At 64.9% G+C, this 57,671-nt stretch carries 49 protein-coding genes (1 of these 49 cut by a window edge); 19 read left to right on the forward strand and 30 right to left on the reverse strand.

Annotated elements, in window-relative coordinates:
- Positions 1–100: 100 nt before the first annotated feature.
- From K675_RS0101305 to tagH, 13 genes are all read right to left on the reverse strand, one after another.
- Complete coding sequence (locus tag K675_RS0101305) at positions 101–478, reverse strand: hypothetical protein (protein ID WP_026144816.1); 378 nt, start codon at positions 476–478, stop codon at positions 101–103.
- A gap of 139 nt (positions 479–617) precedes the next feature.
- Positions 618–1,568, reverse strand: coding sequence for a type VI secretion system-associated lipoprotein TagQ (tagQ, locus tag K675_RS0101310; RefSeq protein ID WP_026144817.1), 951 nt, complete (start codon positions 1,566–1,568; stop codon positions 618–620).
- A gap of 84 nt (positions 1,569–1,652) precedes the next feature.
- On the reverse strand, positions 1,653–3,395 hold the full coding sequence (locus tag K675_RS0101315; protein WP_017901704.1) for a formylglycine-generating enzyme family protein: 1,743 nt from the start codon (positions 3,393–3,395) through the stop codon (positions 1,653–1,655).
- Positions 3,388–4,590, reverse strand: a complete 1,203-nt coding sequence (locus K675_RS0101320) for an FtsX-like permease family protein (RefSeq protein ID WP_026144818.1) — start codon at positions 4,588–4,590, stop codon at positions 3,388–3,390. The genes K675_RS0101315 and K675_RS0101320 overlap by 8 nt, the downstream gene beginning before the upstream one ends.
- On the reverse strand, positions 4,590–5,306 hold the full coding sequence (locus K675_RS0101325) for an ABC transporter ATP-binding protein (RefSeq protein ID WP_017901706.1): 717 nt from the start codon (positions 5,304–5,306) through the stop codon (positions 4,590–4,592). The genes K675_RS0101320 and K675_RS0101325 overlap by 1 nt, the downstream gene beginning before the upstream one ends.
- Positions 5,306–8,422 (reverse strand): serine/threonine-protein kinase, encoded by a 3,117-nt coding sequence (locus tag K675_RS0101330; protein WP_017901707.1) that lies wholly within the window; start codon positions 8,420–8,422, stop codon positions 5,306–5,308. The genes K675_RS0101325 and K675_RS0101330 overlap by 1 nt, the downstream gene beginning before the upstream one ends.
- A gap of 14 nt (positions 8,423–8,436) precedes the next feature.
- Entirely contained in the window at positions 8,437–9,165 is a 729-nt protein-coding gene (locus tag K675_RS0101335; protein ID WP_017901708.1) for a PP2C family protein-serine/threonine phosphatase, read from the reverse strand.
- Positions 9,166–9,819 carry a type VI secretion system-associated protein TagF gene (gene tagF, locus K675_RS0101340; protein WP_017901709.1) on the reverse strand — a complete coding sequence of 218 codons (654 nt, stop codon included), beginning with the start codon at positions 9,817–9,819 and terminating at the stop codon, positions 9,166–9,168.
- Positions 9,816–13,319, reverse strand: a complete 3,504-nt coding sequence (tssM, locus tag K675_RS0101345) for a type VI secretion system membrane subunit TssM (RefSeq protein ID WP_017901710.1) — start codon at positions 13,317–13,319, stop codon at positions 9,816–9,818. The genes tagF and tssM overlap by 4 nt, the downstream gene beginning before the upstream one ends.
- Entirely contained in the window at positions 13,316–14,641 is a 1,326-nt protein-coding gene (locus K675_RS0101350) for a DotU family type VI secretion system protein (protein ID WP_017901711.1), read from the reverse strand. The genes tssM and K675_RS0101350 overlap by 4 nt, the downstream gene beginning before the upstream one ends.
- Positions 14,642–14,647: 6 nt before the next feature.
- Positions 14,648–15,982, reverse strand: coding sequence for a type VI secretion system baseplate subunit TssK (gene tssK, locus K675_RS0101355; RefSeq protein WP_017901712.1), 1,335 nt, complete (start codon positions 15,980–15,982; stop codon positions 14,648–14,650).
- A gap of 15 nt (positions 15,983–15,997) precedes the next feature.
- Positions 15,998–16,495, reverse strand: a complete 498-nt coding sequence (gene tssJ / locus K675_RS0101360) for a type VI secretion system lipoprotein TssJ (protein WP_026144819.1) — start codon at positions 16,493–16,495, stop codon at positions 15,998–16,000.
- A gap of 203 nt (positions 16,496–16,698) precedes the next feature.
- On the reverse strand, positions 16,699–18,162 hold the full coding sequence (gene tagH, locus K675_RS0101365) for a type VI secretion system-associated FHA domain protein TagH (RefSeq protein WP_026144820.1): 1,464 nt from the start codon (positions 18,160–18,162) through the stop codon (positions 16,699–16,701).
- 404 nt (positions 18,163–18,566) lie between these two features.
- On the opposite strand from tagH, the gene tssA reads away from it, so the two are divergent.
- The 14 genes from tssA to K675_RS0101435 all read left to right on the forward strand — a co-directional run bounded on the left by tssA (position 18,567) and on the right by K675_RS0101435 (position 37,062).
- Entirely contained in the window at positions 18,567–19,592 is a 1,026-nt protein-coding gene (tssA, locus tag K675_RS0101370; protein ID WP_026144821.1) for a type VI secretion system protein TssA, read from the forward strand.
- Between the two features lie 81 nt (positions 19,593–19,673).
- A complete protein-coding gene (tssB, locus tag K675_RS0101375; RefSeq protein WP_017901716.1) occupies positions 19,674–20,189 on the forward strand; it encodes a type VI secretion system contractile sheath small subunit in 516 nt (171 codons plus the stop codon).
- A 15-nt stretch (positions 20,190–20,204) separates the two neighbouring features.
- On the forward strand, positions 20,205–21,698 hold the full coding sequence (gene tssC / locus K675_RS0101380; protein WP_017901717.1) for a type VI secretion system contractile sheath large subunit: 1,494 nt from the start codon (positions 20,205–20,207) through the stop codon (positions 21,696–21,698).
- A 246-nt stretch (positions 21,699–21,944) separates the two neighbouring features.
- Positions 21,945–22,433 (forward strand): Hcp family type VI secretion system effector, encoded by a 489-nt coding sequence (locus K675_RS0101385; protein ID WP_017901718.1) that lies wholly within the window; start codon positions 21,945–21,947, stop codon positions 22,431–22,433.
- Positions 22,434–22,583: 150 nt separating this feature from the next.
- A complete protein-coding gene (gene tssE, locus K675_RS0101390; RefSeq protein ID WP_017901719.1) occupies positions 22,584–23,105 on the forward strand; it encodes a type VI secretion system baseplate subunit TssE in 522 nt (173 codons plus the stop codon).
- A complete protein-coding gene (gene tssF, locus K675_RS0101395) occupies positions 23,105–24,964 on the forward strand; it encodes a type VI secretion system baseplate subunit TssF (RefSeq protein ID WP_017901720.1) in 1,860 nt (619 codons plus the stop codon). Before tssE ends, tssF begins: the two co-directional genes overlap by 1 nt.
- A complete protein-coding gene (gene tssG / locus K675_RS0101400) occupies positions 24,928–25,980 on the forward strand; it encodes a type VI secretion system baseplate subunit TssG (RefSeq protein ID WP_080635291.1) in 1,053 nt (350 codons plus the stop codon). The genes tssF and tssG overlap by 37 nt, the downstream gene beginning before the upstream one ends.
- Positions 25,973–28,654 (forward strand): type VI secretion system ATPase TssH, encoded by a 2,682-nt coding sequence (gene tssH, locus K675_RS0101405; RefSeq protein WP_017901722.1) that lies wholly within the window; start codon positions 25,973–25,975, stop codon positions 28,652–28,654. Before tssG ends, tssH begins: the two co-directional genes overlap by 8 nt.
- A gap of 229 nt (positions 28,655–28,883) precedes the next feature.
- Positions 28,884–30,818, forward strand: coding sequence for a type VI secretion system Vgr family protein (locus K675_RS0101410; RefSeq protein ID WP_017901723.1), 1,935 nt, complete (start codon positions 28,884–28,886; stop codon positions 30,816–30,818).
- Positions 30,819–30,833: 15 nt separating this feature from the next.
- Positions 30,834–31,259 (forward strand): DcrB-related protein, encoded by a 426-nt coding sequence (locus K675_RS0101415; RefSeq protein ID WP_017901724.1) that lies wholly within the window; start codon positions 30,834–30,836, stop codon positions 31,257–31,259.
- A 3-nt stretch (positions 31,260–31,262) separates the two neighbouring features.
- On the forward strand, positions 31,263–35,678 hold the full coding sequence (locus K675_RS0101420) for an RHS repeat-associated core domain-containing protein (RefSeq protein WP_017901725.1): 4,416 nt from the start codon (positions 31,263–31,265) through the stop codon (positions 35,676–35,678).
- Positions 35,679–35,704: 26 nt separating this feature from the next.
- Positions 35,705–36,139: a hypothetical protein gene (locus tag K675_RS0101425; protein ID WP_017901726.1), complete on the forward strand. Its 435-nt coding sequence runs from the start codon at positions 35,705–35,707 to the stop codon at positions 36,137–36,139.
- A gap of 130 nt (positions 36,140–36,269) precedes the next feature.
- Positions 36,270–36,632, forward strand: a complete 363-nt coding sequence (locus K675_RS0101430; protein ID WP_017901727.1) for a hypothetical protein — start codon at positions 36,270–36,272, stop codon at positions 36,630–36,632.
- A 109-nt stretch (positions 36,633–36,741) separates the two neighbouring features.
- Positions 36,742–37,062, forward strand: coding sequence for a hypothetical protein (locus K675_RS0101435; protein WP_232434388.1), 321 nt, complete (start codon positions 36,742–36,744; stop codon positions 37,060–37,062).
- A gap of 1 nt (position 37,063) precedes the next feature.
- Here the strand turns inward: K675_RS0101435 and K675_RS0101440 are convergent, their stop codons facing one another.
- The 6 genes from K675_RS0101440 to K675_RS0101465 all read right to left on the reverse strand — a co-directional run bounded on the left by K675_RS0101440 (position 37,064) and on the right by K675_RS0101465 (position 41,362).
- A complete protein-coding gene (locus K675_RS0101440; RefSeq protein WP_017901729.1) occupies positions 37,064–37,597 on the reverse strand; it encodes a hypothetical protein in 534 nt (177 codons plus the stop codon).
- On the reverse strand, positions 37,594–38,889 hold the full coding sequence (locus K675_RS0101445; protein WP_017901730.1) for a PAAR domain-containing protein: 1,296 nt from the start codon (positions 38,887–38,889) through the stop codon (positions 37,594–37,596). Before K675_RS0101445 ends, K675_RS0101440 begins: the two co-directional genes overlap by 4 nt.
- Before the next feature lie 18 nt (positions 38,890–38,907).
- Positions 38,908–39,339, reverse strand: a complete 432-nt coding sequence (locus K675_RS0101450; RefSeq protein ID WP_017901731.1) for a DcrB-related protein — start codon at positions 39,337–39,339, stop codon at positions 38,908–38,910.
- Positions 39,340–39,544: 205 nt separating this feature from the next.
- Positions 39,545–39,820 carry an HU family DNA-binding protein gene (locus K675_RS0101455; RefSeq protein WP_003213368.1) on the reverse strand — a complete coding sequence of 92 codons (276 nt, stop codon included), beginning with the start codon at positions 39,818–39,820 and terminating at the stop codon, positions 39,545–39,547.
- A gap of 187 nt (positions 39,821–40,007) precedes the next feature.
- A complete protein-coding gene (locus tag K675_RS0101460; RefSeq protein ID WP_017901732.1) occupies positions 40,008–41,156 on the reverse strand; it encodes an NAD(P)/FAD-dependent oxidoreductase in 1,149 nt (382 codons plus the stop codon).
- Positions 41,157–41,194: 38 nt separating this feature from the next.
- Complete coding sequence (locus K675_RS0101465; protein WP_017901733.1) at positions 41,195–41,362, reverse strand: rubredoxin; 168 nt, start codon at positions 41,360–41,362, stop codon at positions 41,195–41,197.
- Positions 41,363–41,563: 201 nt separating this feature from the next.
- Between K675_RS0101465 and K675_RS0101470 the strand changes: the two genes are divergently transcribed.
- Both K675_RS0101470 and ubiA read left to right on the forward strand, forming a co-directional pair.
- Positions 41,564–42,127 (forward strand): chorismate--pyruvate lyase family protein, encoded by a 564-nt coding sequence (locus K675_RS0101470; RefSeq protein ID WP_026144823.1) that lies wholly within the window; start codon positions 41,564–41,566, stop codon positions 42,125–42,127.
- Positions 42,127–43,017 (forward strand): 4-hydroxybenzoate octaprenyltransferase, encoded by an 891-nt coding sequence (gene ubiA / locus K675_RS0101475; protein WP_017901735.1) that lies wholly within the window; start codon positions 42,127–42,129, stop codon positions 43,015–43,017. The genes K675_RS0101470 and ubiA overlap by 1 nt, the downstream gene beginning before the upstream one ends.
- A gap of 128 nt (positions 43,018–43,145) precedes the next feature.
- Here the strand turns inward: ubiA and K675_RS0101480 are convergent, their stop codons facing one another.
- On the reverse strand, positions 43,146–43,526 hold the full coding sequence (locus tag K675_RS0101480; RefSeq protein ID WP_017901736.1) for a COG4315 family predicted lipoprotein: 381 nt from the start codon (positions 43,524–43,526) through the stop codon (positions 43,146–43,148).
- A gap of 153 nt (positions 43,527–43,679) precedes the next feature.
- On the opposite strand from K675_RS0101480, the gene phoB reads away from it, so the two are divergent.
- The 3 genes from phoB (at position 43,680) to K675_RS0101495 (ending at position 47,207) form a co-directional block, all read left to right on the forward strand.
- Positions 43,680–44,369: a phosphate regulon transcriptional regulator PhoB gene (gene phoB, locus K675_RS0101485; RefSeq protein ID WP_010447794.1), complete on the forward strand. Its 690-nt coding sequence runs from the start codon at positions 43,680–43,682 to the stop codon at positions 44,367–44,369.
- A 43-nt stretch (positions 44,370–44,412) separates the two neighbouring features.
- Complete coding sequence (gene phoR / locus K675_RS0101490; RefSeq protein WP_017901737.1) at positions 44,413–45,735, forward strand: phosphate regulon sensor histidine kinase PhoR; 1,323 nt, start codon at positions 44,413–44,415, stop codon at positions 45,733–45,735.
- Positions 45,736–45,863: 128 nt separating this feature from the next.
- On the forward strand, positions 45,864–47,207 hold the full coding sequence (locus K675_RS0101495) for a hemolysin family protein (protein ID WP_026144824.1): 1,344 nt from the start codon (positions 45,864–45,866) through the stop codon (positions 47,205–47,207).
- A gap of 67 nt (positions 47,208–47,274) precedes the next feature.
- Here the strand turns inward: K675_RS0101495 and K675_RS0101500 are convergent, their stop codons facing one another.
- From K675_RS0101500 to K675_RS0101545, 10 genes are all read right to left on the reverse strand, one after another.
- Positions 47,275–48,171 carry a peptidoglycan DD-metalloendopeptidase family protein gene (locus K675_RS0101500; protein ID WP_026144825.1) on the reverse strand — a complete coding sequence of 299 codons (897 nt, stop codon included), beginning with the start codon at positions 48,169–48,171 and terminating at the stop codon, positions 47,275–47,277.
- Positions 48,172–48,237: 66 nt separating this feature from the next.
- A complete protein-coding gene (locus K675_RS0101505; protein WP_017901740.1) occupies positions 48,238–48,543 on the reverse strand; it encodes a helix-turn-helix domain-containing protein in 306 nt (101 codons plus the stop codon).
- Entirely contained in the window at positions 48,540–48,872 is a 333-nt protein-coding gene (locus K675_RS0101510; protein ID WP_017901741.1) for a type II toxin-antitoxin system RelE/ParE family toxin, read from the reverse strand. Before K675_RS0101510 ends, K675_RS0101505 begins: the two co-directional genes overlap by 4 nt.
- 229 nt (positions 48,873–49,101) lie before the next feature.
- Positions 49,102–50,025, reverse strand: coding sequence for a response regulator (locus K675_RS0101515; RefSeq protein WP_017901742.1), 924 nt, complete (start codon positions 50,023–50,025; stop codon positions 49,102–49,104).
- Positions 50,026–50,183: 158 nt separating this feature from the next.
- The gene (phoU, locus tag K675_RS0101520; protein ID WP_017901743.1) at positions 50,184–50,945 is read right to left on the reverse strand and encodes a phosphate signaling complex protein PhoU; all 762 of its coding nucleotides are present in this window, start codon (positions 50,943–50,945) and stop codon (positions 50,184–50,186) included.
- A gap of 118 nt (positions 50,946–51,063) precedes the next feature.
- Positions 51,064–51,897 (reverse strand): phosphate ABC transporter ATP-binding protein PstB, encoded by an 834-nt coding sequence (gene pstB / locus K675_RS0101525; protein WP_017901744.1) that lies wholly within the window; start codon positions 51,895–51,897, stop codon positions 51,064–51,066.
- 148 nt (positions 51,898–52,045) lie between these two features.
- The gene (gene pstA / locus K675_RS0101530; RefSeq protein ID WP_017901745.1) at positions 52,046–53,716 is read right to left on the reverse strand and encodes a phosphate ABC transporter permease PstA; all 1,671 of its coding nucleotides are present in this window, start codon (positions 53,714–53,716) and stop codon (positions 52,046–52,048) included.
- 15 nt (positions 53,717–53,731) lie between these two features.
- On the reverse strand, positions 53,732–55,765 hold the full coding sequence (locus K675_RS0101535; RefSeq protein ID WP_198291601.1) for an ABC transporter permease subunit: 2,034 nt from the start codon (positions 55,763–55,765) through the stop codon (positions 53,732–53,734).
- 448 nt (positions 55,766–56,213) lie between these two features.
- A complete protein-coding gene (locus K675_RS0101540; protein ID WP_017901747.1) occupies positions 56,214–57,206 on the reverse strand; it encodes a phosphate ABC transporter substrate-binding protein PstS in 993 nt (330 codons plus the stop codon).
- 162 nt (positions 57,207–57,368) lie between these two features.
- Positions 57,369–57,671, reverse strand: the final stretch of a protein-coding gene (locus tag K675_RS0101545) for an MFS transporter (protein WP_017901748.1). 987 nt of this gene lie beyond the right edge of the window; the window shows 303 of its 1,290 coding nt (coding positions 988–1,290); its start codon lies beyond the right edge, outside the window — the gene reads right to left on this strand; its stop codon occupies positions 57,369–57,371.

Raw genomic sequence — 57,671 nt, forward strand, 5'->3', positions numbered from 1 at the left:
CTCTCTGGACGCTCGGCGTCCATTTTTGTGACTCACAGCGTCACGGACTGCATTCCCACGCGGAGCGTGGGAACGATCATTACTGACCGTCAGCGATGCCTCAGGCCTTCTTTTTCTTCGGCTTGAGGTACTTGGTCAGCCCCTGGAACCAGATCACCAGCGCCGGGTTGCCCTTGATCTGGATCGACTTGTCCTGAATCCCCGTCATGAACGCCAGCTGCTTGTTCTTCGCCTGCAGCGTGGCGAAACCGTACGCGGCATCCTTGAAGCCGATGGCGAACGCCGGCTCCGGATGGCTGCCTGACTTGCTGGTGATGCGCTGGTCCTTGACGATGAAGTGGCGGGCGATCCTGCCGTCCAGGGTCTGCAGCTGGAATACCAGCGCCTTGTCGGCCAGTTGTTGCTGGAACGCGGGGTTATTGCGGCTGGCCCGGGCCATCAGCAGGCCCATCGCCCAGAGAAGAAAACGGAATTTCATGCACAACGCCTCGGCAGAAAAATGAAAGGGCCGGCGCAGTGTAGCGGTTTGTTCGAAGAACGCCACCGATCTCCTGCTTTGCAGGAAGATCGGCTGGCGTTTGCCGCTTATATCAGCACGTTCGTGACCAGGCGGTCACTCAAACGTTCGGGCAAGGCACCGGCGCCCAGTCGCCCAGGTCCGGGTTCTTGCACATGCTGTTGACCTGCGACTGGCCGGTGCTGGCGACTTGCTGGCTCTCGGCTTTCTTGGCGTTGGCGTCCTGCAGGGTCTTCTCGGTGGCGACCGCTTCGCTCGGCACGGTCGGCAGTGGCTTCTTGGCAACCTTGGCCGGCTTCTTGCCCTTGGTCTTGCCGGTCGTCGACGCGACCACCGGTGCGGTATCGGCGGTCGCCACGGTGACCACGTCGGTGCGCTGCACGCCGACCTGACGCAGATCCTGCTCGTAGGCCTGGGTGTAGTTGTTCAGGTCTTCGGCGTTGCGACCATTGACCGCAACGATCAGGTCGTTGGACTCCTTCAGGCCGGCAACGATTTCCGCCAGGCGCTTGCGACCTTCGGCGTCGCCCATGGTCTTGGCCTTGCGGGCCGAGACCAGGTTGGCGAACTCACGCTGGTAGCAGCTCTGGGAAGCACGGGCGTAGGCAGTGTTGCGGTCCATCTCGGCGGCGCTCTTGCTGATGTCGCCGGCATAGGAGCTGATGCGCTGCTTGTCGTCGGCGATCTGCTTCTGCTTCTCGGCGTAGTAGCCGGCCGCGCCACCGGCCAGCGCGCCACCGGCGGCGCCGATGGCGGCGTTGCGGCCGCGCTTGCTCGAGTCGTCGCCGGTCAGTGCGCCGAGCGCGGCACCGCCCAGGGCACCGATCACCGCGCCGGTGGCGATGGAACGGGTCATGTCCGAATCGGTGGCACGCAGGTGCTGCACCGGCTCGTAGCAGGTCGGGTAGTACTCGACCTTGGTGCTGGCGCCGACCTTGGAGGTTGGCGAAGTGGCGCAGCCGCCCATCAGCACGGTGCTGAATCCGGCGGCAACCCACAGCGCGGCACGGCACCACGAGGTTGAAACAAGGGGTTTGCTGGAGAAAATCATGTTCATGTTTCCTTTCTTGGTTTGACTTGGCCGATGCGGCACCTACCGCCCGGATCCCCTCTACACTCGCCGGATTCCCAACGCTCAGGGCTTCTGGGCGGTGGATGCGAGTAACGCTTTCAAGATCGTCGCGGGGTCGGCCCGCTGCTGCTTGCGGTAGTCCCCCACATGACGAACGAACAGGGTCGCCCGTGCCACCAGGCTGTTGCCGAGCACGGGTTTGCGACTGAGCTCCTCCTTGACCCGCTGGAACTGCGCCTGGATCACCGCATCGGTGTAACGCGTGGCCGTTGCCAGGTTGTCGATGTAGATCGCCACCGCGCCGTCCAGCGCGCTGGTGCCGTTGTCGATGGCCGTGGCGAACAGCGCGGCGCTGGCCTCGTCCTTGGCATCGACGGCCTGCTGGCGGCTCTTCTTCAGGTTGGTCAGGCGGATGTTGTAGTTGTTGACGGTTTCAGCCACCAGCGCCGCCGACTGGATCAGGTTGCCGGCCGCTTCCTCGCGCTGCCGGGCGATCAGCGACACATTGCGCTTGAGTTCTTCATTGACCAGCCCCAGCTCGGCCTGCAGACGCGGGTCGGTGGTGCCGGTGATGATGCTGTCCAGACGCTTGGTCGGATCCTGGGCGTCGTCGATGGCATCGGTCAGGGCGGCCAGGCGGCCCTCCTTCTGCCACTGCTCGAACAGTTCCTTGTAGCGCGAGCGCGGTGCCGACAGGGCGCCGATGGCGACGCGGAAACCGGTGGTCTCGTTGCTCTGCTCGGTGCCATCGGCGGCAAACAGCGGGTACTCGCGGCGCATGCCGGTGAACAGCGTGCCCTCGCCCTCCAGATAGTTGCCACCCTTGACCACGAAGCCGCCATAGGCACCCTGGCGGCGCCCGGCATGGACCAACTGGAACGACTCCTGGACCATCTGCGCGGCGTTGCCGATCACGTCGAACAGGCCGATCGGGTTCGGCAGCTTGGTACCCACCGGCATCAGCCGCGGTGCCTGGCCGGTACCGCCGGCGACCTGGTTGAACACCGCATAGTCGGACAACGGCCCATCCGTGTCGCTGCCCGGCTGCCGTCGCGGAAACAGCCGCCCTTCCAGTTCCTGGCGACCCACCGCCTGGGCACCGCGGGCGGCGTATTCCCACTCGACCTCGGTCGGCAGACGGACGAAGCCGGTACCGCCGTCCTCGGCCGAGCCGCCACGACCGCTGACCGGCAGCCGGTCACGATGATACTTCATCAACCAGGCGCTATAGACCGCGGAGAAGCGCTCGGCATCGAAGCGCGACACCTTGACCTTGGGCAGGCGCCCGGCAATGCCTTCCGGCGCCTCGCAGGCCGGGGCCGGCTCGCCGCTGGCCAGCGATTGCGCCTGGGACATGACCAGCGCGTACTGGCGCGCCGTCACCGGGTACTTGCCCATGAAATAGAACATCGGCTTCAACGGCGAGCCGGCATCGGTCTTCGGCAAGGCCGGGGCAATCGCCTTCTGCCAGTCGGCCGGCAGGTCCTTGAGGGTGAACTGGCCGTTGATGAAATCCCGGCGATAGCCGGAAATGAACGACTGCTTGTAGCCCGGCTCGTCTTCGCTGAAGGGGTAGCCGAGGCTGATCTCACGGTCATCCAGAGTGCCCTGGGCGAGGATATAGACGTAACGGAACACCATCTCGCCATCGCACGGCAACGGCAGGCTGATATCGCCGCTCAGCGGCTTGGGATTGTCCAGCTTGTTGGTGTCGTCGTCGGCCCGCACCAGGCCTCCTGAGCCCGGAGAAACCAGGCCCAGGGAACCGATCAACACCATGAGGGCCGCGCTGCGCAGCTTAAACATCTCTGATTCCTTCCGAAGCTTCTATCTGTGCCACTCGCCAGCCACCGAGGGCCGCAGCCAGAGCACAGACCGCCAACACCGAAAAAAGTGCCAGCATGTAATGGCGCCACAGCAACTGGCTGGCATATTCGCCGGCCACCTGCACGAACAGATGGTTCAGGCCCTGCTCCGCGACGAGGTACAGCACGATGCTCAGACCCGCGGCGAACAGCCCGCTGTAGAGTGCCTGCAGCACCACGAACAGCAGCAGCGCCGCGGTGCCCAGGCCCAGCAGGCGCAGCACCGACAACTCGCGACGCTTGCGCTCGACCGCCGCCAGCGCACCGGCGCAGATCGCCGCGAAGGCCCCGAACAGAGCCAGGGTGGCGATAATCCAGAATACGATGGACAGGTTGCGACTCAGCGACTGTACCTGGGCGATGGTCTGGGCCTGGGTCGAGACCAGCAGCCCGCGCTCGACGAAATATTGGCGCAGCGGCTCGACGTCGCTGAGCTCGCGGGCGTACAAGCGGAAGGCCGGGTACACCCGCTGCGCGGCGGAGCCGGCCGGCTCGCCGCTCCAGCCCAGCATCGGTACGCCACGGCCATCACGATAATCCTCGGCAGCCTCCAGCAGCGCCAGCGGTGCGAACAGGGCATCGCGACCGAAGGCTTCCAGTGGCAGCACCGCCTGCACGCGGATCTGCGTGTGCTGGCTTTCCACCCGGCCGGCCACCTGGCGTCCGAAGGATACCTCGAGCCAGTCACCGGGCTTCACCCCGAGCTTTTCCGCGGCGGTGTAGCTCAGCAGCATCGCCGCCAGCCCGGTGGGTGCCGGCTGTCCGCCGAGCAGCGGGTCGCCCTCGGCAGTCGGGATCATCTCGACGTTCAATGCCGGCCCCTGGCGACTGATGGACAGGTCGGCGGTGGCGGCGATCTGCCGGGTCCGCGGCAGGGCGAAGGCCACGTCATCCCGCCGACCCAGCTCGGCGATGTAGGCCGCACTGAAGCGCCCACCGCCAAGGGGAATGATTTCGCGCACCAGCGGGTCGCGCTCCAGCCGCTCGGTCAGGCTGCTGACCAGGCCGAACTTGAGTCCGAACAACACCAGCAACGGCGCGATCACCGCCACCAGGGCCAGCACCGAGCAGGCCGACAGCCGCGCATCGGCGCGGTAATCCTGCCAGGCCAGGCCCGCCACCAGCGAAGCGCGCATCATGACTGGCCTCCCAGGGTCGCGGTCACACCACCATCGGCGTCGCGCTGGCAGGTAATGCGCAGCACGCTCATGCCCAGGTCGCGCACCAGCGCTTCGTCGTGGCTGGCGATCACGCAGCAGGCGCCCTGCTCCGCCACCTGCCCGAGCAGCAACTGCATGACCCGCCCGGCATTCAGCGGGTCGAGTGCGGCCGTCGGCTCATCGGCCAGCAACAGCCGCGGCGCATGGGCCAGGGCCCGGGCACAGCCGACACGCTGGCGTTGTCCGACCGACAGGGCCTGGGGTCTCTTGTCCAACTGGTCGGCGATCTCCAATTGCTCGGCCAGCCGCCGCACGCTGCCATCGTCCGCCATGCCCAGCAGCTTGCGCGACAGCCCGATGTTGCCACGCACATCGAGAAAACCCAGCAGCCCGCCGGTCTGCAGCACATAGCCAAGGTAGCGGCTGCGCAACTGCGCCAGCAGGTCGTGCTGTCCCTCGCGCCAGAGCCCGGCGATATCCTGCGCGCCAGCAGCCGCCTCGAAGGCGAACAGGCCGGCACGGTCCGGCGCCGAAACCAGCGCCAGCAGGTCGAGCAGGGTGCTCTTGCCGCAGCCGCTGGGGCCGACCACCGCCCACTGCTGCCCCGGCACCAGGTCCAGGCGCGGAATCACCAGGCTGTAGCGCTGGGCCCCCTCGCCGCGCGTCTTGCGCACCTCACGCAGGCTGATCATCACGGCAGCGTCGACAGCGGCACGCGGTACAGCGCGTCACCCGGCTCGGCATCGCCGAAGCGGACCCAGTTGGCCACATCGTTGTGGAACGTCTCGTAGAGGCGGATTTTCGACTCCAGTTCGTCGATGAAGTCTTCCTGTTCGGCCACGCTGAGCGACAGCCACAGATCCTGGGTCATGCTCAACGACTTGCTGCGGTACGGCAGCCCCTCGAGGTACTCGCCGAGCACCCCGCCGTCGGCCAGGTTGCCGCCCTTGCGCAGGGCCGAGGGGTCGCGACTCATGTAGGCACTGGCGCTGGCGATTTCCTGGAAGAAGTCCTTCGGCGAGCTCTGGGTCTTGCGCGCGGCATCGACGATCAGCTTCAGCGACTGTTGCAGGTCGTTGAGCTGCAGCTTGGTCAGCATCACGCAGACCTGGAACGCAGGCAGCGCCGGGTTGGTCAGGTCGCGGTCGGCGGTCCAGGCGCTGACCAGTTGCGGTGCCTGACTGGCGCCCTTGTGGCCGAGGAAGTCCATGTGCATGGCATAGCCGATGGCCGCCGACTTGTCCGCCAGGCTCGGCGCGGCCGCCAGCACCGGCGCCGCCTGGGCCTGGTTGCTGCGCACCTGGTGCACCAGGTTGGCGAACACCGAACCGATCTCCTCGACCCGCTCGCCAAGCTTGTGCGCATCGCCGCCCTGGACCGGAATGTAGAGATCGCCGATCTTCGGGTTGGCGTCGGCGGTCAAGGTACGGTACTGCTGTTCGGCGAAGGCGTGGTTCTTCTTGCCGGCGTCGCTGCGCAGATGCAATGCATAGATCTTGATCTGCTTGCTCAGCGCCGCCTGGCGGATCTCCGCCTCGTTCATCCGGGTGCTGCTGTAGGGGTCGTTCTTGCGCAGCGAACCGGCGTCGGTGACCAGCAGGATCAGGCGGCCGCCATAACCGGACCAGTCCATGCCGTCGACCGCCTGCATGATCCCGGCGAAGGAGTCCTCGTTGAACGAATGGCTCGAGACCGTGGACGCCTTGACCTGCCGTGCCAGCTCGAGGAAGCGCTCGGGGTCGCGGCCCTGGTCGAGGGTGATCAGGGTCTTGCTCAGGTATTCCAGGCCCGGGGTCTTCTGGATGTTGTTGCGAAAACCGACCATGCCGAAGCTGACGCTGTCCAGCTCGCCGCGCTCGGCGATCTTGCTCTGCAGTTCATGGACCACGTCGCGGACCTGGTCGATGTAGGGTTGCATCGATACCGTGGTGTCGACCACCAGCACGATGGCGGTGCGGAACTTGTCCGTCGCCGCCGCGACCGGTGCCGCGCCATTGGCGGTTTTCTGCGGGGTGCCGCCGGGGTCGATCGAGGCGACGTTGAGCAACTGCACCGGCTGGCCATTCTCGTCGAAGCTCTCGCGCGAACCGAAGATCGGCAGCAGGTAGAACTGGTTCTGCGGTACCGCACTGGCCGCTGGCTCCAGAGCCAGCACCCGCTGGTTGTCGGCCGGGTTCTTCTGTGCGCTCAGCAGCAGATTCTTCGCCGAAGCCGGGTTGGCCAGCAGCTTGTCGATATCGGCGGCGTCACGCAGGAACATCACCGGCTCGCGCCCGGAGCGCTCGGTGAACTTGAGCACCAGGCTCTGTTTCCATTCGCTGACCTTGGCACCCGACAACCAGCCTTCGTCGCGCCCGTCGCTGGCGGCACCGACCCGCAGCCAGGGAGCGCCATCGACGGTCTTGCGCTGATAGACGTAGAGCACGGAGAACGTCGGCAGCGCCTTGCCCGCCTGCCCACCGGGAGAACTGTAGAGCTGCGCTCCAGGCTGGCTCAACACGCGCTGGAACAGGGTCTTCTTGCCCACCATCAGCAACGGCCGGTTGCCGCCGTCGGCTTCAGCCGATGAAACCTGGGCCGTCGGGGTCGCGCTCAGCGGGTCCGCCGGCTTGTTCGAGGCCGCTGGCGTGGTCGACGGCGGGGGCGAGCTGCTCGTCACTGGCGTACCGGAGGACGGCGTCATGGTACCGGTGGTCGCCGGCACTTTCACCGGCTTGTCGCTGCCCAGCCACCAGTAGCCGGCACCCGCGACGCCAATGGCCGCCGCCACCGCGACGGCCAGCAGGGCCAGCACCGGGCCGCGGCGCTGCTGCGAGTCGGCGCTGTCACGCAACACCGGCTGCGGAGCCGGTTGTGGCGCGGCCTGGGGAACTGGCCGCGACGCCGGTTGCGCCGTTGGCTGGCTGGGGATGTCGATCGAGACCGGTGTCAGCCCGCCCAGGTCGGCGGTCGCCGGCTTATCGGGCGTCCTGGGCAACGCCAGGGGCTGGATCAGGGTCGACTCCATGCCGTCCTCGGCGGGCAGATTGTCCAACGCCGCCTGCAGGGCCGCGGCATCGGCGAAGCGCTCCGCCGGGTCCTTGGCCAGCAACCGTTGCAGAATGTGCTGGTAGCGGCCGTGCTGGATCGGCAGTTCCGGCAGCGGCTCGGTAAGATGCGCCAGGGCCGTCGATAGCGCGTCGGTACCGGTATAGGGCAGCTTGCCGACGAGGATTTCGTAGAGCACCACGCCCAGGGCGTAGAGGTCGGCACGGCCGTCGATTTCCTGGCCACGGGCCTGCTCGGGACTCATGTAGCTCGGCGTGCCCACGGCGAATCCGGCCTGGGTGAACTGGGTGCGGTCATCCAGCGACTTGGCGATACCGAAGTCCGAGAGCACCGCGGTGCCGTCGGCGCGGAACAGGATGTTGGCCGGCTTCACGTCGCGGTGCACCAGCCCCTGGGCATGTGCGTAGCCCAGTGCCGAGGCGATCTGGCGGATGTACTGCACCCCCTGCTCCGGGCTCAGGCCGGCGGCGATGCGCTCCTTGAGCGTGCCGTTGGGCAGGTACTCCATGGCCATGTAGTACAGCTCGCCGACATTGCCGATATCGTGGATGGTCACGGTATGCGGGTGCGACAGCCGCGCCAGGGTCCGACCTTCGCGCAGGAAGCGCTCGCAGAAGGTCGGGTCGGCGGCCAGCGCGGCCGCCATGACTTTCAGCGCCACCTTGCGCTCCAGCGACCGTTGGGTCGCCAGATAGACGGTGGCCATGGCGCCTTCGCCAATCTCGCCGTCTATGTCGAATCCGGGAATCAGTATGTCCATGTGTGGAAGTGTCTTCAGGTGGCTTTGACGACGATCGCCGTAATGTTGTCGGGGGCACCCCGGGTCAGGCCCAGGTGGACCAGGCTGCGCACCACGGCATAGGGTTCCGGATGGCCGAGTACATCGCGGATCTCCGCATCCTCGGCGGTCTTGTTCAGGCCATCGCTGCACAGCAGGAAGCTGTCGCCGGGGAGCACCTGGAAGTTGCTCGTCGACAGCTCCAGTTGCGCCTCGACGCCGATCGCCCGGGTGACGATATTGGCCCGCGGATGCACCCGCGCCTCGGCTTCGCTGAGCAGGCCGCTGTCCTGCAGGTCCTGGACGTAGCTGTGGTCGCGGGAAATGCTCTCCAGCTGGCCATCGCGCAGGCGGTACAGGCGGCTGTCGCCGGCCCACAGGCAGATCGCGGTGTCACCGCGCACCGCCAGCAGCACCACGGTGCTGCCCATCATCGATACGCCGCGGTTGCCGGCCTCTTCGCGAACCGCCGCGTTGACCTCGGCCAGGCGCGTGCGCAGGGCATTGCTGTAGATCGCCAGGGAGTCCGACGGCGGAATGCGCCGCAGGGTGTCGACGATCAGGCTGGCGACGTAATCGCCCGCCGCATGCCCGCCCATGCCATCGGCCACGGCCCACAGGCCGGCATCGGGCAGGTCGAGGCAGGCGTCCTCGTTGATCTGGCGCACCATGCCGACATGGCTGTAGCTGGCCGACTTGTAGGTGATGTCAGGGGTATTGACCATTTAGCTCGCCGCCCCCTTGCCCAGCAGGAAACTGCCGAAATCGGCGGTGGCCGGCAGCCCATGGCACCGCATCAGACCCGCGTCGATCCGCTGCGAGCCTCGCCCCCACCACAGGCTCGTACCGACACAGGCCTGTTCGGCCAGAGCCTGGACACGAGACTCGGCGTCGAGCGCGGCAAAGCGTTGCAGGCCGGCGAACTCGCTGCCCGGGATCTTGTTGGCGAAGACCAGCCGGCCCAGGTTCTGCACACCGTGTTCGAACGCCTCGAAGCTGGCGCCCTCCTCCAGGGTCGCCAGCAACAGCGCTTCGGCCCGCTCGAACCAGTCATCGGCGCCACCGACCACCGTCGCCAGGGCATGCCCTTCATCCAGCGGCTGGGCGATGGTCAACGGAAAGTAGCGCCCGACCCGGTCGATACTCGGCATAAGCACACCGCCCACCGCTTCCGGACCACAGACCCCCGGGGCGAGCACGAAACGCCAAAGCGGGCTGACCAGGTACACGTTCAGCCAGTCGCTGCCCAGTTGCTGCTGGCTGGCGTGCAGCCCGGACGCCAGCCAGGCGTCCCACGGCTGCACGAAACCCTGGGGCAGCCCACGACTGACGAAGTCGCCGCGGCTGGCCAGCTTGCCGTAGTAACCGACTGTCGTCATAGGCGCTCCGGCAGGCTGAAGCCGCTGAGCACGCGGCTCTTGAACGGATTGAAGGCACTGTTGGCACGCAGTTCGTAGGAGATGCTCGCGCCGTCGACCCGCAGGCGCAGGTTGAAGCGGTCCGGCGAGTTGCCGGCCACCAGGTCCGACTGCTCCAGCAGGCGGAACCAGGCCCACGGACCGTCCAGGGTCACTCCAGAGCGGCCGGTGGCCGAGGGTGGCGAGATCGACAGGCGGACGACGCCGATGCTGCCCGGATTCGGCCACTGCATCGCCACAGGCCGGCTCGGGCCGTGGTCGTAGCTGATCTGCTGGCCGTCGAGATCGAGCAGAAACTGGGTGATCGAGGCATCCATCGCCACCGGCTTGAGTTCGAAACGCACGATCGGCTGGGTGCCGCCGGAACGGAAGAACGCGTCGCGAATCGCCGCGGCGCGCTGGAAGGTCTGCAGCACGCCCGGCGAAATCCCCAGTTTCTGCGCCGCCCCCGGCTGCCAGCGCCAGGTCGCGGTCGAGGTGTCGACGTAGGGCTGCAGGTACTTGCGGAAGTAATTGTCCATCACCCCGCCAACGCCGAAGAACTGGCCGAAGTCGTCGAGGGTCGCATCCCGGGCACTGCCGGGGGACAGCGGATAACGCCCGCTGAGGGACTGCCGGTAGACGTTCACCACCTCGCTGACCCAGGCCGCATTGAGCTGGTTGCGCACCCCGCCCATCATGCTGTTGGTGGTCGAGCTGACCACCGACTTGACCAGACCCTGCACCAGCGGCGGCTGCCGCTCGGCATTCAGGCTGACCCGGGCGGCGGCACCGGCGGCCTGGTTCTTGGCCTCGCCGAGCAGGGCATCGCCGCTGGCGCCGACCATGGCGCTGACCTGCACGTACAGCGCGTTCATGTCCGCCAGCAGGCCATCGATGGCCGCCGGCTCGCCCTCGCCCTTGCTGACCAGGGCATTGAGTTCGGCGAAATGCGCGCTGACCGGGTCCTCGGCCGGTGCCGCCGGTGCATCGCTGGCCGGCTGTTCCTGGCCGAGCATCGAGCCCAGGCGCTGCTTGATCTGGTCGACACCGCTGTCGACCTTCTTGCCCTGGGCCGCCAGCAGGCGTTCTTCCTGTTGCAGGTCGGTTTCCTTGGCCACCGCCACCAGCAGCTTCTTCAGCGGCGAGGTCGGTCCGGAAATCACCCGCAGCACATCGGCCGCCTGGGCCACGCTGGTGATCGGTACGAAGTCGATATCGGCCAGCAAGGCATCCCACTGGCGCAGGTAATCCTGGAAGTACAGGCGGCGCACATCCGCCGCCAGGCTGGCGACGTTCTGCTGCTCGCCCTGGTCGCGGCCCAGCACCCACTGCTCTTCCGCCAGGGTCCCGGCCTGGTTCAGGCTGGCCAGGAGGAACGCCTCGCGATAGCCCTTGGCGGTGAAGAAGCCGCTCAGGGGTTCGCTCAGCGGCTTGCCGCTCTTGCGGCTGAACACCAGCGCGGCGTCGCGGCCGGCGGCGTCGCTGATGCGGAAATCGCTCACCCCGGCCGGCAGTTTCTGGCGCTTGACCCGGTCGTAGACCCGCTGCGCCACCGGCAACCGCTGCAACTGGCGCCGCAGGTCGTCGATCAGCCGCTCGTCCAGCCGGGCATTCGGTGGATGCCGGTCGAACAACGCCTTGAGATGCTCGCCCAGCGCCAGGCGCTGATCCGGCGGCAGGTCGCGTGGCAGGTTGCGGTCCCAATCGAGGGCGATCCAGGCCTTGATGAACTCGGGGTCGTAGTGCTCGTTGTCAGCCAGCATCAGGTAGGCCTTCAGGCCTTCATAGAGGAAGTCCGAGCTGCCGCCACTGCGCAACTGTTCCTCGACCCGGGTCACCAGGCGTGGCGCGAACACCGCGATCAGCAGCTTGCGATAGACGCTGGCGGACTCGGCCTCGAGCATGTCGCCCTGGTACAGACCCAGGCCCTCGGACCAGCCCGGCGCATCGCCGGCCAGGTGCCGGACCGCATTGAGCAGCGGCAGCACCGCCAGCACGTCGCGCTGCGCCGGGCTGAGGTTCTGCACGCTCTGGCCCAGCGGCGCGACCTTCTGGTCGACCTGGGCGATATAGGCCTGGTTGGCCTTGTAGCTGATCAGCCACAGGGTGCTGACCAGCAGCACCACCGCCACCGTCGCCGCCAGCACGCCACGGGCCAGCCACTTGCGCCGCCGCTCGACCTTGGGGTTGACCCCGACCAGGCCACGCTCGGCAAAGGCCACCGCTGTGAACAGCTTCTCGATGAAATAACTGCGCCCGGTGCCGCTCTGGCGGGCCAGGTGCTGGCGGTCCAGGCTCATGCTCTGGGCCATGGCACCGATCAGTCGGTCGATCGGGCTGCCTTCCTGGGTGCCGCTGGTGAAGTACACCCCACGCAGCAGCGCCCGGTCTTCATAGGCGTTGGGCTTGAACACGCCGTCGAGGAAGCTCTGCAGGCACTCGCGCAACGCACCGAACTGTTGCGGGAAACCGTAGATCAGATCGCGGCGAGCCGGGTCGCGCTCCTGCTGCAGGCGTTCGACCAGGCGCTCGTTGAGCCGCTGCTCCAGCGCGGCGAACTCGCCCTTGAAGTGCACCAGCGGGCTTTCGGCGTTCTTGCCGTCGTCCAAGGTGAAGGTCGTGCCCCACACCTGTGCCCGCTCCTCCTTGCTCAGGGCATCGAAGAACTCCATGAAGCCGGGCACCAGGTCGAGCTTGGTCAGCATCAGGTAGATCGGGAAGCGCACGCCGAGCTGGGTGTACAGTTCCTGGATCCGCGCGCGGATCGCCGCGGCATGGGCCGCGCGTTCGGCGTCGGTACCGAGCAGCAGGTCGGACAGGCTGATGGCGATGAACGCACCGTCGATCGGCCGGCGCGAACGCTGGGTCTTGAGCAGATCGAGGAAGCCCAGCCAGGCCGCCTTGTCCACCTGGGCATGACTGTCCTGGGTGGTATAGCGGCCGGCGGTATCGAGCAACACGGCTTCATCGGTGAACCACCAGTCACAGTTGCGGGTGCCGCCGACACCACGGATCGCCCCGGCGCCCAGTTGCGCGGCCAGCGGGAAATGCAGGCCGGAGTTGACCAGCGCGGTGGTCTTGCCCGAACCGGGCGGGCCGATGATCACGTACCACGGCAGTTCGTACAGGTTGCGGCGCTCGTCACCGCCGAGCCGGGCCTTCTTCAGCAGGGCCAGGGCCTCGTCCATGCGTTGGCGCAGGGTCGCCAGCTCCTCGGCGGTGGCGACGCTGGCCGCGTCCGGCGGCGTGTCCGCGGCCAGGCTCTGCATGACCTTCGCCGCCTGGCGACGGGCCTGGATCAGGCGGAACACGCGGTAGGCGATCCAGATCGCGAAGATCAGGATGATCAGCGCCCAACGCCGCCCTTCCGGCACCAGCGCCTCCAGCAGCGGACCGACGAACCAGATGATCAGGCTCAGGGCGATCAGCCCCAGTACCGGGATCACCCAGCGAATGACAAAACCGAAAAAAGCCTTCACTCGACTCCCTCCGCAAAGACTGTGATTTCCACCCGACGGTTCTTCGCCCGGCCCTCGGCCGTGGCGTTCGACGCCAGCGGCTCGGTGTCGCTGCGCCCTTCGGCACTGAAGCGTTCGGGCTGGCCGGTCTTCGCCGCGAGAATCTGCAACACCTGCTCGGCCCGCGCCTGGGACAACGCCCAGTTCGACGGGAAGCGCAGGGTGGCGATCGGACGATTGTCACTGTGGCCGGTGACCCGCACCTGCCCCTTGACCTTGCGGATCGCATCGGCGATGCGCAGCATCAGCGGCTGGAAGTCGTCGACGATGCTGGCGCTGCCCGAGGCGAACAGTTCGTCGCCACGGATGGTCACCACCGAACGGTCGACCTGGTCCTCGACCGCAACCTTGCCGGCCCTGATCTCCTCGGCGAGGAAACCGGCCAGGCGCGGCCGCTCGACCACCTTGGGCCGCACTACCGGCCGGTCGATGGTCTGCACCGGGATTTCGCCCAGGGCATGGATGTTCCTGAACACCGGTTCGGCGTCGGAGGCCAGCTTCATGCGCAGGCCGAACAGCAGGGCCAGCAGCAATGCCAGGCCGATCGCCACGCCGACCCAGGGCGGCATGAACTGGCTGAGGCGATCGCGGGCCACGGTCAGGCCGCGCCAGCGCGGCGACAGTTCGCGCTCGTATTCGCCACGGGCACTGCGGATGGTCGCGGCGGTGCGCTCACGCAGCGCCTCCAGTTGGCTGCGGCCGTCGTTCATGACCCGGTAACGGCCCTCGAAGCCCAGGCACATGCACAGGTACAGCAGTTCCAGCAGGTACAGGCGCTCCCGTGGGCTCTGCAGGCAGTGTTCGAGCAGCTGGAACACCTTCTCGCCGCCCCAGGCCTCGTTGTGCACGGTGATCAGCAGACTCTGCTTGCCCCACTCGCTGGTGCTGCCCCACGGCGTACTGAGCACCGCTTCGTCGAGGGCGGTGCACAGCGCGTAGCGCGCCAGCAGCACCTCGTTGCGCGCCACACCGGCGGCCTCGGCGCGCTCCTCGAACTGGCGCAGGTAACCGAGCAACTGCGCCCGCAGGCTGGCCGGGGCCGGGTGGGCGATGGTGTTTCGCAACCGGGTGAGCAGCGCCAGCAGCGGGCCGGCGGCGCTTTCCAGCGGATTCAGGCCCTGGGACTGGCCGATCGGCAACGGCGCCGCCGGCATCGACAGCGGCGCGGCCGGCTCGACCCGCGGGGCGGCCTGGGGCTCGCGACCACCGGGGCGCGGCATGAATTGGGTACGGTCGTTGGGGACCGGGGCTGGCTGGCCCAGCGGATCTTCATTGGAGTGCATCGCCACTTATCCTCGGATGGCCCAGAACGCCAGGTTCAACCCCGGGAACTCCCCGGCGACGTGGAACGCGAAACCGCCGGAATGCATCAGTTGCTTCCAGTGCTCGCTGCCACGATCGAGTTCGTAGTAGGTCGAGCCGGCATGGAACGGGATCTGCCGCGGCGCCACTGGCAGTGGCAACAGGCCGATGCCCGGCAGTTGCAGGTTGACCAGGTCGCGGATGTGCTCCACCGAGCCGATCTTGCTCTGCTGGGCGAAACGCCCGCGCAGGGTTTCGCTGGGGATGTCGGCGCGTACGACCAGGATGAAGCTTGCGTTGTCGATCAGCGTTCTGTCCGCCAGCATCGCCACATGGATGCCGTAGGCCTTTTCCACGATCGGGATCGGCGTCGCCTTACTGTCGATCAGCATCGACAGCGCCTCGCGCAACGCCTGCATGACCGGCGCGAAGCTCAACGCCAGCGCATCGTGCTGGTACTGCGGATACTCGGCCGGGCGCCGACCGCTCTGGGAAAAGGTGGAAAACTCGCCGGCCAGGCTCACCAGTTCACTGTAGAAACGCTCCGGGTGCAGCGGGCTCAACTGGCTCAGGTGGCTGACCAGCGGTTCGGCGCGGTTGACCAGTTGCAGCAACATGAAGTCGGCGATCTCCGAGGCGCCACCGGCGCCCGAGGCGACCACGCGGCCGGCCAGAGCTTCGCCGCGCTGGTGCAGCAGGCCCAGCAGCTCACTGCGGAACGCCGCCAGCGGCTTGCTCGCGGCCACGTCGAGCACCGGCGGGATGTAGCTTTCATCCAGCACCAGGGCGCGGTCGGCGCGTTTTTCCTTGATCCGCACCAGGCCTATGGCGGCATAGTCACTCAGGCCATCCCCTTCGGTCAGCAGGCGCAGCGCACGGGAACCGACGGCCACCGGCGCACGGTTCTCGAACGGCGCGTTGTCGTCGCGCACCTCGCGCACCTGGCTCAGGTAACGTGCACCACCCAACTCCTCGCCTTCGTCCACGGTATCGCGGGCGCCGGCACGCTTGAGTGGCAGCGCCAGATAGATCACGCCATCACGCAGCCCCTCCTCGATGCTCAGCGGGCTCGGCGCCAGGTCGTCGTGGGGGATATTGAACGGCGTACCATCCGGCAGCAGTCCCTTGGCGGACACGATGGCCAGCTTGCCCTGGGCCAGCAGGCCCTGGTCGATCAACAGTTCGGAGAAACCCCAGGCCCCGACCGCCAGAGGGCGGCTGCGGGCATCGATCAGGTTTTCCAGGTAACGGTCATGCTGCTGGAAGTGCTGCGTTCCGATGAACATGCCTTCCGACCAGACCACTCGATTGTTCCAGGACATGGCTTCTCCGTTTGCCTATGGGGCGGAGCCTTCGACGGCGCTGCGCACGGCGCGCACATCGAGGCTGATCTGATAGTCGGTAACCTGCCGGGGCTGGACGCTGAGTACGCTGCGCCACAACGCCTGGTCGATCTCGCGATAGCCCACCACCAGCCCGACGTGGCGGGTCGCGGGGTTGAGCGGCCGCTCGATGCTCAATTGTTGACCGGGCTGGACCAGCACTTCGTCCTGATCGATCAGGTCGGCACCGAGGGTCGCCTGGGCCCGTTCGGCCAGGGCGAAGTAATCGGCCCGATTGAAGTTGGCGGTGTTCTTCAATTCGAAAATGCGTACCCGGACCGGAGCCGGCGCGCCGTTGGCGCCGGGGTTCAGACCGCTGATGGCATGAAAGTTCAGGACAGCGGTGGCGCTGTCGGCGGACGGCTCATCGGCCGGCGCTGGCGCGGCCGCGTCCCTGCCGCACGCGTTGAGCAGCAGCACCATGGCCGCTGCCAGTAAAACTCGGTGAATCATCCTGCGTCCTCAGTGACGGTCTGGCTTTCCGTTGAAATCCAGTGTTGTCTTCAGCCTGCAGAGTGCTGGCGCCTCCACCGGCCTGTTCGCGGGCAAACCCGCTGCCACGGGTGTCGAGCCGCTTGTAAAACCTGCAGCAGGACCGCTCCCTTGTGGGAGCCGGCCTGCCCGCGAAAGTCCTCTCAAGGCCGCCACCCCCCAATCTAGCGTCGGCCCAGGCGGGCACTGTGCTCCTCGTACGCCCGGCTGAACTCGCGCCCGAACAGATCCTGGAAATCGTCCTCGGCCTCGCGGGAAATCCGCGAGTACAACTCGGTGAACTGCTGCCAGTTCTGCGCCTGGCGCGACCCGCCGAACAGGTTCGACAAGCCGCCCGGACGGCTCATGCGCGCCTCCAGTTCGGCCGGTTCGAACCGTTTGAGCAGGTGCTTGATCGCCGCTTCGACCCCGGCCATGACCGCCAACTGGTGCGCCCGCAGGTCGTCGAAACTGTCGCGGATCGCCTGGTCCGGAGCCATGAACGCCTGGTTGCCATGACGCAGCAGGAGCAGCAAGGCTTCATCGGCATTCGGCGCGAATTTCAGCGGATTGTTCTCCACCGGACGGATCATCGTCTGCTGCATGCGGAATTCGCCCTTGAGGCTGCTGCGCGCCCTCAGGACGTCGATCAGGCCCTCGACCATCAGCCGGTAGCTGCGCCCGACCGCTTCCATCTGCGCCTCCACCTGGGCGCCGTCGATGCGCAGTTGGTCGAGCCCGGCGCCGCGCAGGAAAGCCTGCAACAGGTCGGCCTGCGGGCTTGCAGATGGAACCGGGGCGGCCACCGGGGCAGGCTGCGCGACGGGGATGGAAACAGGCTCGGCCGGAGCCGGAGCCGGAGCCGGAGCCGGAGCCGGGACAGGCTCCACCGCCAAGGGCGCCGGCGCAACGATCTCGGGAATCGCCACCGGAATCGCCACCGGTTGGCTGGCCGGCGTCTTGGGCGTCTCGCCGAACAGATCCCAATCTTCCGGAATCATGTTCGCCACGGGGGCTGCGACCGGTGCCGAGGTGATCTCCGGAAGCGGCGGAATCACCGGCGCAGGGGGAGCCACTGGCGTCGGCGGGCGAAAGTCATGCTGCTGCGCCGGCACATGATCCGGCACGGTCGCCGGCGGCACGCTCGCGGGCGTCAGAAAATCGAACAGGTCGGGGAAGGTATCCATCGCCGAGCCACCCTGGAAATGTGCCGGGATGCTCGCCGGTTGCGGCGTCGGCGCCGGGGCGGCCGCGGCACGGCCCATCAGGGCTTCGAAGCTGTTGGAGGTATCCACCCCGGACAGGGGGGAATCGGCCAGTTGCAGATTGAAGTCGATCCGCACGCGGATTTCGTACTCGCCGATGCGGATAACCTCACCATCCTGCAACAGCTCACTGTTACCCCGGCGCAGACGAATACCGGAATTGACCAGTTCCACGCCGTTGGTACTGTTATCGGTCAGATAGTAACGACCATCCTTGTATTGGATGACGCAATGACGTGAAGAAACCAACCGCTCCGGATCAGGTAGTACCCAGTCATTCTCAGGACTACGGCCAATTGCCATCACTCCCTTGTCCATGGTCTTTTCAGGACATTGGCCAGGGGTGATCTTGTGATAACTAGTAATAGTCAAGCACAGCGACATTGCGCCTCCTTGCAGTACTTCCACGCACAGCCCGCCCGCTGCGGTGTTCCTGCAGCAAGCGCGGTCCGGGTCTTCAGACCCCTGGGTAAAACCCATCGTTTCCAGCCGTTTCGGCGAAACTGCAAGATTCTACCTACAATTTTCTTACAATCGTACAGGCCCTGACCCGGTAGTCGACCACCTTGCCGAGCCCGTCACAACTGTAACAAAGGGTGAGTAGCTTACCTTGACAAGCCCCAAGTACTACACCAAAAATGCACAACTTCCTGTTTATACATGATGGCCGACTGATATCAAAGGCTTCATGTCACGAACAATTATGAGACTTTCCCAGGGAACTTTCCCTGGGAAATAGGTTCAGGTAATACCTGGCACTTTGCCAGACGATAAGGAGATCGAACTTGCTGGACCTGCCGTTGTTGCTTGCTGCTGTTTCCGCGAATTCGCCCTGCGGCGAAGATCTGGAATATGACGCGCAATTCCTGCAACTGGAACGTGATGCCATGGGCAAGCCCGAGCGCATCATGGGCGACTCCGTGCAACCGGCGGAACCTCCCGCCTGGCGGGCCATCGAACAATCGAGCACGACCCTGCTGCAACGCAGCAAGGATCTGCGCATCACCCATTTCCTGGCGCAAAGCAGTCTGGCCCTCGAAGGCTTCGTCGGCCTGCGCGATGCACTCGAACTGATCCATCAGTTGCTCCAGCAATACTGGGGCGAACTCTATCCCCAGCTTGACGCCGATGACGACAATGACCCCACCGTAAGGGTCAACGCCTTGTCGGGCCTGGCTTGCGATACCAACGTACGACTGCTGCGCGAAAGCATCCTGACCCGCTCACGGGCCTTCGGCACCGTGACCCTGCGTGCCGCGCTCAACGCCAGCGGCCTGCTGAGCTTTCCCGATGAAAGCCTGAGCCCCGACGAACTGAGTGGTGCCCTGCGCGACACCGACCCGGATGAGCTGGAAGCGGTACGCAACGCCATCACCGAGTCCCGCAGCAGCCTGGACGCCATCGAGCGCTACGTCTCCGAACAGGTCGGTTCGGCCCAGGGCGTCGACCTGAGCGCCTTGCGCCAGCCACTCAAGCTGGCCCTGCAGGTGCTCGCCGAATACGCCCCGGGCGGTGCCGCCCCGGCTTCGGATGATGCCGACAGCAGCGGCGAAGCCGGCGACTCCGCGCCAGCGGACGCCGCCACGGTCGCGGCGCCACGCGCCACCGGCGAGATCGGCAACCGCGACGACGTGTTGCGCAGCCTCGACCGGATTCTCGCCTACTACACCCGCCACGAGCCTTCCAGCCCGTTGCCGGTGCTGTTGAACCGGGCGAAGAATCTGGTCCATGCCGACTTCGAGGCGATCGTGCGCAACCTTATTCCCGACGGCATGTCCCAGTTTGAAAATCTGCGCGGTCCCGAAGGCGACTAAGCCCGAACACCCCGCGCAGTTACGTTAACGGCCTATACCGATGACGCCTACACCGTCGCAAGGGCGACCAGGAGCAGCAACGTGGCGAAGCAAAGTTCTCAGAAATTCATCGCGCGCAACCGCGCGCCACGAGTCCAGATCGAGTACGACGTGGAACTCTACGGCGCCGAGAAAAAGGTCCAGTTGCCTTTCGTGATGGGCGTACTGGCCGACCTGGCCGGCAAACCCGCCGAGCCACTGCCCGCCGTGGCCGACCGCAAGTTCCTGGAGATCGACGTCGACAACTTCGACTCGCGCCTCAAGGCCATGAAACCGCGGGTCGCGTTCAACGTCCCGAACGAGCTGACCGGTGAAGGCAACCTGAGCCTGGACATCACCTTCGAAAGCATGGACGACTTCAGCCCTGCCGCCGTGGCACGCAAGGTCGACTCGCTGAACAAGCTGCTCGAGGCGCGGACCCAGTTGGCCAACCTGCTGACCTACATGGACGGCAAGACCGGTGCCGAGGAAATCATCATGAAGGCCATCAAGGATCCGGCGCTGCTCCAGGCCCTGGCCAGTGCGCCAAAGCCCCAGGACTCCGAGCCCAGCGCTTAATCAGGACGAACGATCATGACCCAGTTGCAGCAAGACAATCAGCCTCTGCAAAGCGGCACCACCGAACCCAGCGAGTTCGCCAGCCTGCTGATGCAGGAATTCAAACCCAAGACCGAGCGGGCCCGCGAAGCCGTCGAAGGCGCGGTGCGCACCTTGGCCGAGCAGGCCCTGGCGCAGACCGACCTGGTGTCCAACGACGCCATCAAGTCGATCGAGTCGATCATCGCCGCCATCGACGCCAAGCTCACCGCCCAGGTCAACCAGGTGATCCACCACCCCGAGTTCCAGCAGTTGGAAAGTGCCTGGCGTGGCCTGCACTACCTGGTCAACAACACCGAAAGCGATGAGCAACTGAAGATTCGCGTGCTGAACATCGCCAAGCCGGAACTGCACAAGACCCTGAAGAAGTTCAAGGGTACCGCCTGGGACCAGAGCCCGATCTTCAAGAAGATGTACGAAGAGGAATACGGCCAGTTCGGCGGCGAGCCTTACGGCTGCCTGGTCGGCGACTACTACTTCGACCAGTCGCCACCGGATGTCGAACTGCTGGGCGAGCTGTCCAAGATCTGCGCGGCCATGCACGCACCGTTCATTTCCGCGGCCTCGCCGACCGTGATGGGCATGGGCTCGTGGCAGGAACTGTCGAACCCGCGCGACCTGACCAAGATCTTCACCACTCCGGAATACGCCGGCTGGCGTTCGCTGCGCGAATCGGAAGACTCGCGCTACATCGGCCTGACCATGCCGCGCTTCCTGGCCCGCCTGCCCTACGGCGCCAAGACCGATCCGGTGGAGGCCTTCGCCTTCGAGGAAGACACCGACGGCGCCGACAGCAACAAGTACACCTGGGCCAACGCGGCCTACGCCATGGCGGTGAACATCAACCGCTCGTTCAAGCACTACGGCTGGTGTTCGCGGATTCGCGGCGTCGAGTCCGGCGGCGAGGTCGAAGGCCTGCCGGCGCATACCTTCCCGACCGACGATGGCGGCGTGGACATGAAGTGCCCGACCGAGATCGCCATCTCCGACCGTCGCGAGGCGGAACTGGCGAAGAACGGTTTCATGCCGCTGCTGCACAAGAAGAACACCGACTTCGCCGCGTTCATCGGCGCCCAGTCGCTGCAGAAACCGGCCGAGTACGACGATCCGGACGCCACCGCCAACGCCAACCTGGCCGCGCGCCTGCCGTACCTGTTCGCCACCTGCCGCTTCGCCCACTACCTCAAGTGCATCGTTCGCGACAAGATCGGTTCGTTCAAGGAAAAGGACGAGATGCAGCGCTGGTTGCAGGACTGGATCCTCAACTACGTCGACGGCGACCCGGCCCACTCCACCGAAACCACCAAGGCCCAGCACCCGCTGGCGGCGGCGGAAGTGGTGGTCGAGGATGTCGAAGGCAACCCGGGCTACTACACCTCCAAGTTCTTCCTGCGTCCGCACTACCAGCTCGAAGGCCTGACCGTGTCGCTGCGCCTGGTGTCGAAGCTGCCGTCGGCGAAGGGGGCGTAACACCCCCAGTCACTGTTTTCCCCTGTGGGAGCCGGCTTGCTGGCGATCGGCCGCGCAGCGGCCGTGAATCCCGAGCCCATGGTCTTTCTGAAAGACCGCATACCCTGGCTTTACGAGTGCTGCGCACTCGATCGCCAGCAAGTCGGCTCCCACACGGGGAAAGCAACATCCGTAATAACGGCGACCTCGCCACCGATGGCAGGTCCTGGCTAACAACCTCGTGGTGCAGACCACACTGGAGAAAACATGGCTGTTGATATCTTCATCAAGATCGGTGACATCAAGGGCGAGTCCATGGACAAGGCCCACAAGGACGAAATCGACGTCCTGAACTGGAGCTGGGGCATGTCCCAGTCCGGCAACATGCACATGGGCGGTGGCGGTGGCGCCGGCAAGGTGAACGTCCAGGACCTGTCGCTGACCAAGTACGTCGACAAGGCCTCGCCCAACCTGATGATGCACTGCGCCAGCGGCAAGCACGTCGACAAGGTCACCCTGGTGGTGCGCAAGGCCGGCGGCGAAAGCCAGGTCGAGTACATGAAGATCGACTTGAGCGAAGTGCTGATCACCTCGCTGAGCACCGGCGGTTCGGGCAGCGATGATCGCCTGACCGAAAACGTCACCCTGAACTTCGCCCAGGTCCAGATCGAGTATCAGGAGCAGAAGGCCGACGGTTCCAAGCAGGGCGGTCCGGTCAAGTTCGGCTGGAACATCCGCACGAACACCAAGATCTGATCCTCGTGCCCTCGACGCGCCGCGTCGGGGGCATTGGGTGCTACTCCCCCAGAATTCGATACATTGCCGGTGTCCGAGCATGGCCAAGCCTGCGCTTCCCGAACAGTGGAGCTGCCGCCCCGCAGCGTCCAGCCCCTGTGACGTTGCACGATGAGCAGCGTGCCAAGCGACTTCGCCCTGCGCGAACGCCTGCAACCGTCGTTGCTCGACCGGTTGACCGACGACGAACCCGGCCACCAGCAGGAAGGCACGGACAAGCGCGTGCTGTCCCTGAGTCAACTCAAGGCCTCGGTGCTGCGTGACCTGACCTGGCTGCTCAATACCACCTCGCTGCTCGACGCCGATGCCACCCTGCATACGCCAGCCGGCACCTCGGTGATCAACTACGGCCTGCCGGCACTGGCCGGTTACAGTGCCTCGAGCATCGATATCCCGGCACTGGAAAGCCTGATCCACAAGGCTATCGCCACCTTCGAGCCACGCATCCTGGCCAGCAGCCTGCGGGTCCGCGCCCAGGTCGCCCATGGCGAGATGAACCACAACGCCCTGAGCTTCGAGATCGAAGGTGACCTGTGGGCCCTGCCGGCGCCGCTGCCGCTGTTGCTGCGCACCGACCTCGACCTGGAATCCGGCCATGTACGCGTGGTCCCGGCCGAGCAACGGAGACGTTAATGAACCCGCGCCTGCTCGACCTCTACAACCAGGAACTGCAGCACGTCCGCGAGAGTGCCGCCGAGTTCGCCAAGGAATACCCGAAGATCGCCGGACGCCTGACGCTGTCCGGGATCGACTGCGCCGACCCCTATGTCGAGCGCCTGCTGGAAGGCTTCGCCTATCTCACCGCGCGCGTGCAGCTCAAGCTCGACGCCGAGTACCCGACCTTCACCCACAACCTGCTGGAAATCGCCTACCCGCACTACCTGGCCCCGACGCCGTCGATGACCGTGGTGCAGTTGCAGACCGACCCCGACGAGGGCTCGCTGGCCGGCGGTTTTACCCTGCCGCGTGACAGCGTCTTGCGTGCCACCCTCGGCAAGGACACCCAGACCTCCTGCGAGTACCGCACCGCTCACGCGGTGACGCTGTGGCCGCTGCAGCTCAGCCAGGCCGAGTACTTCGGCAACCCGGCGACCGTGCTCGGCCGCCTGGCCGCCAGCGAGCCCAAGGCCAAGGCCGGCCTGCGCCTGACCCTGCGCACCGGCGCCGAACTGCCGTTCAACCAGCTCGACCTGGACAACCTGCCGCTGTACCTCAACGGCGCCGACGAGCAACCGTTCCGCCTCTACGAGCAACTGCTGGGCAACGCCTGCGCGGTGTTCGCCAGGGCGCCGGGTGGCGACTGGGTCGAGCGCCTGCCCCAGGACGCCCTGCGCGCCTGCGGCTTCGACGACCGCGAAGCGGCGATGCCGGTGGTGGCCCAGGCCTTCCAGGGCTATCGCCTGCTGCAGGAATACTTCGCTCTGCCCCAGCGCTACCTGTTCGTCGACTTCAGCGGGCTCGGCCGCGCGGTCAAGCGCTGCAGCGGCCAGGAACTGGAACTGATCGTGCTGTTCGAGCGTTTCGACCCAAACCTGGAGGGCAGCGTCGGCGCCACGCAATTCGTGCCGTTCTGCACCCCGGCGATCAACCTGTTCCCGCGCCGCCTGGACCGCATCCACCTGTCCGAGCGGGTCAACGAACACCATGTGATCGCCGACCGCACACGGCCGATGGATTTCGAAATCCACTCGCTGACCGGCGTCACCGGCCACGGTACCGGTCCCGACCAGCCGTTCCTGCCGTTCTATGCGGTGCGCGACCCGTCACGCTACGGTCGCGACCAGGCCTACTACATCCTGCGGCGCGAGCCACGGGTGCTGTCCAGCGAGCAGCGGCGCAAGGGCACCCGCTCGACCTACATCGGCAGCGAGACCTTCGTCAGCCTGGTCGACAGCCAGCAGGCGCCCTACCGCCACGACCTGCGCCAACTCGGCGTCACGGCCCTGTGCACCAACCGCGACCTGCCGTTGTTCATGAGTGTCGGCAGTGGCAAGAGCGACTTCACCCTGGCCGACAGCGCCCCGGTGTCGGCGGTGCGCTGCCTGGCCGGGCCGAGCCGGCCACGGGCCAGCCATGCCCACGACAACAAGGCCTGGCGCCTGATCAGCCAGCTGTCGCTGAACTACCTGTCGCTGAGCGAGGACGGCCAGGGCGCCGCCGCCCTGCGCGAACTGCTGCGGCTGTACGGCGAAAGCAACGATGCCGCCCTGCAGTTGCAGATCGAGGGCCTGCGCGAAGTCAGCAGCAAGGCCTGCACCCGGCGCCTGCCGATGCCCGGACCGATCGTCTTCGGCCGTGGCCTGGAGATCACCCTGGAATTCGACGAGAACGCGTTCCGCGGCACCGGGGTGTTCCTCCTCGGCGCGGTGTTCGAACGTTTCCTGGCACGCTACGTGTCGATCAACAGTTTTACCGAGACGGTGATCCGTACCACCGAACGCGGCGAGATCATGCGATGGAAAGCCAAGCCCGGACGCCGTCCGACCCTGTGAGCACGCTCACGGCGATGCAGGCCGAGCCCTGGGAATACGACTTCTTCCAGGCGCTGCGGCGTATCGAGTGCGAATCGCCGCACCTGCCGCGCTTCGGCCATTCGCTGCGCCTGGCGGACGACCCACTGCGCCTGGGCCAACAGCTCGATTGCGCCTTCGCCCCGGCGACCCTGGCCTCGATGACGCCCGCCAGCGACACCGCCCCGGCGCGCCTGGAGCAGTTCTTCTTCGGCCTCGGCGGCCCCAACGGCCCGCTGCCGCTGCACATCACCGAATACGTGCGCGAGCGCCAGCGCAATAACGCCGACAGCACCAGCAAGCGCTTTCTCGATGTGTTCCACCACCGCCTGCTGAGCCTGTTCTACCGGGCCTGGGCCGAGGCCCGGCCGACCGTCAGCCACGACCGCCCGGATGACGACTACTGGTCCGAGCGCCTGGCCGCCCTCAGCGGTCGCGGCATGCCCAGCCTGCTCCGCCAGGGGCTGATCCCGGCGACCGCCAAACTGCATTTCAGCGGCCACCTGGCTGCCCAGACCCGCTACCCGGATGGCCTCAAGGCGATCCTCAGCGAGTACTTCGGCCTGCCGGTGGAGATCGAGGAGTACGTCGGCCAGTGGCTGGAACTGCCCGAGCGCAGCCGCCTCGGCGTCAGCGCCAGTCGGCTGGGCGTGGACTTCTGCCTGGGCCGCCACGTCTGGGACCGCCAGCACAAGTTCCGCATCCGCTTCGGCCCGCTCAAGCTCGACGAATACATGAGCCTGCTGCCCGATGCGCAGCCCTTCCACCACCTGGTGGCCTGGGTCGCCGAATACCTGGGACACGAGCTGGACTGGGACCTCAACCTGGTCCTGGAACAGCCCGAAGTCCCCCGGTTGCAACTCAACGGCCAATTCCGCCTGGGCTTCAACACCTGGGTCGGCCAACCCAAAGAGGACGCCAGGGACCTGATCCTGGCCCGGCATTACGCCGAACACGCCACACCAGCCCACCACTCAAGGAGCACAGAGCATGGGTGAAATCAGTCGCGCCGCGCTGTTCGGCAAACTCAACAGCATCGCCTACAAGGCCATCGAAGCCGCCACGGTGTTCTGCAAGCTGCGGGGCAATCCCTATGTGGAACTCGCCCACTGGTTCCACCAGTTGCTGCAATTGCAGGACTCGGACCTGCACCGCCTGGTGCGCCAGTTCAACATCGAGCCGGCGCGCCTGGCCCGCGACCTGACCGAGGCGCTGGACCGCCTGCCACGCGGCTCGACATCTATCACCGACCTCTCCTCCCACGTCGAGGAAGCGGTGGAGCGCGGCTGGGTCTACGGCAGCCTGATGTTCGGCGAAAGCCAGGTGCGCACCGGCTACCTGGTGCTCGGCATCCTCAAGACCCCGAGCCTGCGCCACGCCCTGCTGGGGCTGTCGTCGGAATTCGACAAGATCAAGGCCGAGGCGCTGAGCGAGCGTTTCGACGAGTACGTCGGCGACTCGCCGGAAAACAACCTGGGCGCCAGCGACGGCTTCAATGCCGGTGCCACGCCGGGCGAAGCCAGCGGCGCCATCGCACCGAGCGCCATGGGCAAGCAGGAAGCGCTCAAGCGCTTCACCGTCGACCTCACCGAACAGGCGCGCAGCGGCAAGCTCGATCCGATCGTCGGCCGTGACGAGGAAATCCGCCAACTGGTGGACATCCTCATGCGCCGCCGGCAGAACAACCCGATCCTCACCGGCGAAGCCGGGGTCGGCAAGACCGCGGTGGTCGAGGGCTTCGCCCTGCGCATCGTCGCCGGCGACGTGCCGCCGTCGCTCAAGGACGTCGAACTGCGCAGCCTCGACGTCGGCCTGCTGCAGGCCGGCGCGAGCATGAAGGGCGAGTTCGAACAGCGCCTGCGCCAGGTCATCGAGGACGTCCAGGCCTCGCCCAAGCCGATCATTCTGTTCATCGACGAAGCCCACACCCTGGTCGGTGCCGGCGGCGCCGCCGGTACCGGTGACGCGGCCAACCTGCTCAAGCCGGCCCTGGCCCGCGGCAGCCTGCGCACCGTGGCCGCCACCACCTGGGCCGAGTACAAGAAGCACATCGAGAAAGACCCGGCCCTGACCCGCCGCTTCCAGGTGGTGCAGGTACCGGAACCGTCGGAAGACAAGGCGCTGCTGATGATGCGTGGCGTCGCCTCGACCATGGAGAAACACCACCAGGTGCAGATCCTCGACGAAGCCCTGGAAGCCTCGGTCAAGCTGTCGCACCGCTACATCCCGGCGCGGCAGTTGCCGGACAAGTCGGTCAGCCTGCTCGACACCGCCTGCGCCCGCGTCGCCATCAGCCTGCACGCGGTGCCGGCCGAGGTCGACGACAGCCGGCGACGCATCGAGGCGCTGGAAACCGAGCTGCAGATCATCGCCCGCGAGCATGCCATCGGCATCGACACCGCCAGCCGTCGGAGCACCAGCGAAGAACTGCTCGCCGATGAGCGCGAGCGTCTGGCCGAGCTGGAAAGCCGCTGGGCCGAGGAAAAAAGCCTGGTCGACGAACTGCTCGCCACCCGTGCCGAATTGCGCGAGAGCACCGGCGTGGTGGACAGCGACGCCGGCGGCGACCAGGGCCACGCTCTGCGCGAGAAACTGATCGATCTGCAGCGGCGCCTCAGCGAACTGCAGGGCGAAAGCCCGCTGATCCTGCCGACCGTGGACTACCAGGCGGTGGCTTCGGTGGTCGCCGACTGGACCGGCATCCCGGTGGGCCGCATGGCCCGCAACGAGCTGGAAACCGTGCTCAATCTCGACCAGCACCTGAAGAAACGCATCATCGGCCAGGACCATGCCCTGAGCATGATCGCCAAGCGCATCCAGACCTCCCGCGCCGGCCTCGACAACCCGAGCAAGCCGATCGGCGTGTTCATGCTCGCCGGCACCTCCGGCGTGGGCAAGACCGAAACCGCCCTGGCCCTGGCCGAAGCCATGTACGGTGGCGAGCAGAACGTCATCACCATCAACATGAGCGAGTTCCAGGAAGCCCACACCGTCTCCACCCTCAAGGGGGCCCCACCCGGCTACGTCGGCTACGGCGAAGGCGGCGTGCTGACCGAAGCGGTACGGCGCAAGCCCTACAGCGTGGTGCTGCTCGACGAGGTGGAGAAGGCCCACCCGGACGTGCACGAAATCTTCTTCCAGGTGTTCGACAAGGGCGTGATGGAAGATGGCGAAGGGCGAGTGATCGACTTCAAGAACACCCTGATCCTGCTCACCACCAACGCCGGTACCGAGCTGATCGCACACCTGTGCAAGGACGCCAGCAACGTCCCCGACCCCGAGGACATCGCCAAGGCCCTGCGCCAGCCGCTGCTGGAGATCTTCCCGCCGGCGCTGCTCGGCCGTCTGGTGACCATTCCGTACTACCCGCTCAGCGACACCATGCTCAAGGCGATCACCCGCCTGCAACTGGGGCGCATCAAGAAGCGCGTGGAGAGCACGCACAAGGTCGCCTTCGACTTCGACGACGAGGTGGTCGACCTGATCGTCTCGCGCTGCACCGAGACCGAAAGCGGCGGACGGATGATCGACGCGATCCTGACCAACAGCCTGCTGCCGGACATGAGCCGCGAGTTCCTCACGCGCATGCTCGAAGGCAAGGCGCTGGCCGGCGTGCGGATCGGCGTGCGGGATAACGAATTGCACTACCAGTTCAGCGACGTGGATATCTGAGCCTAACACAGGTGTGGCAACTGAACCTGTGGCGAGCGGGCTCGTCGGGACGCCGCAACGCCGCGTTCGGCTGCGAAGCAGCCGTAAAACCGGAACACTCGATACACCAGATAGACCGAGTGCTCAGGATTCGGGGTCGCTTCGCGCCCCAGCGCGGGCAAGCCCGCTCGCCACAGAGGCCCGTTTGCCACAGGTTCTATCCAGTCACCACAAGACCCAGAGATAACCGATGCTATTCACACAAGCCACCCGCCTGACCCAGGTCCACAGCCCCCTCGGGCCGGATGTGCTGCTGCTCAAGGACATGGGCGGCGGCGAGGAGCTGGGGCGGCCCTTCGAATACGAATTGCACCTGACCTCCACCGACGGCGCCATCGACCTGAACCAGTTGCTGGGCAAGCCCATGAGCCTTTCCCTGCAATTGCAGGGCGGGGCCAGCCGCTACTTCCACGGCATCGTCGCGCGCTGCAGCCAGAACGTCGACACCGGCCAGTTCGCCAGCTACCAGGTGACCCTGCGACCCTGGCTCTGGCTGCTTACCCGTACGTCCGACTGCCGCATCTTCCAGCACATGAGCATCCCGCAGATCATCAAGCAGGTGTTCCGCGACCTCGGTTTCTCCGACTTCGAAGACGTGCTCAGCCAGCCCTACCGCGAGTGGGAATACTGCGTGCAGTACCGCGAAAGCAGCTTCGATTTCGTCAGCCGGCTGATGGAACAGGAAGGCATCTACTACTACTTCCGCCATGAAAAGGACCGCCACGTACTGGTGCTGGCCGACGCCTACGGCGCCCACCACCCGGCCCCCGGCTACGAGTCGATCCCCTACTACCCGCCGGACGGCCAGCACCGCGAGCGCGACCACCTCAATGGCTGGCAACTGGCCCAGGAAGTCCAGCCCGGCTCCCTCGAGCTCAACGACTACGACTTCCAGCGCCCCAGTGCACGGATCGACGTACGCTCGACCATGCCACGCCCACACACCGCCGGCGACTATCCACTGTACGACTACCCAGGCAGCTACGTGCAGAGCCAGGACGGCGAACACTACGCCCGCACCCGCATCGAAGCGATCCAGAGCCTGCACGAGCGCGTGCAGCTCAACGGCAACGCCCGCGGCATCGGTGCCGGCAACCTGTTCAGCCTGACCGGCTTCGGCCGCCAGGACCAGAACCGCGAATACCTGATCGTCGCCGCACGCTACTACATCGCCCAGGAAAGCCTGGAATCGGGCACCGGCACCGCGGGCTCGCAGTTCGAAAGCAGCCTGACCTGCATCGACGCCCAACAGAGCTTCCGTCCGCTGGCGAACACCACCCGGCCCATCGTCCGCGGTCCACAGACCGCCGTGGTGGTCGGCCCGGCTGGCGAAGAGATCTGGACCGACCAGTTCGGCCGGGTCAAGGTGCACTTCCACTGGGACCGCCACGACCAGTCCAACGAAAACAGCTCCTGCTGGATTCGCGTCTCGCAGGCCTGGGCCGGCAAGAACTGGGGCTCGATGCAGATCCCGAGGATCGGCCAGGAAGTCATCGTCAGCTTCCTCGAAGGCGACCCCGACCGGCCGATCATCACCGGCCGGGTGTACAACGCCGAACAGACGGTGCCCTACGACCTGCCCGCCAACGCCACCCAGAGCGGCATGAAGAGCCGTTCGAGCAAGGGCGGCAGCCCGGCCAACTTCAACGAAATCCGCATGGAGGACAAGAAGGGCGCCGAGCAGCTGTACATCCATGCCGAGCGCAACCAGGACATCGTGGTCGAGGTCGACGAAAGCCACTCGGTGGGCCATGACCGCAACAAGAGCATCGGCCACGACGAGACCGTGCTGATCGGCAACAACCGGGTGCGCATCGTCAAGCAGGAGGACGTGCTCACCGTCGGCCAGAGCAAGACCGACAGCGTCAGCCAGAGCTACCTGATCGAGGTCGGCGAAAACCTGCGGCTGGTCTGCGGCGCCAGCGTGCTGGAGCTCAACGCCAGCGGCCAGATCAACCTGTGCGGCGTGCAGATCAGCTTCCACGCCAGCGGTGACGCGCAGTTCAACACCGGCGGCGTCCTGCATCTGAACAACGGCAAGGGCCCCGACGCCGCACCGGACGGTGACGGCGTGAAAACAACGATCGACGCCAAGGTGGCAGCGGCCTTCCCCAAGGCCAAGTAAAAAGGATTTCACGCCATGACCTATCGCCTCAACGAGTTCCAGTTCCAGCTACCCGACAGCGAGTTGCTCGACGCCTCGATCAATATCCTCAAGTTTCCGGAACTGGGCACGTCGCTGATCGTCAGCCGCAGCCTGCTGGCCGAGGGCGAGGACCTGCGCAGCAACTTCGACAGCCAGCTCAAGCGCCTCGAACAGCAGGTCCAGGAATTGCGCTACCAGGCGCGTCAGGACATCCGCCTGGGCGCGGACCAGTCCCTCGACGCCATCGAGTCGCGCAGCCAGTACAGCAAGGGCGCGGACAAGGTCTACCAGTTCCAGTTGGCCTTCGTCCTGCCCGGCACGCGCAAGATGACCGCCCTGAGCTACGTCAAGGCACGGCCCCTGGGTGAGGCCGAGGCCGCCCACTGGGCCAGGATCAAGCACAGCCTGGCACTGGTCTGAGCCATGTCCGACGCACTCTGGGCCGCCCGCCTGGGAGACGGGCTGGAACACACTTCGGTCATGGCCGACATCGTCGGCGGTGTGCTGGAGGTAGCGGCCAACGTCGCCATCGGCGCGCTGGCGACGGCGGCGGTGGTGGCCGCCACCGGCATTACCGTGGCCACCGGCGGTCTCGGTGCCTGCCTGCTGGGCGCGGTGGTGGGGGTGATCGTTGGCGTGGTCATGAGCAAGACCGGCGCCGACAAGGGCCTGAGCGACATGTGCGAGGGGATCGGCAATGCGCTGTTCCCGCCCACGGTGCAGGCGACCATCCAGACCGGCTCGAAGAACACCCTCACCAATTCGATTCCCGCCGCACGGGCTGCCGGCACCGCACCCCCACCGGCACCAGCGGGCGGCGTGCCCGGCAGCGAGGCTGCCGACATACCGGAAGAAGCCGCGCCGGAGGAGGAAAGCCCGGGCTTTCTCGACATGGCCAAGGGCTTCTTCTCGCAGATGTGGCGGCCCACGGTCGCCAGCCCGGCACCCGGTACGCAACCCAAGCCGCTGGACCTGGTGAGCTGCACCAAGCATTCGCCGATGCCGGAGCAGTACCTCGCCGAAGGCTCGGAGAAAGTCAGCATCAACGGCCAGCCGGCCGTGCGCAGCGGCGACCGCAGCACCTGCGACGGCAAGGTGGTGTCCTCCGGCACCATCTCGCCGAACGTGACCATCGGCGGCAACTCGGTGGTGGTGCGCGAGATCCGCAGCGGCAAGACCCCGGGCGTCGGCCTGGCGGTCACCGTGCTGATGATGCTCAAGGGCGGCAAGGGCAAGTTCCTGAGCAACCTGCCGTGCATGTTGCTGTCGGGGGTCAACTCGTTCGTCGTCAGCCAGGCCACCGGCGCCCTGACCCGGGCCATCGCCGGCTCGCCCAACCCGGTGCATGCCGCCACGGGCGCCAAGGTACTGGGTGGCGAGGACGAACTGGACTTCGTCCTGCCCGGCATCCTGCCCATCGACTGGCAGCGCTTCTACAACAGCCGCGATGAACGCCAGGGTAGCCTGCTCGGCAGCGGTTGGAGCCTGCCCTATGAAACCTTCGTCCAAATCGAGCCTCATCCCGAAGGCGGCGAGCGACTGGTCTATACCGACGAACAGGCACGACGCATCGACATGGGCACGATCGCGCTCGGTGGTGCGGTGTTCAGTGCCGGTGAAGGTCTGTCCGTGCGCCGTAACGGCAACGGCCAACTGCTGATCGAGAGCGACGACGGCCTGTACCGCCTGTTCGAGCCGACCCTGGCCAATCCTGCCCATCTGCGCCTGAGCCAGTTGGGCGATCGCAACGACAACCGTATCTATCTCGACTACGACGAGTCGGGGAAGCTGGCCCGGCTGCGCGACACCTTCGACCTTGTTCAGGTGGAACTGATCTACAGCCCGCAATGGCCGCGACGGGTCGAACAGGTCGAACGCCTATACCCTGATCAACAGCGCGAAGTGCTGGTCAGCTATGCCTACGATAACGTCGGCGACCTGGCCGAAGTCCGTGATGCCCTCGGTCAGGTCCAGCGGCGCTTCGCCTATGACCAACACCGGCGTATGGTCGAACACCAGTTACCCACTGGCCTGCGCTGCTTCTACCAGTGGGCGGAAGTAGGCAACCGCGAGTGGCGGGTCATTCGCCATTGGACCGACGATGGCGACGAATACCTGTTCGACTACGACCTGGACAGCGGCACCACCCGGATCACCGATGGCCTGCGCCGGGTCAGCTTCCGGCGCTGGAACCCGCAGCACCAGATCACCGAATACACCGACAACCTCGGCCAGACCTGGCAGTTCGAATGGAACGACGAGCGCCAGTTGCTCGGTGCCATCGACCCCCAGGGTGGCCAGTACCGCTACAGCTACGACGAAGCCGGTAACCTCAGCGACAGCCTCGACCCGCTGGGACGCAGTGATTCAACCGTCTGGCTGGAACACTGGGCCCTGCCGCTGGTGGAAACCGACAGCGCCGGCCACAGCTGGCAATACCGCTACGACCCGCGCGGCAACTGCACCCACGAGACCGACCCGCTGGGCCAGGTCACCCAGTACCGCTACGACGCCCGCGGCCAGGTGGTGCGGATCATCGATGCCAGTGGCAAGAGCAAGACACTGCAATGGAACGACCTCGGGCAACTGATCGAGCATGTGGACTGTTCCGGCTATCCGACCCGCTTCGGCTATGACCGTCGCGGCTACCTGCAGGTGGTGACCGACGCGCTCGGCGAACGCACCACCTACCAGCACGATGCCCAAGGTAATCTGTTGCAGACCACGCTGGCCGACGGTCGCGTCGAACAGTACCTGCGCGACAGCAGCGGCCAGTTGACCGGCCATGTCGACCCGGCCGGCCACACCACCGCCTACCAGTACGACCGCCGCGGCCAGGTGCGCCAGCGCATTGATGCCGTCGGCCGCCAGGTGCAGTTCAGCTACGACGCCTACGGTCGCCTGCAGGCGCTGACCAACGAAAACGGCGAGAGCTACCGCTTCCTCTGGGACGCCGGCGATCGCCTGGTGGAGCAGCAGGACCTCGATGGCAGCGCCCGGCGTTATGCCTACGACAGCCTGGATGACGTGACCCGCGTGGCGTACATGCCGGCCCCATTCGGCAGCGGGTTGGCAGCGGTGCCGAACGAGCCCGTCAGGCCCATCGTCCACCAGTTGGAGCGCGATGCAGTCGGCCGCCTGGTGGCGAAGGTCACCGATGATGGCCGTACCGAGTACAGCTATGACCCGATCGACCAACTGATCGCCGTGACCTTCACCGACAACGCCGGACAGGCCCAGAGCCTGGGTTTCGCCTACGACGCTCTCGGCCAGTTGCTGGAAGAACAGAGCGCCGCAGGCAGCCTGCAGCACCATTACGACGAACTGGGCAATCTGCAACGAACGCAGCTGCCAGACGGCCGCTGGATCAACCGTCTGTACTACGGCAGCGGGCACCTGCACCAGCTCAACCTCGACGGCCAGGTGATCAGCGATTTCGAGCGCGACCGCCTGCACCGCGAGGTCCTGCGCACCCAGGGCCAGCTCAGCACCCGCAGCGACTACGACCGCAGCGGCCGCCTGCGCTCACGCCTGCGCCGTCCCGCCGGCCCTCCCTCGGCGCTGCCGGCTCCGGTGCAGAAGCACTTCGACTACGACCCGGCCGACAATCTGGTTGGCCGCCTCGACCAGCAGCCCCGTGGCGACCGGCGCCAACTGCTGCACTACGACGCCACCGGGCGGATCCTCGCCAGCCAGGACAACGTCCAGGGCCAGAACGAAACCTTCGCCTACGACGCCGCCGCCAACCTGCTCGACGGCCCGGCGGCTGGTGCCGGGCTGGTGGTGCACAACAAACTGCTGACCTACCAGGACAAGCGCTATCGCTACGACGCCTTCGGACGGATGATCGAGAAGCGCAGCGGCAGCCGGCGGGTGCAACGCTTTGTCTATGACGCCGAGCACCGGCTGATCGAGGTACACAACCAGGAAGGTGCGAAGCAAACTGTTGTGCGTATGCGCTACGACCCGCTGGGGCGGCGCATCGAGAAGAACGAGCATGACGACAATGGCTATCCACTGGGCGAGACGCGCTTTACCTGGGATGGGCTACGGCTGCTGCAGGAGCATCGGCATGGCCAGACCAGCCTGTACCTGTATGACGATGGAGGTTATGAGCCACTGGCGCGGGTCGACGGGCTGGGCGCACTGCAGAAGGTGCGCTACTACCACAACGACCTCAACGGTCTGCCGGAGCAACTGACGGAGAGCGACGGCCATACGCTGTGGCACGCACGCTACAGGGTCTGGGGCAACACCCTGGAAGAGATACGCGAGCCCTATTACATCGAGGAGCAGAACCTGCGGTTCCAGGGGCAGTACCTGGATCGTGAGACCGGGCTGCACTACAACACGTTCCGGTTCTACGATCCCGATATCGGGAGGTTCACCACGCCGGATCCGATCGGGCTGGAGGGTGGGTTCAACCTTTACCAGTACGCGCCTAACCCATTTGGCTGGCTGGACCCATGGGGTTGGAAGTGCTGGAGCACAGCTAGAAGAAACTACTGGAAAAACACTGCCCGTAATGCGCCAAAAGGCAAATACTCTTCGAAGAACCTGGCCCGGATGTCTGCCGGCAAGGCCCCTAGGATGAGGGTGGAAGTCCGCTATCGTGACACCCCGAGAAACCGGCGATTGGGTCGAGTGGGCAAAACGGCTCGCATCGATGTCTCGATGGAGCTGAATCACCAGTACATTCCTCAGCGTGCGGGATCCAAGGTCGCCCACGAGGACTGGAACCTGACCAAGGCCACACCTTGGGGGCACGAGTCCATGGACAGCTATCGCCACACCGGCTGGGACTTGGTAAAAATCATAAAAACCACCGGGCAGTGGTAAAACACACCCGTTTGAAAGGATAAGGCATGAGCGAGCTGACGGATTTTCACGTTTTCTGGGGTGTGGCCATGGAGGTTGCAGAAAAGCATTCAGCCTCCATCGAAGCTGAGGGGGCCGAAGATTTTGCTCAGGTTCTTTACAACGAATATGTCGAGCAAGGAGCACCGAAGAACAAGAAGAAATGGCTGACCGAACGGCTGGAAAACGAGTTCCTTGTCCTGGATGCAAAGCCGGAATGGGTCGGCGAACCTGCTTGGTTGTATCACCAGGGGAAACCCATGGTCTTCCTTCATCAGTTCTGTGTACCTGAGTCAGCACAACATTTGAAAGAAAAGATTTCCCTGGGCGATACGCTCTACGTTTTTGGTTCGAGGAACATCCTGGAGAGTCCATCAGGCGATAGCTGGAGCACGGTCTACAAAACCGCCGTGCAGAGCTTTGAAGGCGACACGACATACTGATGATCATGCCTGACACCCATCAGGCCCTGATCAAGGCATGCGAGCTGAAGAAGACGAACCTCACTGCTGCAGTCCGGATGAAAGGCCATAGCCACCACCGAGGCGTTGCGAAATCATGAAAAATCCGGTCATGCACCCTGCGCTACTGGTCTTGGCACTTTCCGTGCCGTGCATCCCCACACACGCCGCAACCTGGCAGATCTGCCACCTGGAACTGCGCATCACCGAAGTCGTGAAACAACCCTATCCGCAGCTACAGGCCCAGGTACTGAAAGCCAGCCCACAATCGGCGACGGCAGAGTGCCCAGAGGCGGGTGCGAATCTCACCTTCACCCCGGAAACCCCCGACTACCAGACCACGCTCCCGCGCAAACGCTGGCCCGGCAAAGGACAGCCGGTACGGGTCGACTATCGGTATCTGGACGGCATCTGCAAGGGCGATGGCAACAGCCATCCGTGCCGCATCAGGCACTATCCCGTCGTGGGCCGCTGACGTCGATAAACGGGTGCGACTTCACGTCCCGATGTTCTGTTTGCGGGTTGGTCACAATCGTGGTCTATTCTTGAGTCGTCACCAGGATCGTCAACATGGGAGATGGCGAATGGATGCTAGAGAAAGAGCGTTGATGCGGGCCAGCGTGGCGCTGGGGTTGCTGGTCAGTACGCTGAAGAAGCATGACCTGGGCGCGCCGCTATCCCTGGATGATCCCCTGCTCAGGGACATGCTCGGGCAACTCCAGGAAAACCTGCTGGAAGCCGAGGCCAACCACGCGGTGTCCAGCGCCATGATCCCGTTGAACAAGGCGTTCGCCCAGGGCACGCTGATCAATGCCGGTAATGTCGGCGCCCTGCTCAATCACCTGAAGAAGGTCGACGCCCTGCTCAAGGACGCCGGCCACCCCGCACAGGCAATGACGGCCTGACTCAGGCATTGGCCGGCACGAAGTCCGGTCCGCCGAGTTTGTCCCGCACCATCAGCGCCGAACGCATCAGCGGCGTCCACATGCCGTCCGGACTGTTCCAGGCCGCACCCGCCCAGCGGGTGTCGGCCTGCAGGTCGGCCTTGCAGCTCTCCAGCTGGCGCTTGAGCGCCACCGCCACGCTGCCCAGGTCGACGTCGAACAGGTCGCCATAGGGGCCCTGCGGCTGCTTGCGCTGCTTGTCCTGGCAGAAGCGGTAGTACCAGACCCAGTCATGGGCGATGTAGATCGCCCGGTTGCGATCCGGATAGGTCGCCAGGAGGGTCAGCAGGGCCGCGACGAAACGCGTCGGGAAGCTCGCATCATGGGTCAGGCGCCAGTACGGCACGATCAACTGGTCGAAGGCCGCCACCACGTTCTGCGGCTCGTCGTTGTCGACCTTGGCTTCGAGGAAGTAGAACGGCTCGCCCACCAGGAACTTGTCCAGCTCATCGTTGGCCAGGGCCAGTTGCAGCACATTGTCGAACGGGTTGCTCATTGGATTTTCACTACATCGTGGGTCGACATCAGCACGTTGACGTCATTACCGTGGGAAATCGGCACATTGTCCAGCACCGCCTCGCGCATGCCGCCCGGATAGGTCAGACCGCCGGGGCGCCAGAGCGAGTTGACGCCCCCTTCGTTGCCGGTGGGCATCAGCACCTTGGGGTTGTCCAGGCTCACCATGTAGATGTCCTTGCCCACCAGCGAGCCGGGGTCATAGCCCAGGGCCGACTCCAGCACCGAGACATCGCCGGCCTTCTGGTACTCGGCCACCACGCCCTGCAGGTCGGACTTTGCCATGACGAACTTGTTCGGGTTGAACGAGCCGTACTTGGGATTGGAAATGTCGTCGGCGGTGAACAGAAAGCCGCCGCCCTCGTCCTTGAAGGTCTGCAGGTGCTTGTCGATGTACGAGCCTTCGAGGTAGTCGCTCGGCGGTGGCCGACTGCCCTTGGGAATCGCCATGATATCGGCCTCGGTCATCCCGGCCTTGTAGGCCGCCGCACGCGGCGTCGGCGTCTCGGCGAGGCGCGCCATCTTCGGCCCCATGCCCAGCAGGGCCATGCCGGCGACGCCCTGCAGCAGGTCGCGGTAGCCCGGCCCCAGGCGGTCGCCCAGTTGGCCCAGCAGCTCCATGCCACCCATCATCGCCCCGCCGATCACGACGAAGCCGCCCAGGGCGGCGAGCCCGGTCATCGCCGCCAGTATCGCCGCACCGCCGAGCGCCGCCAGGCCCAGGGCCTCCAGGCCGGTATGCATCCAGCCCTCGATATCCAGGACGAATGCCACGGCCACCGTCGGCCCGCCGATGAAGGTATTCGGACTGCCGGTCTTGATGTGCGCGCCACAGCTCATCTTGCTCTTCAGCCGGGCCGCCGGCTGGCCGTTGATATAGACCGTGGCGCTGCCTTCGGCGATCTCGACGTTGAACGGCCAGTAGGGATGGTTCAGCGGCAGGCCCGAGCAGGAATCCGCCGCATCGACCCCGGCGCGCATGGCGTTGCGACTGTTGATGAAGACATTCTGGCTGCCGAGTATCAGCGTTCCGGTCGTCGGCTCCGGTAAATCGAAGATAGTGTTCAGGCCCTTGACGATCTGGAACATCGACAGCCCGCCAGCAGCGATCGAACCGGCCATGATCGCCAGCGCCGCGCCGCCGGTGGCCACGGTGGCGGCCACCACCGCGGCGCCGATCAGCGCACCGGCCACGGCACCGGCAACCATCGCGGCCACGCCGAAACCGTGGGCTATCTCATCGCCGAGTCGGGCGGCGGCCAACATGTCCATGCTGTCGATGGCCGCCGATCAGGTCCGAGGCTGCAGCTTGAGCGTCTGCAAGGCCGCCTTCCACGCCGGCTCGTGGTGCACGAGATCGTTCGGCGTGGTGGTCAGGGTGGCGATCAGGCCCACCGGCTGGCGGTCGATGAACACCTGGCGCAGCATCAGTTCGCGCCCTTCGCGCTGCCAGCTGTAGTCGAGCAGCACGGCGGCATGTTCGCTCAGCACGAAGTCCCAGCGCTTGATCAGGTTGAAACCGGGCAACTGCTGTCCGGCGCTTTTCAGCTGGACCTCGACGTAGTCGGCAAACGGCGTGTCGCCACGGCTCGGGTCGCGGCTGATGACGAAACTGGCTTCGCGCGCACCACCGACGGCGGGCAGCTTGAAGATGTTGAGGGTCTGGTCCTGCCAGGTCTCAGGAATGTCCAGCTCGGCTTCCTGAAGGCGGTATGCAGTCATGGTAGAAGACGCTTTCCATGCAGGTGGATGGCTCGATTAGCCGCGAATCTTCAGGCAATAACTGGTAACAATCAAGGCACCCAGTGCCCGCTCATGACGCCGCTCTCATTTTTTCCCTGCTGGCAATGAAAATGGGCACCCGATCCGATCGGCGTGCCCACTTTTCCCCAACACCCCCCTTGCTCCGGGAGTACTGCCATGAGGCTTACGGGTTGACGCTGTCTTTGAGCGACTTGCCCGGCTTGAACGCCACGGTGTTGCTGGCCTTGATTTTCACTGGCTCGCCGGTTTGCGGGTTCTTGCCGGTGCGGGCGCCACGATGACGCTGCAGGAAGGTGCCGAAGCCCACCAGGGTGACGCTGTCTTTGCGGTGCAGCGCGCCGGTGATTTCTTCGAGAACCGCGTTGAGCACACGATTGGCTTGTTCTTTGGTGAGATCCGCTTTTTCAGCGATTGCAGCGGCGAGTTCTGGTTTACGCATAGTGAAGCCTCTTTGACGGTTTTTTGTTTTTATGTCCGTGCTGTTCTTCCGGAACAGCGCCCAAAGCGCCGCAGGCTCTACGCTGCGACAGACGGGAGGAGAATGGCACGGCGCCGAGCCCCGCGCCAGTCTGCCCGCGACCTTTGTGGAGGCAAAAGCAGGGTGTTTACGACAGAAGGAGCGTTATTTACGCCAGCAGCGCCGGCAGTTCCTTGTTCAACGCCAGTTTCTCCGCGACGGCGCCGCCGGTCAGGGCGTAACCGAGCAGGCGACCACTGGCATCGCGGCACAGCGCCTTGATATCGGCCCCCTGCCCCTCGACCGTCCAGGCGCCCTCCAGGCCCCGTGGTGGTGGCGACACCACCAGCGGGCAGACCGGCGTCTTCACCGTCACCGGCATGGCACCATAGCTCACCGCGGTGGGCTTGCCGGCCAGGGTCTGGGCCAGGGCCCGGGCGCAGTTCATCAGCGGCATGACGTAGAGCAGGTTCAGACCGTCGACCTCGGCGCAGTCGCCCAGGGCATAGATGTTCGCGTGGGAGGTACGCAGATGGCGGTCGACCACCACCCCACGGTTGACCTGCAGCCCCGCCGCCGCCGCCAGATCGATGCGTGGCCGCAGGCCGATGGCCGAGACCACCACGTCACAGTCCAGGATCTCGCCGTCGGACAGGTGCGCCTGCAGGCGGTCGCCGACCCGTTGCAGGCGGGTCAGCACCGGACCGAGGTGGAAACGCGCGCCCAGGCTCTCCAGGCCGGCCTGTACCGCCGCCGCCGCGGCCGGGTGCAGCAGGGTCGGCATCACCTGCTCGCAAGGCGCCACCAGATCGACCTCGTAGCCGCCCAGGATCAGGTCATTGGCGAATTCGCAGCCGATCAGCCCGGCTCCCAGCAGCAGCACACGCTTCTTGCCGGCCACGGCGGCGCGAAAACGCGCGTAGTCCTCCAGATCGTTGATCGGAAAGATCGCCTCGGGCGCATCGCCCTCGACCGGCACGCGCACGGTTTCCGCGCCCCAGGCCAGAATCAGGTCGCGATAGTGCACCGCCTCCTCGCCGATCCACAGGCGCTTGTGGCCCGGGTCGATGCCGCTGATGCGCGTATGGGTGCGCACCTCGGCCTTGAGCTGTTCGGCCATGGCACCGGGTTCGGCCATGCTCAGGCCGTCGGCGTCCTTGTTCTTGCCAAAACCGGTGGACAACATGGGCTTGGAGTAGGAACGCCCGTCATCGGCGGTGATCAGCAACAGCGGGGTTTCGCCGTCGAGCTTGCGAAACTCCCGGGCCAGGTTGTAACCGGCCAATCCGGTACCGACGATCACGACAGGTGCGTTCATTCCCTTCTCCACATCCATGGTTGTTTGATTTTTTTCGATCAGGCGATTTCGATCATCTCGAAATCCGACTTGCCGACACCGCAGTCCGGGCACAGCCAATCCTCGGGCACGTCTTCCCAGCGGGTCCCCGCGGCGATGCCGTCATCCGGCCAGCCCTCGGCCTCGTTGTAGATCAGGCCACAGACCACACACTGCCACTTCTTCATGCGCTACTTCCTCGATTCCCAGGCATTGTCGGCACGGACGATCGATGGGTACGGCGTTGTCGCCCGGCTCAGGGCGTTTTGTACTGACCGAAGCCGACAGATGCAAGCATGATCGCCATCCATGACCGCCCGGACGCTCTAATTGGCCGGATACCCTGTGGTAAGCTCGCGGCCTCACTGGCTGCCGATCAACTGCCCATCGTGTCGCACAACGCCCCTATTCCGGCCTCTCCCGCCTGGCTCACGCAGAGCCGACTGGCGACCGCACCCAGCACTCGGACCCTCGACTGGCTGTTCGACGAGGGCTCTCTGACCCGACGTCTGACAAAGCTTTGCGACAATACTTTCAGCGTCACGCCGCTGTTCGAGGGCTGGCAAGCGTTGCGCGACGACGAGTGCGCCGCCCTCGAACTGCCGTCCGGGAGCCTCGGCTGGGTGCGCGAGGTCTATCTGCGCGGCCACGGCCAGCCCTGGGTATTCGCCCGCAGCGTGGCGGCGCGGAGCGTCCTGCAACAGGGCGGGCTGAACCTGGACGAACTGGGCAGCCGCTCGCTGGGTGAACTGCTGTTCTGCGACCAGGCCTTCGAGCGCCAGGCGATCGAGGTCTGCCGTTACCCGGCGTCCTGGCTGCCGGCCGAACACCGTGCCGACAACCTCTGGGGCCGGCGCTCGCGCTTCAACCGCGGGTCGTTGAGCCTGCTGGTGGCGGAGATTTTCCTGCCGGACCTGTGGCAGGCGGTCGATACCGCCCAGGAGACCTGCTGATGTACCTGAACCTGCTCAAATCGATGAACCGCCTGCATCCACGGGCCTGGGACTTCCTGCAACTGACGCGGATGGACAAGCCGATCGGCATCTACCTGCTGATGTGGCCGACCCTGAGCGCACTGTGGATCGCCGCCAAGGGCGTGCCCTCGTTGAGCCACCTGCTGATATTCGGTCTCGGCGTGGTGCTGACCCGCGCCGGCGGCTGCGCGATCAACGACTTCGCCGACCGCAAGGTCGATGGCCACGTCAAGCGCACCGAGCAACGGCCACTGGCGGCGGGCCGGATCAGCGGCAAGGAGGCGCTGGCGGCATTCGCCCTGCTGATGGGCATCAGTTTCGTGCTGGTGCTATGCACCAACGCCACCACCGTGTGGTTTTCCTTCGGCGCATTGGCACTGGCAGCCTGCTATCCGTTCATGAAGCGCTACACCTACTACCCTCAGGTGGTGCTGGGCGCTGCCTATTCCTGGGGCATCCCGATGGCCTTCACCGCCCAGGACGGCAGCCTGCCGGCGGCGGCTTGGCTGTTGTACATCGCCAACCTGATGTGGACGGTGGCCTTCGACACCTACTACGCAATGACCGACCGCGAGGACGACCTGAAGATCGGCGTGAAATCCACCGCCATCCTGTTCGGCGATGCCGACCGGGTGATTATCCTGACCCTGCAGGGGCTGATGCTCGGCTGCCTGCTGCTGGCCGGCTTTCGCTTCGAGCTGGGCGGCTGGTTCCATGTCGGGCTGCTGGTGGCGGCGGCGTGCTTCGCCTGGGAGTTCTGGATGACCCGCGATCGCGATCCGCAACGCTGCTTCAGGATGTTCCTGCACAACCACTGGGCGGGGTTGGCGATCTTTATCGGGGTGATGCTGGACTACGCGCTGCGCTGAGCCTGTTGCGAATCCAACGCGGACGCGAATGGCCCGATCCAACACGGACTGTAGGAGCCGGGCTTGCCCGCGAACAGGCCCTCAAGGCCGCCAAAAGCTTCGCGGGCAAGCCCGGCTCCCACAACACATCAGGGCTTGGCCACGTGCCACACACCGCCCTTGCCGTCACCCGTCTTGTCACCGTCCTTCTTGTCGGCCTTGAAGGTGTACAGCGGCTTGCCGTCATAGGCCCACTGCAGCTTGCCATCATCGCGCTTGATCACGCTCCACTTGCCCGACGACTTGTCCGCTGCGCCGGCAGCCAGCGGAGGCCAGTTGGTCTCGCAGGGGTCGCCGTTGCACACCGACTTGCCCACGGCGTCCTTGTCGAAGGTGTACAGGGTCATGCCATGGTGGTCGACCAGCATGCCGTCCTTGACCATTGCCGGCTCGGCAGCGGACGCCAGCGCCGGCAGCGACAGGGCCGCGGCGACCAGCAGGGCTTTCAGCGAAAACGAGGAACGAGTCATCGGAACCTTCCTTTTGTGGTTGTAGATTCGAACCCCCAGCTTAGTTCATGAAACGGGCTATCGTCGGCACCGCGGAAAAGCTGTCACATGACTGCAATAATTTCGTTATCTAATGCGGCGCAAGACAGTTCAATGACAAGAGGATTAAGGGACATGGTTGGCAGGAGCATTCTGATCGTCGACGACGAAGCCCCGATTCGGGAGATGATCGCTGTCGCCCTGGAAATGGCCGGCTATGACTGCATGGAAGCCGAAAACTCCCAGCAGGCCCATGCGATCATCGTCGACCGCAAACCTGACCTGATCCTGCTCGACTGGATGCTGCCCGGCACCTCGGGCATCGAGCTGGCCCGACGCCTCAAGCGCGACGAGCTGACCGGCGACATCCCGATCATCATGCTCACCGCCAAGGGCGAGGAAGACAACAAGATCCAGGGGCTGGAAGTCGGCGCCGACGACTACATCACCAAGCCGTTTTCCCCACGGGAACTGGTGGCCCGCCTGAAGGCCGTGCTCCGTCGCGCCGGCCCGACCGACGGCGAGGCGCCGATCGAAGTCGGTGGCCTGCTGCTCGATCCCATCAGCCACCGCGTGACCATCGACGGCAAGCCGGCCGAGATGGGTCCCACCGAATATCGCCTGTTGCAGTTCTTCATGACCCACCAGGAACGCGCCTACACCCGCGGACAGTTGCTGGACCAGGTCTGGGGTGGCAACGTCTACGTCGAAGAACGCACCGTCGACGTGCATATCCGCCGTCTGCGCAAAGCCCTCGGCGATGCCTACGAAAATCTGGTACAAACCGTGCGTGGCACCGGCTACCGGTTTTCCACCAAGGGCTGAGCCGCCTTACGTGCACTGACTGCCGACAAGGACGCATGTTGAAGTGAATCAAAACTGGCATGGCACCCTGATCCGCCACCTGTTGCTGCTCGTGACCGGCTGCCTGCTGGTCGGTTTGATAACCGGCTACTACAGCTGGGCCCTGGCCGTGGGCCTGGGGATTTACCTCGTCTGGACCCTCAAGCAACTGCTGCGCCTGCATGAGTGGCTGCGCCTGCACAAACCCGACGAGGCACCGCCCGATGGCTACGGCCTGTGGGGCGACGTGTTCGACAGCATCTACCACCTGCAACGTCGCGACCAGCGCGTGCGCGGCCGCCTGCAGGCGGTGATCGACCGGGTCCAGGAGTCCACCGCGGCGCTCAAGGACGCGGTGGTCATGCTCGACAGCGAAGGCAACCTGGAATGGTGGAACCGCGCCGCCGAAACCCTGCTGGGCCTCAAGACCCCACAGGACAGCGGCCAGCCGGTGACCAACCTGGTACGCCACCCGCGCTTCAAGGAATACTTCGAGCAGGACAACTACGCCGAACCCCTGGAAATCCCCTCGCCGACCAACGATCGCCTGCGCATCCAGTTGCACATCACCCGCTACGGCAACAACGAGCACCTGATGCTGGTCCGTGACGTCACCCGCATCCACCAACTGGAGCAGATGCGCAAGGACTTCATCGCCAACGTCTCCCACGAGTTGCGCACCCCGCTGACGGTGATCTGCGGTTACCTGGAGACGCTGCTGGACAACGCCGAGGATGTGAATCCGCGCTGGCTGCGTGCCCTGCAACAGATGCAGCAGCAAGGCGGACGCATGCAGACGCTGCTCAACGACCTGCTGTTGCTGGCCAAGCTGGAAGCCACCGACTATCCGTCGGACAACCATCCGGTACAGGTCGATAGCCTGCTGCAGACGATCCGCAACGATGCCCAGGCGCTGTCCGGGCCACTCAACCAGAGCATCACCGTCGAAGCCGCCCCGGGCATCCGCCTCAAGGGCAGCGAGGGTGAGTTGCGCAGTGCCTTCTCCAACCTGGTGTTCAACGCCGTCAAGTACACCCCGGCCGAGGGCACCATCCGCGTACGCTGGTGGGGCGACGAACAGGGCGCGCACCTCAGCGTCCAGGATTCGGGGATCGGCATCGACAACAAGCACCTGCCGCGCCTGACCGAACGTTTCTACCGCGTCGACTCCAGCCGCAACTCCAACACCGGCGGCACCGGCCTGGGCCTGGCCATCGTCAAGCACGTACTGCTGCGCCACCGGGCTCGCCTGGAAATCAGCAGCGTGCCAGGCCACGGCAGCACCTTCACCTGCCATTTCGCCCCGGCCCAGGTCGTGCGCGCACAGAAGAACGAACTCTCCGTCTAAGCGAAAGGTCCCAGCTAGCAGCCACTATGCAAGGGGCCCATGTGCCGCTACATTGGAAGGCTTGGGCCTGCCTTTCAGGCCACGGAACACAACTTCACATTGAAATATGGAAACCGTAAAACCCCATCATGGACCCTTCCCCTAGTAGCTTCACCCTCCTATCGATATTCGCCGATTTCGGCATGATTCTCTTTGCTCTGCTCCTGGTGCTGCTCAACGGTTTCTTCGTTGCCGCCGAGTTCGCCATGGTCAAGCTGCGCTCGACCCGCGTCGAAACCATCGCCCAGCAGAACGGCTGGCGCGGGCAGATCCTGCGCACCGTACACAGCCAGCTGGATGCCTACCTGTCCGCCTGCCAACTGGGTATCACCCTCGCCTCCCTGGGCCTGGGCTGGGTCGGCGAACCGGCGTTCGCCCACCTGCTGGAGCCAGTGCTCGGCGCCGTCGGCGTGAACTCTCCCGAAGTGATCAAGGGCGTGTCGTTCTTCGCCGCCTTCTTCATCATTTCCTACCTGCACATCGTGGTCGGCGAGCTGGCGCCCAAGTCCTGGGCCATCCGCAAGCCGGAGCTGCTGTCGCTCTGGACGGCGGTGCCGCTGTACCTGTTCTACTGGCTGATGTATCCGGCCATCTACCTGCTCAACGCCAGTGCCAACGCGATCCTGCGCATCGCCGGCCAGGGTGAGCCCGGCCCGCATCACGAGCACCACTACAGCCGCGAGGAACTCAAGCTGATCCTGCACTCCAGCCGTGGCCAGGATCCCAGCGACCAGGGCATGCGCGTACTGGCCTCGGCCGTGGAGATGGGCGAACTGGAGGTGGTCGACTGGGCCAACTCGCGCGAAGACCTGGTGACCCTGGACTGCAACGCGCCGCTCAAGGAAATCCTGGCCCTGTTCCGTCGCCACAAGTTCAGCCGCTACCCGGTGTACGACGCCGAACGCAACGTGTTCGTCGGCCTGCTGCACATCAAGGACCTGCTGCTGGAACTGGCCGCGCTGGACCACATCCCCGAGTCGTTCAACCTCGCCGAGCTGACCCGCCCACTGGAGCGCGTGTCCAAGCACATGCCGCTGTCGCGCCTGCTCGAACAGTTCCGTCAGGGCGGCTCGCACTTCGCTCTGGTCGAGGAAGCCGACAGCAAGGTGATCGGCTACCTGACCATGGAAGACGTGCTCGAAGTGCTGGTCGGCGACATCCAGGACGAACACCGCAAGGCCGAACGCGGCATCCTCGCCTACCAGCCGGGCAAGCTGCTGGTGCGTGGTGACACGCCGTTGTTCAAGGTCGAGCGCCTGCTGGGGATCGACCTGGACCATATCGAGGCCGAAACCCTTGCCGGGCTGGTCTACGAGAGCCTGAAGCGGGTGCCCGAGGAAGAAGAGGTCATGGAAGTCGAAGGCCTGCGCATCATCATCAAGAAGATGAAGGGTCCGAAGATCATCCTGGCCAAGGTGCTCAAGCTCGACTGACCACCCACACCCTCCTGGTGGGAGCCGGCCGGGCGGCTCCCACAGGGCCAGGGTTCAGCGGGTCCTGTCACTGCCCGCCCACGGCGAAGTTCGGCAGGGCTTCCATCGGCTGGCTGAACTGGTACGGAATCGACACCAATCCCAGCCCGGTATTGCGCTGCACCACGAAATGCAGGTGCGGCCCGGTGCTGTTGCCGGTATTACCCGACAGCCCCAGCGGGCTCCCCACCGCGACGCGCTGGCCCTCGCGCACGCTCACCGAGCCCCGCTTGAGGTGCAGGTAGACACCCATGGTGCCGTCGTCATGGAGGATCCGCACGAAGTTGCCCGCCGGGTTCTTGCCACGCCCGGACTGGTCGTTCTCGGTCTTGACCACCACCCCGCCCCGCGCCGCGATGATCGGCGTGCCCACCGGCATGGCGATATCCATCGCATAGCGGCTCTTGACCCCACGGTGGCTGTATTCGCCGTTCGGCCCCTGGGTCAGGCGAAAGGGCCCGCCGCGCCAGGGAAACGGGTAGCGATAGCCCTGGGCCTGGCCTGAGGGGTCGCCGAGGGAATAGCGGAATTTCGGGGTATACAGGAACGGCTGCCCGGCCTGGGTCGCGCTCAGTAGCGCGAGGCGCTGGTTGCTGCGTGCCGGCAACACCCTGCGAATCGGCTGCTGAGGCGCTCCGCTGACGTTCTTCAGCGAGCCGAAGCTCAACTCGATCTCCACCGGTGCATACAGGTCGTTGCGCACGAACACTTCGTCACCGCCCTTCTGCTTGCGAATGTCCAGGCGTACCTGCCGCTCCAGGTGCTCGACCATCCGATCGCGGAACACGAACACCTGGGCCCCTGGTGCCGGGCGGTCGCTGTAGGTGACCACCCCATTGGCGTCCACGTACTTGTAGACCGTCATGGCCGCAGCCGAAGTGGCGGCCATCAGCAGGCCACAGGAAAACAGCAGGCGCAGGAACAACATAGGGCAAGTCGCCAAACCAAACGTGGCGAGCAGATTAGCAGGCCGCCAAGATGTTTGTGTGACTCAGGCCGACTGGATCGCGCCCTGGCCGAAGCACAGGTCGACCTCCAGTTGCGCCGGCTCCGACAGGTTCACCAGGGCATCCAGGGAGAACTTGTCGATCTTGCCGTTGAGCAGGTCGTTCAGCCTGGGCTGGCTGATCCCCAGGCGCTGGGCCGCCGCCTTCTGGGACAGCTCCCAGGCGTTGATCCTGCTGATCAGCGCCATCATCAGCCTGGAGCGCAGGCGCATATTGGCCGCCTCCCGGGGCGTCTCCTCCAGGGCATCCCAGACGGAGGAAAAACGTTCAAAATTGGCATGATCGCTCATGATCTTGCTCCTATCTCCTGATATCTCACCCTCGCAAGCTCGATATCACGGGCCTGGGTCTTCCGGGTCGTTTTCCTGAAGGCGTGCAGGACATACAGGGCATCAACCCTGTTGGCCACGTAAAACACCCGGAACGCGCCGCTCTCATCACTGACACGGATTTCGTAGACCCCCCTGCCTACCGTCATCATGGGTTTCCAGTCGCAAGGTGCTTCACCCTGCTGCAGAAGATCCAACTGGAAACCCACTGCTCTTTTCGCCTCCAGTGGGAACGCCCGCAGATCCCTGAGCGAGCTCCCCACGAATACCACATCCTTGTGCCTTGCCATCGATAACTCCCGTGCTTGCCAGGAAAAGCGTAATCAACAGGCGAGGCGTTCGGGGCGTGAGGTTGTTGCAAGACTTGGCTGTCAGCATGTGTTGTCGACCAATCTATATCAAAACAGATATAAATAAATCGGACGAAGGACTATTCGGACGAAAGGCTTTTCGATACGCGAGGTAGGAATGAGGACAGGCAACCCGGCGCGTCAGCCGCACCGGGTTGTCAGGCGGGCATCAGGCGCCGGGAACGAAGTGTTTCTGGGCGGTGCCGCGAGCGATCAGGCGAGAAATGTAGTCGAGTTTCTGCGCATCCTGGTCGATGAACCGGAAGGTCAGTTGCAGCCAATCGCTGTCCGGCTTGGGCTCGTGGGCGACGATGGCGTGCAGGTAGCCGTTCAGGCGCGCCACTTCGGCATTTTCACCCTGCTCCAGATCGAGCACGGCGCTTTCCAGGATCTGTGGCAGGGCCTCGCCACGGCGGACGACCAGCAGGGCCTCCTTGATGCTCAGGGCCTTGATCACGCATTGCTGGGTACCGCTGGCCAGGCGCAGTTGACCCTGGCCACGACCGCCGGTCGCCGGGCTGGCAGTCGCCGCGGCGGCCGGACGCACCGGCGGGCTGTTGAGGATGCCCTTGGACGCAGTTGGCGCCGCGGCGGGGGCTGCGGGAGCCGCAGGCGACACCACCGCCGGCTTGCCACCGGTCAACGCGCTCAGCGAGTCGTTGGCAAACCCTGCGTTCGACTTCGGCGCGGTGCTCATCAGCGCGTCGAGCTTGCCGACCTTGTGCAGTGCCTGCTTGACCTTGGTCAGCAGTTGTTCGTTGGTGAACGGCTTGCTGACGTAGCCGGAGACCCCGGCCTGGATCGCCTGCACCACGTTCTCCTTGTCGCCACGGCTGGTGACCATCACGAACGGCATGGTCTTGAGAGACTCCTGCGAACGGCACCACGTCAGCAGTTCCAGGCCGGACATTTCAGGCATTTCCCAGTCGCACAGCACCAGGTCGAACGCCTCGCGCGCCAGGATCGCCTGGGCCTTGCGTCCGTTGACGGCGTCTTCGGTCCGCACACCCGGGAAGTAGTTGCGCAGGCACTTTTTCACCAGGTCGCGGATGAACGATGCGTCATCCACCACCAACACACTGACTTTGCTCATTGACCATTCCTCTAAAAATCCCGGCCAGCATACTGGCTAATGGCCATTTGCAAAACTGATCAGTCACGCCGGGATTTTATCGCTCGCAAGGCGCATAAAATTCGTACACCACAAACAAAAACGCCCGACCATTGGCCGGGCGTTTCTCTCGGGCAATCTTACTTATCGTCAGCTTTGTCTGGAACATTAGCAGTTTCGGGGGCCAAACCCTCAACTTCCTGACGCATGCGCTTGAGGCCCATGTGCCGTACGTCGGTTCCACGCACCAGGTAGATTACCAGCTCGGAGATGTTACGTGCGTGGTCGCCGATCCGCTCCAGCGAACGCAGGACCCAGATGATGCTCAACACCCGCGAGATAGAGCGCGGGTCTTCCATCATGTAGGTGGCCAGCTCGCGCAGCGCGGTCTTGTACTCGCGATCGATGATCTTGTCGTACTGCGCCACGGACAGCGCCAGCTCCGCATCGAAGCGGGCGAAGGCATCCAGCGCGTCACGGACCATGTTGCGCACCTGGTCGCCGATGTGGCGGACTTCGACGTAACCGCGCGGGGCTTCGCCTTCTTCGCACAACTGGATGGCACGACGGGCGATCTTGGTGGCTTCGTCGCCGATGCGCTCGAGGTCGATCACCGACTTGGAGATGCTGATGATCAACCGCAGGTCGGACGCCGCCGGCTGGCGACGGGCGAGGATGCGCAGGCATTCCTCGTCGATGTTGCGTTCCATCTGGTTGATCTGTTCGTCGATCTCGCGCACCTGCTGGGCCAGGCCGGAGTCGGCCTCGATCAGCGCGGTGACGGCATCGTTGACCTGTTTCTCCACCAGCCCGCCCATGGCCAGCAGGTGGCTGCGAACTTCTTCCAGCTCCGCATTGAACTGCGCGGAGATGTGATGGGTAAGACCTTCTTTATCAATCATTGGTTTAGCTCCGCGAAACTTGCAGGCTTCAAGCCGCGCGTTTCAAGCAGTGATAGGTTGATCCGGGGTTCGCACAGCATCTGCCTTGCCGCCCCCGGCCTGCGGCACACAGCCGCTCCTAGCCATAACGACCGGTGATGTAGTCCTCGGTCTGCTTCTTCGCGGGATTGGTGAACAGGGTATCGGTATCGCCGAATTCCACCAGCTTGCCCATGTACATGAACGCGGTGTAGTCGGAGACCCGGGCCGCCTGCTGCATGTTGTGGGTCACGATGACGATAGTGAACTTGGATTTCAGTTCGTAGATCAGCTCCTCGACCTTGAGGGTCGAGATCGGATCGAGTGCCGAGCACGGTTCGTCGAGCAACAGCACTTCCGGCTCCACGGCGATGGTGCGGGCGATGACCAGGCGCTGCTGCTGACCGCCGGACAGGCCGAGCGCGGAATCGTGCAGGCGGTCCTTCACCTCATCCCACAGGGCGGCACCCTTGAGCGCCCACTCCACGGCCTCGTCAAGCACGCGCTTCTTGTTGATGCCCTGGATACGCAGGCCGTAGACCACATTCTCGTAGATGGTCTTGGGGAACGGGTTCGGCTTCTGGAACACCATGCCGACCTTGCGCCGCAGCTCGGCCACATCCTCGCCCTTGCGGTAGATGTTGTTGCCGTACAGGTTGATCTCGCCCTGGACGCGGCAGCCGTCGACCAGATCATTCATCCGGTTGAAGGTACGCAGCAGGGTCGACTTGCCGCAACCGGACGGGCCGATGAAGGCGGTCACGCGTTGCTTGGGGATGTTCATGCTGACGTCGAACAGGGCCTGCTTCTCGCCGTAGAACAGGCTCAGTTTCGGGACTTCGATGGCCACGGTCTCGCTGGCCAGGTCCAGGCTCTGCTTGCTGCGACCCAGGGCGGACATGTTGATGCCGTGGGGTTGGGTTTCATGCTGCATGGGTAAACTCCCTGCGCTAACAAATTCGTTTCGATTCGCCGCTGGGCGGCGTGTGCAAAAAGGGACCTTGTAGGAGCAAGGCTTGCCTGCGAAGGGCCTCGGAGGCCGCCAAGAGCTGGCAAGCCCTGCTCCTACGGGTGATGCGTCATCAGCTATCCAGCGCCTTGTACTTCTCGCGCAGGTGGTTACGGATCCACACGGCCGACAGGTTCAGCGTGGCGATCACCAGCACCAGCAGCAACGCGGTGGCGTACACCAGCGGGCGCGCCGCCTCCACGTTGGGGCTCTGGAAGCCGACGTCATAGATGTGGAAGCCCAGGTGCATGATCTTCTGGTCCAGGTGCAGGTACGGGTAGTTGCCGTCCAGCGGCAGCGACGGCGCCAGTTTCACCACGCCCACCAGCATCAGCGGCGCCACTTCACCGGCGGCACGGGCCACGGCGAGGATCATGCCGGTCATCATCGCCGGGCTGGCCATCGGCAGGACGATCTTCCACAGCGTCTCGGCCTTGGTCGCCCCCAGTGCCAGCGAACCTTCGCGAACCGTGCGCGGAATGCGCGCCAGACCTTCCTCGGTGGCCACGATCACCACCGGCACCGCCAGCAGCGCCAGGGTCAGCGACGCCCAGAGCAGGCCCGGAGTACCGAAAGTCGGCGCCGGCAGGGCCTCGGGGAAGAACAGCCGGTCGAGCGAACCGCCCAGCACATAGACGAAGAAACCCAGGCCGAACACGCCGTAGACGATCGCCGGAACGCCGGCCAGGTTGTTCACCGCGATGCGGATCACCCGGGTCAGGGCGTTCTGCCTGGCATACTCGCGCAGGTACACCGCCGCCAGCACGCCGAACGGGGTGACGATCATCGCCATGATCAGGGTCATCATCACGGTACCGAAGATCGCCGGGAATATCCCGCCCTCGGTGTTGGCTTCACGCGGGTCGTCGCTGAGGAACTCCCAGACCTTGCCGAAGTAGAAACCCAGCTTGGTGAAGGTGCCCATGGCGTTCGGCTGATAGGCGTGCACCACCTTGCTGATGCCGATCTCCAGTTCCTTGCCGTTGCCATCGCGGGCCGTGAGGCTGTCGCGATTGAACTCGGTGTGCAGTTCGCTCAGGCGTGCCTCGATGGCCTGGTAGCGGGCATGCAGTTCGGCCTTCTCGGATTCCATGTCGGCCTGGGCCGCGGCGTCCAGCTTGCCTTCGAGTTCCAGCTTGCGGCCATGCAGGCGGATACGCTCCAGACCTGCGTTGATCGCGCCGATGTCGGTCTTTTCCAGGGTCTTGAGTTGCCTGGCCAAACCGTTCACCCGGTCGATCCGCGCCTGCAGCTCAGGCCAGGCGGCCTTGCCCTCGGCGACGACCTTGCCGTTTTCCTTGACGTTGACCAGGGTGCCGTAGAAGTTGCCCCACTCACGACGCTCGATGGCCATCAGGTCGGCCGGCGTGCTCAGATTGGTCAGCCACTCGCCGACGATCCAGGTGAAGTCGCTGCCGTTCAGGTCGCGGTTGCCGACCTTGACCAGCTCCCGGGTCATGAACTCGGGACCGTTGTCCGGCACCGGCAGGCCCGCCGTCTTCAGCCGCGCCCGCGGCACTTCTTCCTTCTGTACCACTTCGCCGACCACGACCTGCGGGGCCTGGCCGGGAATGGTGTACTCGGCATGGATCACGTCCGCCGGCCAGAAATGCCCCAGCCCACGGACCGCGATCACCGCCAGCAAGCCGATGGTCATGATGACCGCGATGGACACCGCACCACCGCTGATCCAGACGCCAGGGGCGCCGCTCTTGAACCAGCCATTCAGGGAGTTCTGTTTCACAGACTTCTACCTTTATTAAAGCGACGAGTATTTCTTGCGCAGACGCTGACGAATCAGTTCCGCGAGGGTGTTCATGATGAACGTGAACAGCAGCAGCACCAGCGCCGAGAGGAACAGCACGCGGTAATGGCTACCGCCCACCTCCGACTCCGGCATCTCCACCGCGACGTTCGCCGCCAGGGTGCGCAGGCCCTCGAACAGGTTCATCTCCATGACCGGGGTGTTGCCGGTGGCCATCAGCACGATCATGGTTTCGCCGACGGCACGGCCCAGGCCGATCATCAGCGCCGAGAAGATGCCCGGGCTGGCGGTGAGGATCACCACCCGCGTCATGGTCTGCCAGGGCGTGGCGCCCAGGGCCAGGGAGCCCAGGGTCAGGCTGCGCGGCACGCTGAACACGGCGTCTTCGGCGATCGAATAGATGTTCGGGATCACCGCGAAGCCCATGGCCAGGCCGACCACCAGGGCGTTGCGCTGGTCGTAGGTGATGCCCAGGTCGTGGGAGATCCACAGGCGCATGTCGCCGCCGAAGAACCACGACTCCAGGTGCGGGCTCATGAACAGCGAGAGCCAGCCGACGAACAGGATCACCGGGATCAGGATCGCGCTTTCCCAGCCATCCGGCACCCGCAGGCGCAGCGACTCGGGCAGGCGGCTCCAGGCGAAACCGGCCACCAGGATGCCGATCGGCAGCAACAGCAGCAGGCTGAAGATCCCCGGCAGATGACCTTCGACATACGGCGCCAGGAACAGGCCGGCGAAGAAGCCGAGAATCACCGTCGGCAGCGCCTCCATCAGCTCGATCACCGGCTTGACCTTGCGGCGCATGCCCGGGGCCATGAAGTAGGCGGTGTAGATCGCCGCGGCGACAGCCAGCGGTGCCGCCAGCAGCATGGCGTAGAACGCGGCCTTCAGGGTACCGAAGGTCAGCGGCGACAGGCTCAGCTTGGGCTCGAAGTCAGTGTTGGCGGCGGTCGATTGCCAGACGTATTTGGGCGCGTCGTAGTTCTCGTACCAGACCTTGCTCCACAGCGCGCTCCAGGACACTTCCGGATGCGGGTTGTCGAGCACCAGCGGCTGGATCCTGCCACCCTGTTCGACGATCACCCGGTTGGCCCGCGGCGACAGACCGAACAGGCCCGGGCCGTCGACCACCTGCTCGACCAGCAGGGTGCGGTGCGCGGTACTGTGGAACACCCCGAGCTTGCCGGCGGCATCCAGGGCGACGAAACCCTTGCGACGCTCTTCGGCCGTGATCTCGACGATCGGCGCGGTGCCCATCTGGAAGCTGCGGATCGGCTTCAGGCGCAGTTCGCCATCGGGGTCGCGGGCCATGAACCACTGGCCGAGACCGCCCTTGGAGTCACCGATGATCAGCGAGATACCACCCACCAGTTGCGCACTGGCGGTCACTTCGGTGTTGGCGTCCTCGAGCAACTTGTAGCGGCCATTCAGGCTCTTGTCGCGCAGGCTGAACACGTCGGCCTGGGCACGCCCGTTGATCACGTACAGCCACTGCTGGCGTGGGTCGATGTAGATCGCCTTCACCGGCTCGGTCATCTGCGGCAGGTCGATGTTCTTCTGCTCGCTGGTGACCTCGCCGGTCATCATGTTTTCTTCCTTGGTCAGCGCCAGCACGTGCAGTTGCGCGCCATTGGAACCCACGGCGATCAGCGTCGAATCGCTGGCATTGAGGTTCACGTGCTCCAGGGCATGCCCCTGCTCGTCCAGGGTGATCGGCGTCTCCCCGTACGGGTATTCGATCATCGGGGTGATGGTCTTCTTGCCATCCGGATAGGTCACCTTGTAGCTGTGACGGAACACCAGCGCCTGGCCATTGGACAGGCCGACGATGACCAGCGGGACACCCGGCTGGTCCTTGCTGATGGAAGTGACCTTGGTACCGGCCGGAATCGGCAGGCTCATCCGGGACAGCTCGGCGGCCCCCTCGACGGCGAAGAACAGCACCTGCCCCTGATCGGAAACCCGCATGCCCACCTGGTTCTGTTCTTCCAGGGAGATCATCAGCGGGTTGCCGGCATCGCGCATCCAGGCGGGGCTGACGGCTTTTTCCGCCGTCAGCGAAGCGCCCTGGAACAGCGGCATGACCACATAACCGAGGAAGAAGAAGATCAGCGTGATCGCCGCCAGGACGGCCAGGCCGCCAACGAACACATACCAGCGGGTCAGACGGTCCTTGAGCGCTCGAATTTGGCGCTTGCGCTTGAGTTCAGGCGTATTGAAGTCAATGCGCTTGGGGGGAGAAGTCGTAGTCATGGTGGAATTGGCCAGATCGTTCATGCGCACACCCTAGCGATCCTGTATGACAGAAAGATGACAGTGCAGTGACGCACGGAAGCCGCCGCCCAGCATGGCTGGCAGCGGATTCGGAAATTATGTGCGTGGCTGGCGGGCTGTCTGCAAAATGTCCTTTCAGGATCACTTTCGCGGGCAGGCCCGCCCCCACATACCGGAGTTCAAGACTCCGGCCCGATGCTTACTTCTTGGCGCCTTCGCTCAGGCCCAGTTCAGCCAGTGCCTTGGCGGCAACCTTGGCTGGCAGCGGGATGTAACCGTCTTTCACGACAACTTCCTGGCCCTGCTTGGACAGAACCAGCTTCACGAACTCGGCTTCCAGCGGGGCCAGAGGCTTGTTCGGCGCCTTGTTGACGTAGACGTACAGGAAACGCGACAGCGGGTATTTGCCGTTCAGTGCGTTTTCTTCGGTGTCTTCGATGAAGTCGGTGCTGCCTTTCTTGGCCAGGGCCACGGTTTTCACGCTGGCGGTCTTGTAGCCGATACCCGAGTAGCCGATACCGTTCAGCGAGGAGCTGATGGACTGCACCACGGAAGCCGAACCTGGCTGCTCGTTCACGTTAGGCTTGTAGTCGCCCTTGCACAGGGCTTCTTCCTTGAAGTAGCCGTAGGTGCCGGATACCGAGTTGCGGCCGAACAGCTGGACTGGCTTGTTGGCCAGGTCGCCGGTCACGCCCAGGTCGCCCCAGGTCTTGACGTCGGCCTTGGCGCCGCACAGGCGAGTCGAGGAGAAGATCGCGTCGACCTGTTCCATGGTCAGGTGCTGGATCGGGTTGTCCTTGTGCACGAACACCGCCAGGGCATCGACCGCGACCGGGATGGCGGTCGGCTTGTAGCCGTACTTCTGCTCGAAGGCGGCCAGTTCGGTGTCCTTCATCTTGCGGCTCATCGGGCCGAGGTTCGAAGTGCCTTCAGTCAGGGCGGGCGGTGCGGTAGCGGAACCGGCGGCCTGAATCTGAATGTTCACGTTCGGGTATTCTTTCTTGTAACCCTCTGCCCACAGGGTCATGAGGTTTGCCAGGGTATCGGAACCGACGCTGGACAGGTTGCCCGACACGCCTTGGACTTTGGTATAGGCGGGAATGGACGGGTCTACACCAGCGGCCACCGCGTGGGCAGTCGCGACGCCAGCAGCGACAAAAGTCATTGCCGCCATCAAACGTTTCAGTTTCATGCCTTGCTCCTAGCAGAGAGGGTTATGTTAAGTCGGGGCCAAGTATCGGCAGGCCGCATGAACACTCTATGACTGGTATGTGACAATTAGATGAAAGGCCAGCATCCGCAAGGATGACTGGCCTTTATTCCTGAAACGCTGGAAACCCGGGAAACAGGTGGCTTAGCGGGACTTCGACCAGAGGTAGCCGCCCACCAGCACGCCGACGCTGCAAATTATTGCAACATAATACGCCGGGCCCATCGGGCTTTCCTTGAGCAGCAGGGTCACCACCATCGGCGTCAGGCCACCGAAGATCGCGTAGGCCAGGTTGTAGGAGAACGACAGGCCGCTGAAACGCACCACCGCCGGGAACGCCTTGACCATCACGTAGGGCACGGCACCGATGGTGCCGACGAACAGGCCACTCAAGGCGTACAGCGGGAACAGCCACTCGGGGTGGGCCGCCACGGTGCTGTAGAAGGT

The organism is Pseudomonas fuscovaginae SE-1 (assembly GCF_000364705.1).
GTDB classification, from domain to species: domain Bacteria; phylum Pseudomonadota; class Gammaproteobacteria; order Pseudomonadales; family Pseudomonadaceae; genus Aquipseudomonas; species Aquipseudomonas fuscovaginae_A.

Excerpts from the sequence above, each read along its gene's own strand:
- K675_RS0101415 (WP_017901724.1), top strand. The coding sequence starts at position 30,834 with ATGACCTATCGCCTCAACGAGTTCCAGTTCCAGCTACCCGACAGCGAG.
- tagH (WP_026144820.1), bottom strand. The coding sequence starts at position 18,162 with ATGTCGCTGTGCTTGACTATTACTAGTTATCACAAGATCACCCCTGGC.
- tssE (WP_017901719.1), top strand. The coding sequence starts at position 22,584 with ATGAGCAGCGTGCCAAGCGACTTCGCCCTGCGCGAACGCCTGCAACCG.
- K675_RS0101505 (WP_017901740.1), bottom strand. The coding sequence starts at position 48,543 with ATGAGCGATCATGCCAATTTTGAACGTTTTTCCTCCGTCTGGGATGCC.
- K675_RS0101455 (WP_003213368.1), bottom strand. The coding sequence starts at position 39,820 with ATGCGTAAACCAGAACTCGCCGCTGCAATCGCTGAAAAAGCGGATCTC.
- phoB (WP_010447794.1), top strand. The coding sequence starts at position 43,680 with ATGGTTGGCAGGAGCATTCTGATCGTCGACGACGAAGCCCCGATTCGG.
- K675_RS0101420 (WP_017901725.1), top strand. The coding sequence starts at position 31,263 with ATGTCCGACGCACTCTGGGCCGCCCGCCTGGGAGACGGGCTGGAACAC.
- pstB (WP_017901744.1), bottom strand. The coding sequence starts at position 51,897 with ATGCAGCATGAAACCCAACCCCACGGCATCAACATGTCCGCCCTGGGT.
- tssH (WP_017901722.1), top strand. The coding sequence starts at position 25,973 with ATGGGTGAAATCAGTCGCGCCGCGCTGTTCGGCAAACTCAACAGCATC.
- K675_RS0101335 (WP_017901708.1), bottom strand. The coding sequence starts at position 9,165 with ATGGTCAATACCCCTGACATCACCTACAAGTCGGCCAGCTACAGCCAT.
- tssC (WP_017901717.1), top strand. The coding sequence starts at position 20,205 with ATGACCCAGTTGCAGCAAGACAATCAGCCTCTGCAAAGCGGCACCACC.
- K675_RS0101315 (WP_017901704.1), bottom strand. The coding sequence starts at position 3,395 with ATGTTTAAGCTGCGCAGCGCGGCCCTCATGGTGTTGATCGGTTCCCTG.
- tssF (WP_017901720.1), top strand. The coding sequence starts at position 23,105 with ATGAACCCGCGCCTGCTCGACCTCTACAACCAGGAACTGCAGCACGTC.
- ubiA (WP_017901735.1), top strand. The coding sequence starts at position 42,127 with ATGTACCTGAACCTGCTCAAATCGATGAACCGCCTGCATCCACGGGCC.
- K675_RS0101425 (WP_017901726.1), top strand. The coding sequence starts at position 35,705 with ATGAGCGAGCTGACGGATTTTCACGTTTTCTGGGGTGTGGCCATGGAG.
- K675_RS0101445 (WP_017901730.1), bottom strand. The coding sequence starts at position 38,889 with ATGGACATGTTGGCCGCCGCCCGACTCGGCGATGAGATAGCCCACGGT.
- K675_RS0101430 (WP_017901727.1), top strand. The coding sequence starts at position 36,270 with ATGCACCCTGCGCTACTGGTCTTGGCACTTTCCGTGCCGTGCATCCCC.
- K675_RS0101495 (WP_026144824.1), top strand. The coding sequence starts at position 45,864 with ATGGACCCTTCCCCTAGTAGCTTCACCCTCCTATCGATATTCGCCGAT.
- tssG (WP_080635291.1), top strand. The coding sequence starts at position 24,928 with ATGGAAAGCCAAGCCCGGACGCCGTCCGACCCTGTGAGCACGCTCACG.
- tagF (WP_017901709.1), bottom strand. The coding sequence starts at position 9,819 with ATGACGACAGTCGGTTACTACGGCAAGCTGGCCAGCCGCGGCGACTTC.
- tssJ (WP_026144819.1), bottom strand. The coding sequence starts at position 16,495 with ATGATTCACCGAGTTTTACTGGCAGCGGCCATGGTGCTGCTGCTCAAC.
- K675_RS0101325 (WP_017901706.1), bottom strand. The coding sequence starts at position 5,306 with ATGATCAGCCTGCGTGAGGTGCGCAAGACGCGCGGCGAGGGGGCCCAG.
- K675_RS0101435 (WP_232434388.1), top strand. The coding sequence starts at position 36,742 with ATGGATGCTAGAGAAAGAGCGTTGATGCGGGCCAGCGTGGCGCTGGGG.
- K675_RS0101410 (WP_017901723.1), top strand. The coding sequence starts at position 28,884 with ATGCTATTCACACAAGCCACCCGCCTGACCCAGGTCCACAGCCCCCTC.
- K675_RS0101510 (WP_017901741.1), bottom strand. The coding sequence starts at position 48,872 with ATGGCAAGGCACAAGGATGTGGTATTCGTGGGGAGCTCGCTCAGGGAT.
- K675_RS0101305 (WP_026144816.1), bottom strand. The coding sequence starts at position 478 with ATGAAATTCCGTTTTCTTCTCTGGGCGATGGGCCTGCTGATGGCCCGG.
- K675_RS0101460 (WP_017901732.1), bottom strand. The coding sequence starts at position 41,156 with ATGAACGCACCTGTCGTGATCGTCGGTACCGGATTGGCCGGTTACAAC.
- tssK (WP_017901712.1), bottom strand. The coding sequence starts at position 15,982 with ATGTCCTGGAACAATCGAGTGGTCTGGTCGGAAGGCATGTTCATCGGA.
- K675_RS0101450 (WP_017901731.1), bottom strand. The coding sequence starts at position 39,339 with ATGACTGCATACCGCCTTCAGGAAGCCGAGCTGGACATTCCTGAGACC.
- K675_RS0101480 (WP_017901736.1), bottom strand. The coding sequence starts at position 43,526 with ATGACTCGTTCCTCGTTTTCGCTGAAAGCCCTGCTGGTCGCCGCGGCC.
- K675_RS0101515 (WP_017901742.1), bottom strand. The coding sequence starts at position 50,025 with ATGAGCAAAGTCAGTGTGTTGGTGGTGGATGACGCATCGTTCATCCGC.
- K675_RS0101540 (WP_017901747.1), bottom strand. The coding sequence starts at position 57,206 with ATGAAACTGAAACGTTTGATGGCGGCAATGACTTTTGTCGCTGCTGGC.
- K675_RS0101535 (WP_198291601.1), bottom strand. The coding sequence starts at position 55,765 with ATGCGCGATGCCGGCAACCCGCTGATGATCTCCCTGGAAGAACAGAAC.
- K675_RS0101350 (WP_017901711.1), bottom strand. The coding sequence starts at position 14,641 with ATGCACTCCAATGAAGATCCGCTGGGCCAGCCAGCCCCGGTCCCCAAC.
- K675_RS0101465 (WP_017901733.1), bottom strand. The coding sequence starts at position 41,362 with ATGAAGAAGTGGCAGTGTGTGGTCTGTGGCCTGATCTACAACGAGGCC.
- K675_RS0101440 (WP_017901729.1), bottom strand. The coding sequence starts at position 37,597 with ATGAGCAACCCGTTCGACAATGTGCTGCAACTGGCCCTGGCCAACGAT.
- phoU (WP_017901743.1), bottom strand. The coding sequence starts at position 50,945 with ATGATTGATAAAGAAGGTCTTACCCATCACATCTCCGCGCAGTTCAAT.
- K675_RS0101330 (WP_017901707.1), bottom strand. The coding sequence starts at position 8,422 with ATGGACATACTGATTCCCGGATTCGACATAGACGGCGAGATTGGCGAA.
- K675_RS0101385 (WP_017901718.1), top strand. The coding sequence starts at position 21,945 with ATGGCTGTTGATATCTTCATCAAGATCGGTGACATCAAGGGCGAGTCC.
- K675_RS0101320 (WP_026144818.1), bottom strand. The coding sequence starts at position 4,590 with ATGCGCGCTTCGCTGGTGGCGGGCCTGGCCTGGCAGGATTACCGCGCC.
- tagQ (WP_026144817.1), bottom strand. The coding sequence starts at position 1,568 with ATGATTTTCTCCAGCAAACCCCTTGTTTCAACCTCGTGGTGCCGTGCC.